Annotated in this window: 48 protein-coding genes; 18 read left to right on the plus strand and 30 right to left on the minus strand. The window is 72.3% G+C overall.

Going from position 1 to position 42,178, the window contains the following annotated elements; translation table 11 throughout:
* Positions 1-477 precede the first annotated feature (477 nt).
* Positions 478-714, plus strand: coding sequence for a hypothetical protein (locus tag ABD213_RS14355; RefSeq protein WP_344330046.1), 237 nt, complete (start codon positions 478-480; stop codon positions 712-714).
* Positions 715-922: 208 nt separating this feature from the next.
* Here ABD213_RS14355 and ABD213_RS14360 read toward each other — a convergent pair whose 3' ends face one another.
* The 4 genes from ABD213_RS14360 to ABD213_RS14375 form a co-directional block, all read right to left on the minus strand.
* On the minus strand, positions 923-1,237 hold the full coding sequence (locus ABD213_RS14360) for a DUF805 domain-containing protein (protein ID WP_344330130.1): 315 nt from the start codon (positions 1,235-1,237) through the stop codon (positions 923-925).
* A 103-nt stretch (positions 1,238-1,340) separates the two neighbouring features.
* Entirely contained in the window at positions 1,341-2,033 is a 693-nt protein-coding gene (locus ABD213_RS14365) for a SanA/YdcF family protein (RefSeq protein ID WP_344330048.1), read from the minus strand.
* Positions 2,034-2,152: 119 nt separating this feature from the next.
* Entirely contained in the window at positions 2,153-2,482 is a 330-nt protein-coding gene (locus ABD213_RS14370; protein WP_344330049.1) for a DUF2277 domain-containing protein, read from the minus strand.
* A 50-nt stretch (positions 2,483-2,532) separates the two neighbouring features.
* The gene (locus tag ABD213_RS14375; RefSeq protein ID WP_344330051.1) at positions 2,533-5,484 is read right to left on the minus strand and encodes a type II toxin-antitoxin system Rv0910 family toxin; all 2,952 of its coding nucleotides are present in this window, start codon (positions 5,482-5,484) and stop codon (positions 2,533-2,535) included.
* Positions 5,485-5,585: 101 nt separating this feature from the next.
* On the opposite strand from ABD213_RS14375, the gene ABD213_RS14380 reads away from it, so the two are divergent.
* Complete coding sequence (locus ABD213_RS14380; RefSeq protein ID WP_344330053.1) at positions 5,586-6,173, plus strand: TetR/AcrR family transcriptional regulator; 588 nt, start codon at positions 5,586-5,588, stop codon at positions 6,171-6,173.
* Between the two features lie 3 nt (positions 6,174-6,176).
* Here the strand turns inward: ABD213_RS14380 and ABD213_RS14385 are convergent, their stop codons facing one another.
* Entirely contained in the window at positions 6,177-8,795 is a 2,619-nt protein-coding gene (locus tag ABD213_RS14385) for a hypothetical protein (RefSeq protein ID WP_344330055.1), read from the minus strand.
* Positions 8,796-8,936: 141 nt separating this feature from the next.
* On the opposite strand from ABD213_RS14385, the gene fdhD reads away from it, so the two are divergent.
* From fdhD to ABD213_RS14405, 4 genes are all read left to right on the plus strand, one after another.
* The gene (gene fdhD / locus ABD213_RS14390; RefSeq protein ID WP_344330058.1) at positions 8,937-9,749 is read left to right on the plus strand and encodes a formate dehydrogenase accessory sulfurtransferase FdhD; all 813 of its coding nucleotides are present in this window, start codon (positions 8,937-8,939) and stop codon (positions 9,747-9,749) included.
* Complete coding sequence (locus ABD213_RS14395) at positions 9,746-10,735, plus strand: NTP transferase domain-containing protein (protein ID WP_344330060.1); 990 nt, start codon at positions 9,746-9,748, stop codon at positions 10,733-10,735. The genes fdhD and ABD213_RS14395 overlap by 4 nt, the downstream gene beginning before the upstream one ends.
* Before the next feature lie 95 nt (positions 10,736-10,830).
* On the plus strand, positions 10,831-11,919 hold the full coding sequence (locus tag ABD213_RS14400; protein ID WP_344330062.1) for an LLM class flavin-dependent oxidoreductase: 1,089 nt from the start codon (positions 10,831-10,833) through the stop codon (positions 11,917-11,919).
* On the plus strand, positions 11,916-12,587 hold the full coding sequence (locus ABD213_RS14405; protein WP_344330064.1) for an NADPH-dependent F420 reductase: 672 nt from the start codon (positions 11,916-11,918) through the stop codon (positions 12,585-12,587). Before ABD213_RS14400 ends, ABD213_RS14405 begins: the two co-directional genes overlap by 4 nt.
* A gap of 4 nt (positions 12,588-12,591) precedes the next feature.
* Here the strand turns inward: ABD213_RS14405 and ABD213_RS14410 are convergent, their stop codons facing one another.
* On the minus strand, positions 12,592-12,825 hold the full coding sequence (locus ABD213_RS14410) for a DUF6343 family protein (protein WP_344330066.1): 234 nt from the start codon (positions 12,823-12,825) through the stop codon (positions 12,592-12,594).
* A 294-nt stretch (positions 12,826-13,119) separates the two neighbouring features.
* On the opposite strand from ABD213_RS14410, the gene ABD213_RS14415 reads away from it, so the two are divergent.
* Both ABD213_RS14415 and ABD213_RS14420 read left to right on the plus strand, forming a co-directional pair.
* Positions 13,120-14,184, plus strand: a complete 1,065-nt coding sequence (locus ABD213_RS14415; protein ID WP_344330068.1) for a baeRF2 domain-containing protein — start codon at positions 13,120-13,122, stop codon at positions 14,182-14,184.
* 32 nt (positions 14,185-14,216) lie between these two features.
* Entirely contained in the window at positions 14,217-14,915 is a 699-nt protein-coding gene (locus tag ABD213_RS14420) for a GAF and ANTAR domain-containing protein (RefSeq protein WP_344330069.1), read from the plus strand.
* Positions 14,916-14,922: 7 nt separating this feature from the next.
* Here ABD213_RS14420 and ABD213_RS14425 read toward each other — a convergent pair whose 3' ends face one another.
* Genes ABD213_RS14425 through ABD213_RS14440 form a run of 4 tightly spaced genes read right to left on the minus strand, consistent with a single transcriptional unit; the run spans position 14,923 to position 18,954 of the window.
* Positions 14,923-15,774 carry a glycosyltransferase family 2 protein gene (locus ABD213_RS14425; protein ID WP_344330071.1) on the minus strand — a complete coding sequence of 284 codons (852 nt, stop codon included), beginning with the start codon at positions 15,772-15,774 and terminating at the stop codon, positions 14,923-14,925.
* Entirely contained in the window at positions 15,771-16,775 is a 1,005-nt protein-coding gene (locus tag ABD213_RS14430; protein WP_344330072.1) for a glycosyltransferase, read from the minus strand. Before ABD213_RS14430 ends, ABD213_RS14425 begins: the two co-directional genes overlap by 4 nt.
* Complete coding sequence (locus ABD213_RS14435; protein ID WP_344330132.1) at positions 16,772-17,839, minus strand: glycosyltransferase; 1,068 nt, start codon at positions 17,837-17,839, stop codon at positions 16,772-16,774. Before ABD213_RS14435 ends, ABD213_RS14430 begins: the two co-directional genes overlap by 4 nt.
* Entirely contained in the window at positions 17,839-18,954 is a 1,116-nt protein-coding gene (locus ABD213_RS14440; protein ID WP_344330073.1) for a glycosyltransferase family protein, read from the minus strand. The genes ABD213_RS14435 and ABD213_RS14440 overlap by 1 nt, the downstream gene beginning before the upstream one ends.
* 137 nt (positions 18,955-19,091) lie before the next feature.
* Here ABD213_RS14440 and ABD213_RS14445 point away from each other — a divergent pair, with 137 nt between their 5' ends.
* Complete coding sequence (locus ABD213_RS14445) at positions 19,092-19,313, plus strand: hypothetical protein (RefSeq protein ID WP_344330075.1); 222 nt, start codon at positions 19,092-19,094, stop codon at positions 19,311-19,313.
* Positions 19,310-20,170 carry a glucose 1-dehydrogenase gene (locus ABD213_RS14450; RefSeq protein WP_344330077.1) on the plus strand — a complete coding sequence of 287 codons (861 nt, stop codon included), beginning with the start codon at positions 19,310-19,312 and terminating at the stop codon, positions 20,168-20,170. The genes ABD213_RS14445 and ABD213_RS14450 overlap by 4 nt, the downstream gene beginning before the upstream one ends.
* A 94-nt stretch (positions 20,171-20,264) precedes the next feature.
* Here the strand turns inward: ABD213_RS14450 and ABD213_RS14455 are convergent, their stop codons facing one another.
* The 3 genes from ABD213_RS14455 to ABD213_RS14465 form a co-directional block, all read right to left on the minus strand.
* Positions 20,265-21,461 (minus strand): alcohol dehydrogenase catalytic domain-containing protein, encoded by a 1,197-nt coding sequence (locus tag ABD213_RS14455; protein ID WP_344330078.1) that lies wholly within the window; start codon positions 21,459-21,461, stop codon positions 20,265-20,267.
* Position 21,462: 1 nt separating this feature from the next.
* Positions 21,463-21,642, minus strand: a complete 180-nt coding sequence (locus tag ABD213_RS14460; protein WP_344330079.1) for a hypothetical protein — start codon at positions 21,640-21,642, stop codon at positions 21,463-21,465.
* A 79-nt stretch (positions 21,643-21,721) separates the two neighbouring features.
* Positions 21,722-22,489: a sigma-70 family RNA polymerase sigma factor gene (locus ABD213_RS14465; RefSeq protein ID WP_344330081.1), complete on the minus strand. Its 768-nt coding sequence runs from the start codon at positions 22,487-22,489 to the stop codon at positions 21,722-21,724.
* Positions 22,490-22,677: 188 nt separating this feature from the next.
* Between ABD213_RS14465 and ABD213_RS14470 the strand changes: the two genes are divergently transcribed.
* Positions 22,678-23,016, plus strand: coding sequence for a TraR/DksA family transcriptional regulator (locus tag ABD213_RS14470; RefSeq protein WP_344330083.1), 339 nt, complete (start codon positions 22,678-22,680; stop codon positions 23,014-23,016).
* Complete coding sequence (locus ABD213_RS14475) at positions 22,986-23,657, plus strand: methyltransferase (RefSeq protein WP_344330085.1); 672 nt, start codon at positions 22,986-22,988, stop codon at positions 23,655-23,657. Before ABD213_RS14470 ends, ABD213_RS14475 begins: the two co-directional genes overlap by 31 nt.
* Positions 23,658-23,682: 25 nt before the next feature.
* Here ABD213_RS14475 and ABD213_RS14480 read toward each other — a convergent pair whose 3' ends face one another.
* Positions 23,683-23,841, minus strand: coding sequence for a CDGSH iron-sulfur domain-containing protein (locus ABD213_RS14480; RefSeq protein ID WP_344330087.1), 159 nt, complete (start codon positions 23,839-23,841; stop codon positions 23,683-23,685).
* On the minus strand, positions 23,838-24,770 hold the full coding sequence (locus tag ABD213_RS14485) for an iron-containing redox enzyme family protein (RefSeq protein WP_344330088.1): 933 nt from the start codon (positions 24,768-24,770) through the stop codon (positions 23,838-23,840). Before ABD213_RS14485 ends, ABD213_RS14480 begins: the two co-directional genes overlap by 4 nt.
* A gap of 161 nt (positions 24,771-24,931) precedes the next feature.
* Here ABD213_RS14485 and ABD213_RS14490 point away from each other — a divergent pair, with 161 nt between their 5' ends.
* The 3 genes from ABD213_RS14490 (at position 24,932) to ABD213_RS14500 (ending at position 25,601) form a co-directional block, all read left to right on the plus strand.
* A complete protein-coding gene (locus tag ABD213_RS14490) occupies positions 24,932-25,189 on the plus strand; it encodes a hypothetical protein (protein ID WP_344330089.1) in 258 nt (85 codons plus the stop codon).
* On the plus strand, positions 25,186-25,317 hold the full coding sequence (locus ABD213_RS14495; RefSeq protein WP_344330090.1) for a hypothetical protein: 132 nt from the start codon (positions 25,186-25,188) through the stop codon (positions 25,315-25,317). The genes ABD213_RS14490 and ABD213_RS14495 overlap by 4 nt, the downstream gene beginning before the upstream one ends.
* A gap of 77 nt (positions 25,318-25,394) precedes the next feature.
* The gene (locus ABD213_RS14500) at positions 25,395-25,601 is read left to right on the plus strand and encodes a hypothetical protein (protein ID WP_344330094.1); all 207 of its coding nucleotides are present in this window, start codon (positions 25,395-25,397) and stop codon (positions 25,599-25,601) included.
* Between the two features lie 7 nt (positions 25,602-25,608).
* Here the strand turns inward: ABD213_RS14500 and ABD213_RS14505 are convergent, their stop codons facing one another.
* Both ABD213_RS14505 and ABD213_RS14510 read right to left on the minus strand, forming a co-directional pair.
* Entirely contained in the window at positions 25,609-25,920 is a 312-nt protein-coding gene (locus ABD213_RS14505) for a hypothetical protein (RefSeq protein WP_344330096.1), read from the minus strand.
* Positions 25,917-26,213 (minus strand): WhiB family transcriptional regulator, encoded by a 297-nt coding sequence (locus tag ABD213_RS14510; protein WP_344330098.1) that lies wholly within the window; start codon positions 26,211-26,213, stop codon positions 25,917-25,919. The genes ABD213_RS14505 and ABD213_RS14510 overlap by 4 nt, the downstream gene beginning before the upstream one ends.
* A gap of 230 nt (positions 26,214-26,443) precedes the next feature.
* Here ABD213_RS14510 and ABD213_RS14515 point away from each other — a divergent pair, with 230 nt between their 5' ends.
* Positions 26,444-27,439 carry an NAD(P)H-dependent flavin oxidoreductase gene (locus tag ABD213_RS14515; protein ID WP_344330099.1) on the plus strand — a complete coding sequence of 332 codons (996 nt, stop codon included), beginning with the start codon at positions 26,444-26,446 and terminating at the stop codon, positions 27,437-27,439.
* A 166-nt stretch (positions 27,440-27,605) separates the two neighbouring features.
* On the opposite strand, the gene ABD213_RS14520 is transcribed toward ABD213_RS14515, so the two are convergent.
* Genes ABD213_RS14520 through ABD213_RS14530 form a run of 3 tightly spaced genes read right to left on the minus strand, consistent with a single transcriptional unit; the run spans position 27,606 to position 29,788 of the window.
* Positions 27,606-28,439 carry an NAD-dependent epimerase/dehydratase family protein gene (locus ABD213_RS14520; RefSeq protein ID WP_344330100.1) on the minus strand — a complete coding sequence of 278 codons (834 nt, stop codon included), beginning with the start codon at positions 28,437-28,439 and terminating at the stop codon, positions 27,606-27,608.
* 33 nt (positions 28,440-28,472) lie between these two features.
* Positions 28,473-29,240: an SCO1664 family protein gene (locus ABD213_RS14525; protein WP_344330101.1), complete on the minus strand. Its 768-nt coding sequence runs from the start codon at positions 29,238-29,240 to the stop codon at positions 28,473-28,475.
* Positions 29,237-29,788, minus strand: a complete 552-nt coding sequence (locus ABD213_RS14530; RefSeq protein WP_344330102.1) for a DUF3090 domain-containing protein — start codon at positions 29,786-29,788, stop codon at positions 29,237-29,239. The genes ABD213_RS14525 and ABD213_RS14530 overlap by 4 nt, the downstream gene beginning before the upstream one ends.
* 115 nt (positions 29,789-29,903) lie before the next feature.
* Here ABD213_RS14530 and ABD213_RS14535 point away from each other — a divergent pair, with 115 nt between their 5' ends.
* Entirely contained in the window at positions 29,904-30,812 is a 909-nt protein-coding gene (locus ABD213_RS14535; protein WP_344330103.1) for a DUF368 domain-containing protein, read from the plus strand.
* A gap of 6 nt (positions 30,813-30,818) precedes the next feature.
* Here the strand turns inward: ABD213_RS14535 and ABD213_RS14540 are convergent, their stop codons facing one another.
* From ABD213_RS14540 to ABD213_RS14565, 6 genes are all read right to left on the minus strand, one after another.
* The gene (locus tag ABD213_RS14540; protein ID WP_344330106.1) at positions 30,819-31,517 is read right to left on the minus strand and encodes an MSMEG_4193 family putative phosphomutase; all 699 of its coding nucleotides are present in this window, start codon (positions 31,515-31,517) and stop codon (positions 30,819-30,821) included.
* Positions 31,518-31,526: 9 nt separating this feature from the next.
* A complete protein-coding gene (gene egtD / locus ABD213_RS14545) occupies positions 31,527-32,501 on the minus strand; it encodes an L-histidine N(alpha)-methyltransferase (protein WP_344330108.1) in 975 nt (324 codons plus the stop codon).
* A gap of 3 nt (positions 32,502-32,504) precedes the next feature.
* The gene (gene egtB, locus ABD213_RS14550; protein WP_344330111.1) at positions 32,505-33,758 is read right to left on the minus strand and encodes an ergothioneine biosynthesis protein EgtB; all 1,254 of its coding nucleotides are present in this window, start codon (positions 33,756-33,758) and stop codon (positions 32,505-32,507) included.
* Positions 33,759-33,809: 51 nt separating this feature from the next.
* On the minus strand, positions 33,810-35,327 hold the full coding sequence (locus tag ABD213_RS14555) for an ABC1 kinase family protein (protein ID WP_344330113.1): 1,518 nt from the start codon (positions 35,325-35,327) through the stop codon (positions 33,810-33,812).
* A 90-nt stretch (positions 35,328-35,417) separates the two neighbouring features.
* Positions 35,418-36,191: an LLM class flavin-dependent oxidoreductase gene (locus ABD213_RS14560; RefSeq protein WP_344330114.1), complete on the minus strand. Its 774-nt coding sequence runs from the start codon at positions 36,189-36,191 to the stop codon at positions 35,418-35,420.
* 37 nt (positions 36,192-36,228) lie between these two features.
* Positions 36,229-36,618 carry a heavy metal-responsive transcriptional regulator gene (locus tag ABD213_RS14565; RefSeq protein WP_005464729.1) on the minus strand — a complete coding sequence of 130 codons (390 nt, stop codon included), beginning with the start codon at positions 36,616-36,618 and terminating at the stop codon, positions 36,229-36,231.
* A gap of 107 nt (positions 36,619-36,725) precedes the next feature.
* On the opposite strand from ABD213_RS14565, the gene merA reads away from it, so the two are divergent.
* Positions 36,726-38,150, plus strand: coding sequence for a mercury(II) reductase (merA, locus tag ABD213_RS14570; RefSeq protein ID WP_344330119.1), 1,425 nt, complete (start codon positions 36,726-36,728; stop codon positions 38,148-38,150).
* A 369-nt stretch (positions 38,151-38,519) separates the two neighbouring features.
* On the opposite strand, the gene ABD213_RS14575 is transcribed toward merA, so the two are convergent.
* From ABD213_RS14575 to ABD213_RS14590, 4 genes are all read right to left on the minus strand, one after another.
* On the minus strand, positions 38,520-39,032 hold the full coding sequence (locus ABD213_RS14575; protein WP_230198271.1) for a hypothetical protein: 513 nt from the start codon (positions 39,030-39,032) through the stop codon (positions 38,520-38,522).
* Positions 39,010-40,197, minus strand: a complete 1,188-nt coding sequence (locus ABD213_RS14580) for a relaxase/mobilization nuclease domain-containing protein (protein WP_344330122.1) — start codon at positions 40,195-40,197, stop codon at positions 39,010-39,012. The genes ABD213_RS14575 and ABD213_RS14580 overlap by 23 nt, the downstream gene beginning before the upstream one ends.
* Before the next feature lie 95 nt (positions 40,198-40,292).
* On the minus strand, positions 40,293-40,883 hold the full coding sequence (locus ABD213_RS14585; protein ID WP_155224955.1) for a hypothetical protein: 591 nt from the start codon (positions 40,881-40,883) through the stop codon (positions 40,293-40,295).
* Positions 40,880-42,178, minus strand: a 1,299-nt coding sequence (locus ABD213_RS14590; protein ID WP_344330128.1) for a Rep family protein, incomplete at its 5' end; no start/stop codon positions are given. The genes ABD213_RS14590 and ABD213_RS14585, both read right to left, overlap by 4 nt.

Raw genomic sequence — 42,178 nt, forward strand, 5'->3', positions numbered from 1 at the left:
ACGGCAGGCTCGAGCACCTACGCGGCTCCGCACTCGGGTTCCGCAACCTCACGAACTACATCGCGAGATGCTTGCTCGAGTCCGGCGGGTTCAGGCCTCGACTACACCCTGGATTGTGAAGAGCCCCTTTCGCCGCACGTGACCAAACCGGTCGTCGGCGCCTGGTCGCGGCGCTGGTGCGGCCGACCCTCGACGCATCCCCGACGTCGACCCTGCGCAGGCGAGGAGCCGGGCGCTTCGTGATCCTCGTCAGGGCGCCCGCCGCTGCTGCGCGCCCGGTTCCGCGCCGGGCCTCGCCGACTGTGACGTGTGAGTGGACTCCCGGCGGGTACGACGTGCCTCGAACGCGGTACATCCTGCCCGCGTCGAAGACAAAGGACATCCCATGACGAACCCCATCACCCCGGGCACCAGCCCGAGTCATCCCAGCACCAGACCACGCACCACGATGCCGGGCCGGCCGAGCACTTCGGTGACGTGAAGGTCGCCACCGGGTCGCAGGCGGCCTACGTGACGCTCGAGCTCATCCTCTGGGCACTCGTGTCGACCGGTATCTTCATCACTGCAGCCGTCGTCGACGAGAGCGGCGGCTCCGAAGGCTTCGGCGCGTCCGAGGCGTGGTTCTACGTCACGTTGCTGACCGTCGGTCTGCTCATCAGCCGGGGGCTGGCGAAGATGGGCAACCGCGGCCACGACGGCACCCGCACGCTCTGACGACTCGAGCCGTCCGGCATCTCGCCCCGCCCCCACGCTCGACGCCGGGGCGGGGCGTCGCCGTGTGCGGTGTCGTCCAGCGTGCGGCTCGGCAGGACCAGCTGCAGCACGAGCAGGCCCAACGCCAGGAAGTACAGGAGGCCCGTCGCCAACGCGGGCAGGATGAGGGCGGGGTTCGGGGGCTCGTCCGGAGCGACGAACATCGGGGTCATGAGGCCGATGCTCGAGAGCGGCAGCGCCAACGGTACAGCGCCCACCGTCCGCGGTGCCCGCGGTCGTGCAGGCGCCGGGTCACCGCGGCCGCCAGCAAGATCGCGTAGGTGACCGCCCCGACGACGGTGCGGGCAAGGAACACGATCGACGCCGCTCGTCCGGCCGGGTCGGCGCTGGTCACGAACGACGAGGCGAGGATGCCGAGCTGGACCACGAAGCCGACGCCGAAGACGCCGGCGGCCACGACGCCCGCGTAGGGCCAGAAGTGCGAGCGTGAGTCGTTGCCCTCGAAGCGGCGGATCAGGCGCAGACCGCGCCGACGGCGTCAGGAAGCACACCGGAAGTCTTGGAGGAGCGACGCTCGTCCGCAACCGCAACCGCAACCGCAGCCGCGGGCGCGACGAGCGAGGCGGTCAACCAGGCTGCTCCGACCACGACGCCCGTCCGTCGCCGGTGATCGGGATCGGGTCGCCGGGAGTGACGGCGGGGCGCCGGACGGCCTCGTAGAGGCCCGTGACGCGGGCCAGCCACTCGCGGGCGCGGCGACCGCCGTCGCTGACGACGTACCCCTGGGTGGCGATCCCCGCGCCCTGCCCGAGGCGCACGGTCCGCGCGGCGTAGACCCCCTGGGTCACGACGACGGCGGACTCGACGCCGAAGACGTCGGCTGCTCGCCGCATCGTGTGCCAGGTGTCGAAGCCCGCGTAGTCGGTGAAGACGTCCTCGGGCGGGACGCCGGCGTCCAGCACGGCACGACGCATCGCATCGGGCTCGTTGTACGTGTCCGTGCCGTTGTCACCGGACAGGAGGATCTTCTCGACCAACCCGGCGTCGTAGAGCTCGACCGCGGCGTCGACGCGCTCCCGCACGGGCACGCCGAGCGAGCCGTCGGCGTAGACGCCGGCGCCGGGCACGATCACCGCCTGTGCCGGCTCGAGGTCCTCGACCTCCCGCGTCAGGTCGTCCTCCGCAGCGGTCACGACGACGAGGTTCGCGGCGACGAGAAGGCCGACGCCCGTGAGGGCGACGCTGCCGAGGACCACGGCAAGGACGCGACCGCGTCCACGTCGGCGGCGGTCCCCCGTCGGGCGGTCGGTGCTGGGCACGATGATCCTCCTCGAGCGACGACGTCGGACCGGCGGTCTCGACGGGCTCAAGCATGGCCCACCAGCCCTCGCGGGGCGCGGATCTCGGCCGACGGACGGTCCGCGTCGTGGTCGGACGGTCAGTCGACCGGCAGCACCTGCTCGCCTCGACCGGCGCGCTTGGCCTGCTGGTAGACGCGGATCGCCTCGTAGCGCTCCGCGGACCGGGCCTTGCGCTTGGCGGCCTCCACCTCCCGGTCCTTCGGCGGCGCCGGACTGACGAGGGAGTCGAGCAGGACGCGGGACGAACCGGAGATCTCGGCGACCGCGCGCTCGAACGCGTCGGTGTTCGCCCGCGACGGCTTGGCGGTGCCGGCGATCTTGCGGACGAACTGCAGCGCCGCGTCGTGGCACTCGGTGTCCGTGGCGGGCGGCTCCGGGTTGTTGAGTGGCACGATGTTGCGGCACATGACCTCAGGCTAGGCCCGCCGTCGGCGGTGAGGAAGGGGCGAGCGGCAGGTCAGCGTCCCGTCCACCGCGGCTCGCGCTTCTCCGCGAACGCCGCGACGCCCTCCTTCGCGTCGTCGGACAGCAGGACGGGCGAGGCGAGCTCGCTCTGCCGGCCGAACGCCTCCTCGGGCGCCCACGATGGTGCGGCGTCGACGACGTGCTTGCCCACGCGCACCGAGAGAGGAGCGTTGGCGGCGATGCGGTGGGCGACGTCGAGCGCCTCGGCGAGCGTCGACCCCGACGGGACGACGCGATTGACGAGACCGAGCTCGGCCAGCCGCGGCGCGGGCAGCGGCTCGCCGACCAGGGCCAGCTCGAGGGCGACGGCCCGAGGCAGTCGCACCGCCGTGCGCCACAGACCCCCGGCGGCGGCCAGGAGCCCGCGCTTGACCTCCGGAAGGCCGAAGATCGCGTCCTCGCCGGCGATGACGAGGTCGGCGCACAGCGCGAGCTCGAACCCGCCGGCCAGCGCCGAGCCCTCGACGGCGGCGACGGTCGGCTTCGACGGGGGTTCGGCGGTGAGCCCGAGAGGTCCGCGGCGCTCGGTCACGGGGAACTCGCCCCGGTTCGCGCCGGCGAGGTCCATCCCGGCACAGAACGAGCCGTCCGCACCGGTGAGCACGATCGCGTGTACGGAGTCGTCGGCCTCGGCGTCGTCGACCGCCCGCTCCAGGAGCCGGGCGGTGAGGGCGTCGATCGCGTTGCGGACGTGCGGCCGGTCGAGCGTGACCACCCAGACGGCGTCCCCGTCCCGCTCGGTGCGCAGCGGAGGAGCCGGCGGGTCCGCGAGGTCCCTCCGCGCGTCGCCGAGGACGAGGCGGTCGCCGTCGACGCGGACGGTGCGGCGCACGGGGTCGGTACCGGTGAGGAGCTCGAGGTCCGCGGTGCTCTCGCGCCGCAGCAGGACCCGGGCGCCGTCCGCGGTGACGACCGAGACGATGGCGGCCTCGGCCGACCCGTCGCGAGCGCGCGGGACGGTCACCGCCTCCACGACGCCCTCGCCCACGAGCTCGGTGAGCGCGGGACGCGGGGCCGGTCGGTCGAACGCCGGCCTGAGATGGGCGAACGGGCGCCGCGGGGGACGGGCGGAGTAGATGCCGAGGGCGTGCTTGGTGGCGTACCAGCCGAGCGACGTCGACAGGCCGTACTGCTCGGGCTCGCGCCGCAGCATCGGCACCAGGGTCGCGACGGCGTGCAGGCCGTAGTTGTTCCCTGGACCGCCTGCGGACGTGAGGCCTCCGGTGACGCTGAGGGGACGCTCCGGGTCGTCCCAGGGCAGGCCGAGGGCCTGCGCGCCGAGCTGGACCGCTGCGGGGAAGCACGAGTACAGGTCGATCGGGCCGAGGTCGTCGGCGTCGATGCCCGCGTGCGAGAAGGCAGCGTCTCCGGCCGCGGCGATGGCGGGGGAGGAGGTGAGCTCGGCGCGCTCGGAGACGAACCACTCGTCGGTCGCCGACGCCCCGGCGTGCAGGAACACCCACCGGTCCTGCGGCACCCCGAGGGCGCGCGCGGCCGCCGCGCTCATGACGATCGCGCCGGCGGCGAGGTCGACCTGCAGGTTGGCGCACATCAGCTTGGTGTACGGGTCGGAGACCGCGCGGTTCTCCGCCGACGGCGTGCCGATCTCCTCGCTGCTGCGCTCCGTGCGGTCCCAGGCGTAGGGGTTGGTCGTGGCGATGGCGCTGTGCCGCGACCACAGCTCGGCGATGCGTCGCTGGTGGTCCGCCGGCGAAGCACCGGCCTCGCCGCGCAGTGCCGACTCCATCAGCGCATAGGCGAAGATCGGTGCCCCCAGTCCGACGCTCGTCTCGGCCGCGTTGTTGGCCGGCCGGTCCACGCCGATGACGCGGTCGGGGGCGGCGTCCCCCTCCTGGCGGGTCCAGCGTGGCTCTCGACCCTGGGCCTGGAGTCCGGCGACCGTCGCCCCGGCCTCGGCGCCGCTGACGAGCACGACGTGCGCGGCGGCGTCGGCCACCTGCTGGGCGGCGTCGTTCAGGGCGAGCTGCCCTCCGTCACCCCCGTACGGCGACGTCTGCACCGTCCCGGCTCTCTCGGCGCCGACGAGCGCGGCCGTCAGCCCCGCCTGGTCGAGGTAGGTCCACGAGGCCGTCGGGACGGCGTAGACGAGGTCGGCGCGGACCAGCACGTCGGCACCGAGGCCGGCGTCGGCGGCGGCCGACCGCAGGGCGTCCGCTGCGAGCGCGACCGGTTCGGTGGGGTCGGCGAGGTCCGGCGTCCGCCGGACGACCTGCCCGACCCCGACGATCACCGGCGTGCTCGGTGCGAGCGACGTGCCGCCCCGCTCGTGCAGGACCGGTTCGTCGGGGAAGCGAGACGGTGCTCCCGCTCCGCCCTCGAGCAGCGCGGCGAGGGCCGCCAGCGACTCCACGAGGGCCGTCTCGACGCTGCGGACGGCGGTCAGGCCGACGGGTCCGCGCACCGGGGACCCGTCGAGTGCGCCGTCCAGGCGCACCGCGGCCCCTGGCCCGCTCGACTCGACGGTGCACCACAGCCCCACCGTGATGCCCATCGGTCCCGTGCCGCGCAGCTCGAAGCCGCGGTCGTCGGCACGCGCCACCTGCCAGCGGGCCTGCGCCGGGATGTCCATGAGGCTGATCTGCTGCACGAACTCCGCCCCGGCGACGATCCGCTCGGGGCGCTCGCCGCGCCACGACAGGTGCAGCGTCAGCCACTCGTGGGCGCGGTCGAGGTCCAGCGCCAGGTCGAGCACCGCCTCCGCCGGGACCGAGACGCGCCGTTGCGCGTGGACGTGCCGGGCGTAGTCGTCCACGCCGGCGGGTGCGGGCAGAGCGGCGGAGCCGAGCGAGGGTGCTGCGCCTGGACGGAGCCGGGCGACGGCCTCGGCCGCGACGACCTTCGCGGTGCGTGTCGCGACCGGTCCGAGCGTCCGGACGGTGCGCAGGAGGTGCTCGCCGCGGGTAGCGGCTGACGGCGGTGCCATGGCTCGACACCTTATCAGTCCGATCGGACGGTTTCTCTCGGTCGGCGGGTCCCGGGAGTCGAGCACGCCACGGGACCTTCCGTCGTCGGTAGAGTCCGGCCATGTCCGCGCCGCGTCGACCCCAGCAGGAGCGTTCGACGCTGACGCGCTCGCGCATCCTCGAGGCCGCCTACGCGACCCTGGTCGAGGACGGCCACGGCGCCACCACGGTGGGTCGGGTGCAGGAGCGCGCGGGCGTCGCGAGGGGGACGTTGCTGCACCACTTTCCGACGCGGAGCGCGCTCATGGCCGGCGTGGTCGAGGACGTCATCGAGCGACGCCTCGACCTGCTCGCCGCGGCAGGGACGAACGACGCGACCGCCGGGTGGGACGAGGTCGTCGACCTCGTCTGGGCCGAGCTGCAGTCGCCGCCGTTCGCCGCCGCCCTCGAGCTGTGGGTCGCGGCGCGCACCGACGCCGACCTCCGTGAGGCGCTGCGGCCGCTGCAGGACCGCATCTTCGTCACGGTGCACCGCGGCGTGACCGGACTGGTCGGAGCCGACGGCGACCGTGTCCCGATGCTCGTGCAGTTCACGATCGACCTGCTCACCGGGACCCACCTCGCCGGGATCCTCCACCCCAGGCCGGGCGCCGACGCGGTCGTCGAGGCGTGGAAGGCGGCCGTCGTCGAGCTGGCTGGGGACGCCTGAGCGTCAGGAGGCGTGCCGCCGGCGCACGAGCGTCAGGTAGCCGCCCACGACGAAGGCGATGAGTCCCGCGAGCAGCGGGGTGAGGTTCGCGCCCCCGGCCGACGGCAGGTCCGCCCCGAGGTCGAGCAGGACCTCCTCGCCGTCCGCGTCCTCCGGCGCCGTGCCACCGACGGGTGTGACCTCGACCCCGTCGACCGGGGTGTCGACGGCCGGGCCGTCGGGACCGCCACCGTCCGGGCCTCCACCGTCCGGGTCCTCACCGGAGCTGTCGGCGCGGGTCGCGTCGACGGTGCTGACGGCGTCACCGGCGAACGTCACGGTCACGGCGGCATCCTGCTGACCGTCGAGTGCGCAGTAGCGGTAGGTGAGGTCGCGTCGCAGGTGCGGCTGCCCGTAGCCGGCGAGGACGGCGTCCGACGTCGTGCCGGGGGCGATCTGCTCGAACTCCTCGACCTGGCGGCGCAGCTCGGGCTGGCGGCAGGCGTCGTTCTCGATGCCGTTGGCACGCTCCCACATGAGCAGGTACGACTCCGGCCCGCGGACGAGGTCGTCGTCGATGGCGTCGCCCGCGAGCTTGCGCAGGTCCTCGATCCAGTCCGGGTACAGGCCGTAGTGGGCCACGCCGTCGACGTTGATGTCGTAGAGCCGCTCCCCGGAGCGCTGCTGGTCGACCTCGACCCCGAAGCGACCGTCGAACGGGTACGTGACGGGGTCCTCGGCGTCGGGCCCGCGGGGTGCTCCCTGGGCGCCGAGACCGTTCGTGTCGGCTCCGTACCCCATCCCGAAGTAGAAGCGGCCGTCCATGTCGTGGGTGTGGCCGTGCCACTCCTCGACGAAGCCGGTGCTGTCGCCGGCGTAGGAGTTGACCATCCTGCCGAGGGCGAAGATGCGGGGGATGGCCGCCGGGTCGGACCAGGAGTGGCTGGAGATGACGCCGGAGTACCCGATCGACTCGAAGACGTCGAGGGCGTCGGCGCGACCGCGGGCGCTCATGTGGTCGACGTCGTAGATGATGTTGCGCGCCACCATCTCATCGAGCATGAAGCGTCCCATGTCGGTCATGCCGCGGGTGTTGCAGTGCGGTGCTGGGCCGTACACGGGCAGGGCGGTCGGCAGGGGGTTCGTGCCGGAGACCGGGCCGAAGATCTCACCGAGCGCCCGTGCGAGCGTCGGTTCCGGCAGGTCGCCGGGGTTGAGCTGCGGGTTGTCCGGCCCGAGCCCGTCCGGGCACGGCTGCATGTCGATGAACGACCCGCTCTGCAGCGCGTTGCCGAGGTTCGTGACGACACCGTTGAACCCCTCGTCGCCCTTGACGCCGGAGAACGCGTTGTCGAACTTGTGCGTCGGCACCATCTGCCGCACCCCCAGCGCGTGCAGCTCGTCGAGGCCCGCGGTGACGGCGGCCTCGTCGCAGGCGGGGGAGTCGAGCACGATGCGGCACCCGAACAGCTCGCTGCTCTCGGTGCCGAGGACGACGGCGAGCTTGCCGTCGTTGATGACCGCCCGCGCCTGCGCGGGGGTCTCCACGACGCGGTACCAGCCCTTGCCGGGGCCGCCGTTCTGCGCGTCGACGTAGTTCTCGAAGTCGCGGGTCTGCTGGGCCTGCGTCCGGATCGAGTCCATGTCGGTGCAGGTGGTGTTCGGGCCGGGGTAGGCCGAGCAGAGGACGGTGTTCTCGACGAGCAGGTTGACCCACAGCCGCTGACCGCCGCGCCACGCCCGCTCGACCCACTTGTAGTAGGTGCCCTCGTGGGTCAGGGAGTTCCAGGCCGGCCAGTCCACGAACGTCGGCCAGCCGACCGGGTCGTGGGTCGGGTTGCCGCTCAGCACGATCTCGGGGATCGCGAGCTGGCCCTCGGTGGTGAGGTGGTCGTCGCAGTCCACGAGTGCGTACCTCACGCCGTAGGGGTGCCAGGGTCGGCCGCAGTGGATGTTGCCGCCGAGGAAGTCCTGCGTCATGTGGTGGATGTGGTCGTCGAGGTAGCCGCGCACCTCCTGCAGGGGCGACGTGCCGGCGAGCACCGGGCCCTCGACGTTGACCTCCACCTCGTCCCACGTCGCGCAGCCGTCGACGAGCTCCAGCGTGAGCGGCTCGGCGGGACCCGTCGTGACGGCGTCGCCGTCGACGGCGAGCGCGTCCTCGCCCTGCCCGACGGTGAAGGAGCCGTCGACGACGTCGACGACCCACTCCGCGGCGGGGCTCGGCTCGTCGGCCGCCACGACGCCGCCGTCCCTGGCGACGAAGTCCTCCTGAGGGTCGAACAGCAGGAAGACTCCGAGCTCCGTGGCCTGGAAGTGGAACGGCGTCGCGGCGTCGCGCTCACCGACCGCGGTGTAGCGGTCGTCGGCGCGCGCGACCCAACGGCCGTCGGAGGTGCCGAGGGCGTAGCAACCGCCGGCCGGGGCGTAGCGGTCGGTCGGGCGGGCACTGCGAGGCGTCTCGGCGGGCCGGGGGACGAGCGTCGGCGAGGACTCCTGGCGTTGCTGCTCGGCGGACCGTTCGCCGACCGGCGCAAGCGGGTCGACGTCCACCGCGACGGCCCCCGGCGTCAGGCCCGCGGTGAGGAGTCCGAGCACGATGCCCGCACTGACGATGAGAGGTGGGTCACGTCCGGGCCGCATCGGGGCGCCGTAACTGCTGTTTGCAGCCCGCGTCGAGAGCCGGGGTGACCCACGTGGGCTCCCGAGGCGCACCGCGGGCGTGCGAGGTCACCGGTGCGCTGGGAGTCTGGGAGCATACGTCCCATGTACCGAGGAGGCGACATGCCGTCGGGCACCGAGGTCCCCACGCGTCGCCGCATCACGCGGTTCGGTCCGGACGGACGCCAGGAGGTCGACGACGAGCTCGCGGCGGAGTCGCCGCTCGAGATCCGGGTCGGTGGGCGTGGGTACGCCGTCACGATGCGCACACCCGGTCACGACGTCGAGCTCGCCGCCGGGTTCCTCGTCTCCGAGGGTCTCGTCTCGGCGTCGGAGGACCTGCCGGAGGTCGGCGTGCGCGAGGACCTCGAGGGCGACGTCGTCGAGGCCGAGGTGCGGGGCCCGGGTGCACTGGTCGCGATGGACCGCAACCGCCACGTCTACACCACCAGCTCCTGCGGGGTCTGCGGCTTGGCCTCGATCGACGCCGTCGCCACGACGTCGCGCTTCGACGTCTCGACCGACCCCGTGGTGCTCTCGGTCGAGGCCATCGGTGCCCTCCCGGACCGGCTGCGCGCCGAGCAGGCGGTCTTCGACTCCACCGGTGGGGTGCACGCGGCCGGGATCTTCGACGCCTCGGGCGCCTCCCTCGTGGTGCGCGAGGACGTCGGTCGGCACAACGCCGTCGACAAGGCGGTCGGGTGGGCACTGCTCGACGGGCGGCTGCCCTTGACCGGGCACGTCCTCCAGGTCTCCGGGCGGGCGTCGTTCGAGCTCGTGCAGAAGGCCGCCATGGCCGGCATCCCCGTCCTCGCAGCAGTGAGTGCACCGTCGTCGCTGGCCGTCGACCTGGCCGAACGCCTCGGCATCACCCTCGTGGGCTTCTCGCGTCGCGGGGCCTTCAACGTCTACGCGGGTGCGGAGCGGTTCGGGTGAGCGCGACCGGCTCGACGCGTCGGCTCGACGCGATCGTCCTCGCCGGAGGGCGTTCGAGTCGTCTCGGTCGTGCCAAGGAGGACGTCGTGGTGGCCGGTCGCACGCTGCTCGAGCACGCCCTCGCCGCGTGCGGTGGCGCCGGTACCCGGGTCGTCGTCGGTCCGTCCCGCGAGGACCTGCAGGACGACGACCTCGTCCAGGTGCGCGAGGACCCGCCGTTCGGGGGCCCCGTGGCTGCCCTCGCCGCGGCGATGGACCGGGTCCGTGCTCCGGTCGTGCTGGTCCTGGCGTGCGACATGCCGGACGTCGCGTCCGCAGTGCAGTCGCTGCTCGCGGAACCGATGGGCGAGGCGGAGGCGGTGCTGGCCGAGGACGACGGACGGGTCCAGTACCTGGTCGGGCTGTACCGGCGCGACGCCTTGGAGCGAGCGCTCGCCGCGACCTCGGCCTCGGGAGCCTCGATGCGATCGCTGCTGTCCGGTCTCGCCCTGCGCACCGTCCCGGTGCCGACCGGATCGACTGGCGACGTCGACCACCCGGAGGACCTGCGAGCGTTCCGTGGGAGGGCGAGGGGATCGACGGTCGCCGAGGCGATGCTTCCGACACCCACCGTCCTGGGACCCGCTGCGACCGTCGCCGACGTCCGCACGTTCTTCCAGCGCGAGCGCGTGCACCTGGCGATCGTGGCCGACGGACTCGGGACCGTCCTGACGACGCTCGTGCGTGATGACGTCGCAGGCGTCGACGACGCCGTGCCCGCCGTCGACGTCGGTCGATGGCGAGACCGGTGGGTGGGTCCGGACGAGAGCGTCGAGCCGGTCCGTGAGCGCATGGTCCGCGACGGTGTGAGGCGGCTGGTCGTCGTCGACGAGGACCGTCGGCTGCTGGGGTTGCTGTGCCTCAAGCGTCGCCTCACCGGCTTCTGCTCGAGCGACGACGTCGCGGCGCGACGGTCCGATGAGGTCTCGGCGCGCTCGACGGCCTGAGAGCCCTCGCGCCGGGGAATAACGCGAGCGGACCGCTGTTCCATCTAGATGAAACGTCAACGACATTCGGCGACCGCGTCGCCGGGAGGCGCACCATGAACGAGACCACCGTGAACGACATCCAGTTCGGGCTCGACACCTTCGGGGACATCCCCGAGGGCAAGGACGGGCGCCCGCTGTCCTACGGCGACGCCATCCGACAGGTCACCGAGGAGGCCATCCTGGCCGACCAGGTGGGCGTCGACGTGATCGCGCTCGGTGAGCACCACCGCGACGACTTCGCCATCTCCAGTCCCGAGACCGTCCTCGCCGGGATCGCGACGCGCACCGAGCGCATCAAGCTCTCCTCCGGCGTCACCGTCCTGTCCTCCGACGACCCCGTCCGCGTCTTCCAGCGCTTCGCGACGCTCGACGCGCTCAGCAACGGTCGTGCCCAGGTGATCCTCGGTCGCGGTTCCTTCACCGAGTCCTTCCCGCTCTTCGGCTACGACCTCGCCGACTACGAGACGCTCTTCGAGGAGAAGATCGAGCTCTTCACGAAGCTGCTCGACGAGCAGCCCGTCACCTGGAGCGGGACCACGCGGGCGCCGCTGAAGGACGCCGACGTCTTCCCGAAGACCGACTCCGGCCGGATCGAGACGTGGGTCGGCGTCGGAGGCAGCCCACAGTCCGTCGTGCGGACCGCGAAGTACGGGCTGCCGCTCATGATCGCCATCATCGGTGGCGCCGCCGAGCGGTTCGCTCCGTACACCCAGCTCTACGAGCGGGCCACGCAGCAGTTCGGCACTCCCACGCTCCCCATCGGCATGCACTCGCCGGGCTTCGTGGCCGACACCGACGAGGACGCCGCCCGCATCGCCTGGCCGCACTACAAGGCCAGTCGCGACCGCATCGGCCGTGACCGCGGCTGGCCGCCGGTCACCCGTCAGCAGTTCGAGTCCGAGGTCGTCCACGGCTCGCTCTACCTCGGCTCGCCGGAGACCGTCGCGCAGAAGATGGCTCGTTCCATCGCCGCGCTCGGCGTCGGCCGCTTCGACATGATCTACACCAGTGGCGCGGTCCCGGCCGACGACCGGCTCCGCTCGGTCGAGCTCTACGGCCGCGAGGTCGTCCCGCGGGTACGCGAGCTCCTCGCCGCGGGCTCGACCGACCGGTCCGCGACGACCGCCTCGGCGGCCCGATGAGCACGATCGGGATCCTCGGCGCTGGCAAGGTCGGCACCGTCCTGGCCAGGCTCGCGGTCCAGGCAGGCCACGACGTCCTCGTCTCCGGGTCCGGCGACCCGGCCGACATCGCCCTGACCGTCGAGGTACTGGCACCGGGTGCGACCGCCACGACGTCGGCCGATGCGGCCGACCGTGCCGAGATCGCCGTGCTCGCCCTGCCCCTCGGCAAGCACCGGTCCGTGCCGGTGGAACCACTGGCCGACACCGTCGTCGTCGACGCCATGAACTACTGGTGGGAGGTCGACGGCGTGCGCGACGACCTCACCGACCCCCGCACCTCCACGAGCGAGGTCGTGCAGGCGTTCCTGCCGCGTTCGCGCGTGGTCAAGGCGTTCAACCACATGGGCTACCACGACCTCGAGGACGGGGCCCGACCTCCCGGCGCCGACGACCGTCGCGCGATCGCCGTCGCGGGCGACGACGACCTCGCGGTGCAGCGGGTCCGTCGGCTCGTCGACGACCTCGGGTTCGACCCGGTGGTGGTCGGGCCGCTCGCCGAGGGCGTGCGCCTGGAACCGGGCACGGAGGTCTTCGGTGCGAACGTCGGCGTCGGCGAGCTGCGCGCGATGGTCGACCGGTTCGACGAGTCCGAGCGCGGGCGGCAGGTGCTCGCCGCGCGCGGCTGAGCAGCTAGCGGTCCTGGCGTCGCAGGCGTCGGGTGATGACGGTTGCGTCGACGACCCCGGCGATACTGGCAGCGACCAGGACGCCGGCCAGCCAGGTCGCCTGCGGTGCAGGTCCCAGCAGCGCGACGGTCACGGCCGCCCCGACGCACAGGAGCGCACCCACCATGGCCGTCCGTCGCCTCATCCGCAACGGGCTCCTGGCTCGCACGGGCTCACGGCCCGACCGGTCACCCCACATCGTGCACCTCCGACTCTCGACGTCCAGGGGAAGAGTGACGGCCCCGAGCTGTGTGCTCAACCCGGGGCCGTCCCCTCCACGCTGCGACGACCGTGGAGGCCGTGCAGGGCGGAGGGGTTCAGGGACGCCCGCGCGCCCGTGGCCCGCCGGGGGGTGGCGGGAGGCGCGACAGTCGGCGTCATGGGGTGAGCGTGCCCATCGCGACGCGTCCGATGCGTCGTGAGGGCCCCCGGATGCCCGCTTCCGGACGTGCGTCCGAGGTTTGCCCGACACCGACCAGGGAACGCCGAGGACATGGCACCCACCTGGAAGATGCTCTATGCGAGCGACGGACCGTTCGCCACGGTCGTCGCCGACATCAGCCTGGCCAGTGCGTCGGGCATCGAGTCCCTGCACGCACTGTCGCAGACGATCGGACAGGACCTCGACGAGCTCGGGGCGCCGCCGTCGGTCGTCGACGAGGTCCGCGCGCGCTTCGCCGTCGCCGAACCGTCGACGGCGCCCCAGAGCCGATTCGTGGTGGCCTCGCCGGCAGGGGTGCTCGTCGACGAGGTCGTCCCGGACGCCTGCTCGACCCCCTTGGTCGAGTGGGAGCCGCTACCCGACCCCGGACCGCTGCTCGACCACGAGACCGAGCGCACGCCCGTGATCCTGGTGACGGCCGACCCCGACGGCGGCGGCGAGGTCCGCGTCGTCGGCGTGCGCGACATCGCGGGGAGCACTCGCGTGGCCACCGGCGGCTCCGGTCCGCAGCGACGGAGCCCGCCGTCCGGCGGACTGTCGCACGAGACCTGGCAGCCGCGGTCGGCGCCGGTGCACCACGACGAGCACCGGGCGCTCGCGGAGTCCGTCACGGCCCTGCTGGGCGACGGCCCCCGCCTCGTCGTGGTGACCGGCGACCCTGCGGCGAGGCGCGAGGTGGTCACGTCGCTGGGCGAGGTCGAGGTGCCCGTCGCCGAGATGGACCGGGCCGGGCACGAGGACGCCGGCGCCCCTGCCGCCACGCCGATCGTGCTGGACGAGCTCGTGAGCGGTCATGTCCGCGAGCGTGTCGCGAGGCTCGAGGCCGCCCTCGGCGACCGGCTGCGTGATCCCGGGACCGTGGCGGTGGGCGCCTCGGCAGCGCTGGACGCGATCACCGCCGGCCGGGCCTCGGCGGTCATCCTCGACCGCGACGCGACCGGGCGCCGGCTCCTCGACGTGGACGGTCCGGACGACGTCGAGCTGGGCTCGCTCGTCGCCGGACCGGTGAGGGCCGACCTCGCCCTCCTCGCCGCGGCCAGCATCACCAACACGGCGGTCGCGCTGCTCGACGCAGGGTCCATGGCGGGGCACGGCGCCGTCGCCCTCCTGCGCTGAGCGCACCCTCCGCCAAGCGCTAGACTTCGCGCATGGTCGACCCTCACGACGTGCAGCGCGACGTCGCCGACTTCGCACGTGACGTGATGTCCCAGCGCAGCGAGCGGCAGGGCGTCGAGGCCGTCACCTCCGAGGTGACGGAGCACTTCGCTAGCGTTGACGGCGCCGGGATCTCCCTCTACGACGGGAAGAACCCGATCAAGACCCTGGGTAGCACCGCGCCGTTCGTCGAGGCCGCCGACCGCTTCCAGCACGAGCTGGGCGAGGGTCCGTGCGTCGAGGCGCTCCGCGAGGAGGAACGCGTCCACGTCGCCGACCTCGAGAACGACGACCGCTGGCCCCGGTGGGCCAAGCCGGTCGTCGCCGAGCTCGGTGTCCGCTCGGTGCTCGCGCTGCAGCTCTTCGTCCGCGACCGCGAGCTGGGCGCCCTGAACCTCTACAGCAAGACTCCGGGTGCGTTCTCCAGCGACGACATCGAGACGGCGTCCTACTTCGCCGCCCACGCCGCGGTGGCCCTGTCCGGGCTGCGTTCGGTCGACCAGCTCAAGGACGCCATGAGTCGCCGGACACTCATCGGTCAGGCCGAGGGCATCCTCATGGAGCGCTTCGGGATGGACGGGGAGCGGGCCTTCGCGCTGCTGCGGCGGCTCTCGCAGCACCGCAACGTCAAGCTCTACGACCTCGCCGAGCACCTCGTCAGGACGCGGGAGCTGCCGGCCGAGCCGTCCTGACGGCTGGTCACGGGGATCCTCGCTCCGCGGTCGACTCCCACCCGCCGCGGCCGTCGCGTCGGACGAGACCTCGCGCCTCGAAGGCCTCGAGCCAGCCCTTCATCGGCCACCACCCCCAGGTCTCGGCGAAGAGTCGCCCGTTGCGCAGGATGTCGTCCAGGTGCTGCACCGGCGGGTCCTGGGCCGGGTGGTACTGGTGCAGTGCCGTCGCACCGCCGACCCATGCCAGCGGCAGGCCTGCACGCGCCGCACGCTGGCCGAAGTCGGTGTCCTCGGCCCCGTAGCCGACGTAGCGTTCGTCGAAGCCTCCGGTCGCTTCCCAGGCGGCGACGCCGACGGAGAAGGACAGGGACCAGAAGAGGTGATGGCCCTCATGGTCGATCACCACGTCGCCAGGGTCGGGGGCGGGTCGTGCCGGGTGCGGGCGAGCCGTCCTGGCCTCGGTCTCGAGGTCGTACCCGCCGGGAGGTGCAGGGGGCAGGTAGGCGACCGGTCCGCACAGGACGGCTGACGATCCCTCGGCCGTCGCGGCCGCCCACGCGTAGGCCTCGAGTGCGCCCGCGGTGGGCACGCAGTCGACGTCGAGGAAGATGAGCTGCCGTGCGCCCCGGTCGATCGCGATGCGCGCGCCGAGGTTGCGGGCCGCCGCCAACGGCAGGCCCGCGGCCGGGGCGGCGAGGGCGACGAGGTGGTCGGCCACGACCGTGGACGGACGCCACCGCTCGACGAGCTCGGGGTCGTCCATCGCGACGACGACGTGGTCAGCGGGTGGGGTCGTGGAGCACTCCAGGCCACGACGCTGGCGGTCGAGGTGCTCGTGCCGCCCCCGGACGACCGTCACGACGCTCGGGGCGCTCACGTCCAGGCCTCCTCGCGCGCCAGCTCGGCGACGCGGCCCGCGCCGAGGCTGTCGTTGAACGTGTGCCAGGCACGTCCGTCGCATGCGGCCTGTCGCTCGAGCAGGTCCGCCCAGCCCTCGGGCCCGGGTGGCTGCTCGAGGGCGAGGACCGGCCACCGGTCGTCGGCCTGCAGGGCGTGCACGAGGTGGTGCTGCTCGTCGTGGGGACGGTCCCTCGCGACGACGACCGCGGGTCGTCGTGCCGCGGCCACCTCGGCCACCGCGTTCTGCCCGCCGTGCGTCACCACGACGTTCGCCGAGCAGACGATGGGCCACGGGTCGTCCTGCCAGCGGCCACCCGGACCTCCGAGCACCGTCCACCGCCAGGCAGGCGTGGCCCGGCGGGCGAGCGCGAGGTCGTCGGCGTCGAGGAGCGGGTCCCCTCCGGCGCCGTTGAGCACCACGACGTGCCGCGCCGTCCGGTCGTGCGGCACCACGGCCGGGTCACGGCCGTCGTGCCGGGAGATCGCCCCGACGTGGCGCAGCCGGGGGTCGTCGGCATCGACCGACGACCGCCACGGGTGCAGCCCGGGCGGCCACGGCGCGACGAGCCGGTCCGCGACCTGGTAGGCGAGGTCGTGGGCAGGGTCCGTGCGGTCGCCCGGTTGCAGGACGATCGCGACGGGGACCCCGTGCAACCGGCACGACAGGGCGACCTCGACCGAGACGTCGACGACGACGGCTCGGGGCCGGGCGGCGTCGAGCCACTGCGCCAGCGTCGCCATCCGGGACCTGAGTCCCGCGTGCCGCAGCGGCACCCAGTGCAACGCGCCGCGGGCCGTCGGGTCGTCCCCGACTGCTCCCACGGGTGCGTCGTCCGCGAGCTGCAGCCAGTCGCCCGGCCACTGCGGGGGGCGGGCGGCGGTCGAGATGCCGGTGACCTCGCCGCCGAGGTGGTCAGCGATCGCGCGTGCCCGGGACAGGTGGCCGGCGCCGTGGTGGTGGACGTAGTAGCCGATCATGCGGCCCGCCGGCCTGTGGTGACGTCGCGGTAGATCCGCTCGTAGCGGCGGATCATCCGGTCCGCGGAGCAGTGGCGGACGGCGTGCGCGCGCACCTGTCGCCGTGGCAGCACGGCCGCCTCCCTCACCGACCGCACGAGCGCCTCGGGGTCGCCGGGAGGGGCCAGGCGTCCTCCCTGCGTGCCGACGACGTCGACCAGCCCGCCGCGGGCGAGCGCCGCCACCGGCGTGCCGCAGGCCATCGCCTCGGCGGCGACGAGGCCGTAAGGCTCGTCCCACTCCGGCGTCACCAGCGCGACGCGGGCGGCTCCGACGGCGGCCACCAGTCGGTCGGTGTCGAGGTGGCCGGCGTACACGACGTCGTCCCCGAGACGTGGTCGCACGTGGGTCTCCATGTACGCGACGTCGTGGACGGGACCGGCCAGCACGAGCGGGAGGCCGGCGGAGCGGGCGGCGTCGATGGCGAGGTGTGGTGCCTTCTCCGGCACCAGGCGTCCGGTCCAGATCGCTCCGGGACCGCCGGGACCAGGCGTCCACCGGCAGGTGTCGACCCCGTTCGGCACGACCGTCGGACTGGCGACGTGCGCCCAGGAGTCCGCCGTGCGGCGGCTGACCGCCGTGAACGTCGCCCCGTCCGGCGCGAGCGCGATGGCCGACTCCAGCCACGCGATCGGGGGCGTGTGCAGGCTCGTCACCAGCGGGAGGTCCAGTGCAGCCGCCATCGCCACCGGGAGGTGGTGGAGGCTGTTGTTGTGGACGACCTCGAAGTGTCGTGAACCCTCACGGGCCAGCCGGACCATGAGGTCCAGGTAGGCGTGGTGCTCTCGCATCCAGACCTCCGGCGGTGCGCCGACGTCGGCGCGGGCGGCCGCGCTGGGCTCGAAGGCGGGCAGGTCCAGGTGGGCGACCCCGAGGGAGGGGGCGGAGCCCGCGGCGGCGAACAGCGTGACGGCGTGGCCGCGCCGTCGCAGACCGGCGGCCAGGACGGCTGTGTGGGCCTCGAGCCCGCCGGCGAAGGGCTCGGCGATCGGGAACCGGCTCGAGGCGACGAGGCAGACGCGCATCACGCTTCCAGCAGGTGCGCGTAGAGGATCCGGTGGGCGTCGGCGACGTGCTCGCGCTGCGCCTCCCGAGCAGCCCGCGTCGGTCCCGGTGGAGGCGTGCCCACCCAGGACGAGCCGACCGCGGCCTCCAGCGACGCCTCGTCGAGACGCCCGACGTCGAAGCCGAAGGAGTGCACCGGCGCCTGGTCGGCGTAGTAGCCACAGGTCGGGGCGGCCACCGCAGTCCCGACGTCGCGGCAGGCTTCCAGCCATCCGGAGTGGGTCCCCCAGCGGTAGGGGAGGACCGAGAGGTCCAGGTCCGCGAGGTAGGCGAAGAGCTCGTCGTCGGTGAAGTAGTCGTGGACCCGGACGTCGACGTGGTCGCCGCAGCGCGCCAGGGCGTCGGCGAGCGATGGGTCGTACCGCCGGCCGGCCGGGTCCAGGACGTCCGAGTGCCCGTCGATGCGCAGGACCCCGCCCGGGATGGCACGTGTCGCGCGGTCGAGGACGGGCAGCAACGCGACGGGGTCCATGCACGCACGCAGGCTCTTGACGTGCATGCCGACCACGAAGGACCCCCCGCGCCGGGACGGGGCCGGCCGGAGCGTCGGCTCGGTCGGCAGGTCCTCCAGGGGCACGACGTGCGGGTGGGGGAGCACGGCCGCCCACCGGGACCACCGCCGCCGGATCTCCGCCTGTGCCCCGGCGGTGAGGGTCACCAGCGCATCGGCCCCCGGGACCAGCACGTCGAGCTGGGCATCGTGGGTCGACCGGTCGCGGTGGTGCGGGTTGCGCAGGTCGTGGACGGTCAGCACGAGGGGCTTGCGGTGGCGGCGCAGGGTGTGCACGAGGTCGCGCAACGCGTCGGGGGACACGGCGTCGAAGCCGAAGTGGACGTGCATGACGTCGAACTCGTCGTGGTGGTCCTCGACCCATCCCGGTTCCAGCGCACGAGGCGGCCACCACCCTCCGTCGCCGCGCGCCGGGCGCGGGTCGGGGAGCCGCTGGACGAGCGTGGCGCCGGGCGCGGTCGAGGAGGTGTGCCGGACGTAGACGTGGTCGGCGGGCACCGACGCCACGCGGATCGGCGGACGCAGCGAGTCCGACGTCCGAACCATCTCGTCCAGTGCGCTCACGACCGATCCCCTCCTCCGATGACGACCCCTCGTCGCCACGAGGGCGTGTACCCGTCCTCGCCCCGGTCAATCTCCGCGCATGGAGGCACGGGGCGAGGGAACGACCCAGGAGAACGCCCACCGTGGAGAGGAGCACCATGACCGACGACGCGAACGACCCAGGGCCGGCCACCTCCGAGACGAAGCGTGCCGAGCAGGTCGAGAACGAGGACGCCCACGACGTCGTCGACGACGACTCACCGGTCCTCCCCGACGCCGACCGACCGTTCGGCGACGACCCTCAGGAGCTGCAGGGCGACGACCCTGCCTCCCGCGGGTCCTGGGACCCGACCGACCACCACCCGAAGGAGCAGACATGACCGAGAACCAGTTCCCGCCGCAGCAGCAGACCCCGCCCGGCTCGACCGCCCAGATGTCGCCCACCCCCGACCACGGGGAGCACTCGTACGTCGGCCACCGTCGCCTCGAGGGCATGGTCGCCCTGATCACCGGTGGTGACTCCGGCATCGGCCGCGCGGTCGCGATCGCCTACGCCCGCGAGGGCGCGGACGTCGCCATCACCCACCTGCCCGAGGAGCTCGAGGACGCTGCCGCCACGTGCGCGATGGTCGAGGCCGCGGGTGCACGCGTGCTCGCCATCTCCGCTGACCTGCGAGACCGGGCGGAGTGCGACGAGGTCGTCCACGCGACCATCGACCAGCTCGGCCGTCTCGACGTCCTGGTCAACAACGCCGGGTACCAGATGGCGCGGGACCCGGGCATCGAGAACATCACCGACGAGCGCCTCGACCGGGTGCTGAAGACGAACCTGTACTCGGTCGTCTGGTTGACGAGGGCCGCCGTGCCGCACCTTCGAGGCTCGCGCGGGTCGATCATCAACAACACGTCGATCCAGGCCTACCAGCCGTCGCAGGCGCTGCTGGACTACGCAGCGACGAAGGCGGCTCTCAACAACCTCACCGTCAACCTCGCCGCGGAGCTCGGACCGGACGGGGTGCGCGTGAACGCCGTGGCGCCCGGCCCGATCTGGACGCCGCTGCAGCCGGCCACGCAGCCGGCCGAGAAGCTCGAGCAGTTCGGATCGGACACGCCGCTGGGTCGAGCAGGGCAGCCGGCGGAGGTGGCGCCGGCCTTCGTGTTCCTCGCCTCACCCGCAGAGGCGAGCTACGTCTCGGGGACGGTGCTCGGCGTCACGGGCGGCAAGCCGGTGTTCTGAGCAGCCGCATCACGTACGAGGAAGGGCCGGGACGATCGTCCCGGCCCTTCCTCGTGTCGCGACCTGCTCGATCAGGGCGTCGGCCGCTGCGCCCTCACGGCGCTGTCGCCCGGGGGTCGAACAGGACCTTGACCGTGCCGTCGACCTTGCGCTGGAAGGCGTCGTAGGCGTCCGCCGCAGCCTCCAGCGGCACGCGGTGGGTCGCGAAGGTCTCCAGCCCGAGCGGGTCCGCGGAGTCCTCCACGAGGGGCAGCAGGTCGTCCACCCAGCGCCGGACGTTGGCCTGCCCCATCCTGAGCGTGATCTGCCGGTCGAAGAGGTCCTGCAGTGACATCGGGTTCATCGTGCCGGCGTACACGCCGGAGATGGAGACCGTGCCGCCTCGACGGACGATGCGAAGCGCCAGGTCGAGCGCCGCCATCCGGTCGACGCTCACCGAGCGCATCACCCCGCGTGCGGCAGGACCAGGCAACCAGCCGGCCATCATCTGCACGAGCTCGGCCTTCGTGGACCCGTGGGCCTCCATGCCGACCGCGTCGACGACGCCGTCGGCCCCGCGGCCGCCCGTGAGATCTCGCACGATGGTCACGACGTCGGCCTCGTCGGTGTCGACGATGTCGGCGCCGTTGGCCTGCGCGCGCGCCAGCCGCTCGCGGACGGAGTCGATGCCGATGACGCGGACCCCGTGCTGCGTCGCGAGCCGGACGACCATGTCGCCGATCGGCCCGAGGCCGACGACGGCGAGCGTGTCGCCCTCGCCGACCTCGGCGTAGCGGAAGGCCTGCCAGGCGGTGGGCAGCACGTCGGAGAGGTAGACGTACCGCTCGTCGGGGAGGTCGTCCTGGCGCGCAGGGATGGCGCCGTAGGTGGCGTGCGGCACCCGCAGGTACTGCGCCTGCCCACCGGGCACGCTGCCGTACAGGGAGCTGTAGCCGAACAGCGCCGCCCCCTTGCCCTCCTCGGTGACCTGGGTCGTCTCGCACTGGGTCTGCAGGCCGCGACGGCACATGAAGCACGTGCCGCACGCGATCTGGAACGGGATGACGACGCGGTCACCGATCGCGAGGTCGTGGACGTCGCCGCTCTTGTCGACGACGCGTCCCATCGTCTCGTGGCCGAGGACGTCGCCGGGGCTCATGAAGGGGCCGAGGACCTCGTACAGGTGGAGGTCCGAGCCGCACAGGCCGGTCGTGGTCACCTCGACGATGATCTCGTCGGAGCCCTGGATGACGGGGTCCGGCACGTCGATCACCTGGACGTCTCGCTTGCCCTGCCAGGTCGCTGCGCGCATGTCAGTCCTCCTCGTGGGGCGATGTGCCCGTGTCGTCGATGTCGTCGTCGTCGACCTCGCTGGCATCCGGGGAGGCCTGTGTGGGCGGCTCGTCGGTGTCCGGCTCGGTCGACGGCGAGGTCTTCGGGTTCACCGGTGCCGTCTCGTCCGCACCGGGTCCGTCGTGGGGTGTCGTGGTCATGGGTCAGCCCTTCGTGGTGGCGTGGGCGCCGCAGCGCCTCGTCCTCACGACGTGCCCCGTACGGTGGGGATCATGCACCTCAGGCGGCGTCGACCCCGGCGCGCTGGCGCAGGCGGCGCAGCAGCGCGGAGAGGCGCCGCGAGACCTGCATCTGGCTGATGCCGAGCTCGGCACCCATCTCACGCTGCGTCATCTCGTCGACGTAGCGCCACCGCAGGAGCTGCCGGTCGTCGTGCCCGAGCTCTCGGTTGAGGTCGCAGAAGGTGACCCACTCCTCGACGGCCTCGAAGCGGTCGTCGGTCTGGCCGCCGAGCTCGTGCCCGGCGTCCTGCGCGGCCTCGGTGGAGTCGGTCGTGAAGCAGCCGCTCGCGGCGAGCGCCTCGCGGACGTCCTCGACCTCCTCGTCGAGGCGGAGGGCCACCGCCTCCGGCTCCTGGTCCTGGGGGTGCTCGGCGGCGTCGGCCGTGATCCGCGCCTGCAGCTCCTGGAGGCGCCGTGGGATGCGGACGTCCCAGGCGAGGTCGCGGAAGTAGCGCTTGAGCTCCCCGCGGATCGTGGCGGCGGCGAACGGTGCGAAGGCCCCCCGCGCGGGGTCGTAGCCGTCGGCGGCCTTGACGAGGCCGAGACGCGCCACCTGGTCGAGGTCCTCGGTGTCGACGCCCTTGTTGCGGAAGGTCCGCGTGAGCCGACGCGCCATCACGAGGTGGTCCTCGATCAGCGCGTCACGTGGGTCGGCGGGGCGGTCGCCGACGGGACGGTCCGCGACGGGCGACGGCTCGCCCGGCGTGGTGGTCTGCTCCTGATCGGAAAGCTTCGTGGACGACGGCAGAACGGCGGAATCGACCATGAGACGGCCCCCAGACGACTACTGGCACATGTCGGCTGCTGCTCAACCTGTGCTCCACATTGTCACAGTTCTGCGCAGATTCAACCCCGGGGCGGGATCGGTCGTGCGCAGCCCCCGTCGAGACCGTCCGGCGCGAGGTTCGGACACCTCGCGCGCATCGAATCGGGCCGGTGGGGAACATCGCGGACATGGATCCCGTCGACGAGACCTTGAGCCCGGAGCAGCGCGAACGCATCCGTGGCCTGCTGATGCGTGCCGCCGAGCAGGCGCGGGAGCGGGAGGGCGAGCTCGGGGTGCACGAGCCGTCGTGGTGCGGCGACGTAGTCGACCAGACCGAGGCGGCAACCGAGCTGCAGCTGCAGGCGATGCTCACCGAGAGCGAGCGCCGCAGCATCGAGCGCATCGAGCACGCGATGAGACGCCTCGACGACGGCAGCTACGGACGGTGCGAGCACTGTCAGCAGCCGATCGACCCCCGGCGGCTCGACGTGGCGCCGTGGGCCACGACCTGCGTGGGGTGCCCATGACGACGGCGGCGGCGTCGTCGCTGGACTTCGACGGCCTGACGATCGAGTACGACGACCGCGTCCTCGTCCCGCGACCGTGGACCGTGAGGCAGTCCCACTGGGCCCGTGAGCTGCTGGCCGACGTTCCGGAAGGGCCGGTCCTCGAGCTGTGCAGCGGAGTCGGCCACATCGGCCTGGCGACCGTCGCGGGCACCGGTCGGATGCTGGTGATGGTCGATCGTGACGAGCACGCCGCCGAGTTGTCCCGCCGCAACGCGGTGCAGGTCGCCGAGACCTGCGAGGTCCGGTGTGCTGCTCTGGAGACGGCGCTGGGGCCACAGGAACGCTTCCCGATGGTGCTGGCCGACCCGCCGTGGGTGCCGACGGCGGAGGTCGTGCGCTTCCCCGAGGACCCCGTCCCGGCGATCGACGGAGGCCACGACGGACTCGGCCCGGCGAGGGCGTGCGTCCGCGCCGGCGCCGCCCACCTCGCTCCCGGCGGGCAGATGATCCTCCAGCTCGGAGACGCCGCTCAGGCCCGCCGACTCGAGCCGGCGGTCGAGGAGTTCGGACTGGTCGTCGTCGACGTCCGGGAGGAGCCCGGCGGCGCCCTCGTCCGGCTGCGACGCGTCGAGGACGGTCTCGTGCCAGGACGGACGTGACGAGCCCGAGGACCGCCGCGTCCGGCTAGTCGCCGAGGAGCTTGTGGGTCGCGTCGCACCATGGCGGCCGGCCGGTGGCGCCGCACGTGCAGAGCGCCACCACCGGCCGGGTCGCCTCGCTCGTCTCCCCGTCGGGTGAGACGACGAAGTCGACGTCGCGCACGAGGCGAGGTCCGCGCGTCACGTCCACCGCTCCAGGAGGTCGGCCGCGTTGCGAGCCTCGACCTCCATGCAGGCGAAGGCCCCGAACAGCACCTCGCGCTCGCGGTCCGCGTCACCGTCGATCATGGGCACGCACAGCTCCTCCCACGCGAGGGCCTCGTGCACGGCGTCGGCCTCGACGTGCTCGTCGTAGTAGGTGACGACCCGCTCGTCGAAGCCGAGTCGGCGCAGGCCGCGCACGATCGCGGCGCACGGCAGTGAGCTCGTCGCCTCGAATGCTGCGAGGTGCCCTGCCGCGGCGAAGCGGAGCCGTCTCCTCAAGCAGAACATCGTCAGGACGTTGCTCACGGTGAGCGTGCTGGTGGCGACGCGGGCGACGTAGGCGCCGTAGGTCGGGTCGAGCCCGGCGGCGTCGAGCGTGTCGGCGAAGAGCTTCGCGTGCAGCCGGTCCGGGCGACCGGCGCCGAGCTCGTCGAACTGGATGGTCGCCAGGGCAGCCTTGGGAGCCACGTCGAGACGCGGCTGCACGAAGGCGTGCGGGTCGGCCTCCTTGAGGTGGAAGACGCTCTTCTCGGCGAGGATCTCGCGCACCTGCGCCGCGGTCGCGCTCGTGCGGATGAAGGTCGACAGGCCGGGCCGGTCCTCGAACGCGGCGATCATGCCGGGCAGGTCCATCGGTCCGTCCCAGGCCTCGAACGCCCGGCGCAGGTCCGACTCCAGGTCGGACTCGAGCTCGTTGCGAAGGCCGACCACCGTCGGGTCCCACTCCATGTCGGCGTCGACGTCGTCGAAGCCGCGGAAGTACAGCTCGTGCAGGGTCCACAAGGTGAGTGCACGGTCGCCGGCCCCCGCCTCCTGCAGACGGACGCCCGCCTCGGCCAGGGAACGGTGACCGCGCAGGTGGTCGAGGACGGCGGCACCGAGCGGGCCGCGTGCATCAGGGAGCTTCATGGCCGGGACGTACCCGTCCGCGCCGCGATCACGCATGCTCGTCGGCCGCGCCACGTTTGGGCACCGGGACGACGGGTACCACGTCTGCACCGGCAGCGGTCCTCCTCACGCAGCGAGGGCGCTGCCGGTCGACCACCCAGTCGCCTCGGGAGGAGGACGCCGTGCAGACCCACCGACGACGCCCGGCCGGCAGCTCGGCCACGGTGCTGAGCGTGCTCGACGACCACGAGATCGCCGCCTTGAGGGTCGATGCCGAGTCCGAGGGCCCGGTCGTGTGCCTGTGGCCCGACGAGGCCGAGGTGCCTGCGGGCGTCGGCGACGGTCTCGAGCAGGTCGCCGCCCGGCGTGTCGTGGCTGTGCTCCGGCACGGGCCCTTGACCACGCACCTCGTCGACTGCCGGGGGCGGGTGCCCACGTGACGGGGACGGTCGACGTCGCCGCTGCCGTGCGCAGCGTGGTCCGCGACCTCGCCGACACGCCTGCCGGCCTGCACGAGGTGCGTCTCGACGTGGAGGGGACCGTCCTCGACACGGCGAGCCGGCGCTGACGGGTGCTGCACTCCATGCGTCGGGTGCTCGACGACAGCAACCCTCGAACGACACGTCTCACGAAAGGGATTCTCGAATGTCTGGATCGTTCTCCCGGTGGCTCCCGCCGGCCACCGTCGCTGCCGTGCTCGCGATCGGGGGCCTCGTCGCCATGGCCCTGGCCCGGGCCGGTGTCCTGCCGGGTCGGCCGTGGGCCTACCTCTACCTGGCCTGCACGGCCCTCGGTGCCGTCGCGGGCCTCCTGACGGCGGTGGCGAGAGCCCACCGAGTCGCTGAGGAGTGAGCCGAGCTCAGGCGGCCTCGGACAGTGACTCGGGCGCCAGACACGTCTGCTGCAGTCTCGCTCGCGGTGCCGCGGTGAGGACGCACTGGCGGACGGCCTCCATGAGGTCAGGCTCCGACCTCGTCTCGATGATGACGAAGCTCGACGACCCGTCGCCGGAGTGCTGGACGACCACTGTCTCGCCAGCGAGGGCGAGGGCGAGCAGGGCGTCGACGGCAGCGAAGGCGGCCAGGTCGGCGCTGGAGAAGATCTGCACCGCCCAGGAGACGTCCGACGAAGGGATCAGGGGGCCCACGACGACGTCGTGCGCGGTGCTCACGCGACGACGCTGGGGCGCTGCTCGCGCTTGATGATCTCGAAGCGCTCGCGTTCGCTCAGCCCGCCCCACACGCCGTAGGGCTCCTGGGCGCGCAGGGCGTGGGAACGGCACTGCTCGATGACCGGGCACGTGGCGCAGATGGCCTTCGCCTTGCCCTCGCGGTCGGCGCGGGCGTTGCCGCGCTCGGCGTCGGGGGAGAAGAACCGCGAGGACTCCAGGCCCACGCACGCTCCCTCGTACTGCCACTCGTACTCGGACTGAAGGACCTTCGGGAGTCGGGAGAGGTTCGCCATGATGAGTCCTCGGGGTGCGCGGCGGATCTGATCGGGATGGTGAATGCTGTACGACAATGTACCGCAAACTTGTTCAATCACGCAATCCGGTGAACAACTTTTCTCGGAAAACTTGTTCGCGGTCCCCGAACCTGTTCATGACGCCGCGCCACTGCCGTGGCGCTGGCCCCCGACGGCGGGGGCGCGGGACGGCTGGTAGAAACGAGCCAGTCCAGCCCTGAGGAGTGGTCGTGTCGTTGCCCGAGGTCCTGCGTCGTCCCCTGTCCGTGCCGGTGGTCGCCTCGCCCATGTTCATCGCCTCCGGCCCCGAGCTGGTCGTCGCGCAGTGCCGGGCCGGCGTCATCGGCTCGTTCCCTGCGCTCAACGCCCGTCCGGCCTCGCTCGTGCGGGAGTGGCTCGCCCGCATCGAGGAGGAGCTGGCCGCCCACTCGGCCGAGCACCCCGAGCAGCCCGCCGCGCCGTTCGCGGTGAACCAGATCGTCCACCGGTCGAACAACCGGCTCGACGAGGACCTGCAGGCCGTCGTCGACCACCGCGTGCCCATCGTCATCACGTCCCTCGGTGCACGCGAGGACGTCAACGAGGCCGTCCACTCCTACGGCGGCATCGTGCTGCACGACGTCATCAACGACCGCTTCGCCCGCAAGGCGATCGAGAAGGGGGCGGACGGGCTCGTCGCCGTCGCCGCCGGTGCCGGCGGCCACGCCGGCACCCTCTCGCCGTTCGCGCTCGTGCGCGAGATCCGACGCTGGTTCGACGGCCCGCTGCTGCTCTCGGGCGCCATCGCGCACGGTGCGTCGGTGCTGGCGGCGCAGGCCGCCGGTGCCGACCTCGCCTACGTCGGCTCTGCCTTCCTCGCCACCCACGAGGCGAACGTGGTGGACGGGTACAAGCAGATGGTCGTCGACTCCGCAGCGTCCGACATCATCTACAGCAACCTGTTCACCGGCGTGCACGGCAACTACCTGCGAGGCAGCATCGAGGCCGCCGGCCTCGACCCAGGCGCCCTGCCGGACTCCGACCCCTCGGCGATGGACTTCGGCACGGGCGACTCCCCGACGGGAGAGGCGAAGGCGTGGCGAGACATCTGGGGCTCGGGCCAGGGCATCGGCGACGTCGCGCGGCAGCAGTCGGTCGCCGAGCTCGTCGCGACGCTGCGCGACCAGTACGACGCCGCGAGGGAGCGGACGCTCCTCGCGCCGGCGAGGTCCGTCCTGCCCGCCTGAGCGTGGGCCGACGCCCCTCGTCGCGGTCTCGAGGCGATGAGGGTCGCGAGGCCCAGCAGCTCGAGGCTGACGCCGCGCGCGGTGGCGAAGACCGGGCCCATCGCCGGCTGGACGGCGCGGCCGCCCACGGCGGCGACGCTGGCCGCGACGGGACTGCTGCGCGGGCTCAGCCCGGATCCGTGACGTCCTCCGGCCCGAGGTGGGCATACCCCTCCCGGTACGTGAGGTAGCGCGGGACCCAGCCGGTCTCGCGCAGTCGCGCGTTGCTCAGACGCTTGCCGTGCCCGCGACCGGTCGGGACGGGAGGCCTCGGCAGGCCCGTGCGAGCGGCGATGAAGGCCGCCACGTCGCCGAGGAGCGCCGGTTCGTCGTCGGTGCCGACGTACAGGGTGCGCGGGGCACCGGGCCGGGTGAGCAGGTGCACGACGGCGGCGGCCGCGTCGTCGCGGTGCAGTCGGTTGGTCCAGCGGTCGGGGTCGCGTACGCGGCCGTCGCGCACCTGGTCGACGAGCCGTCTCGTCCGTGGGCCGTACAGACCGGACATCCGGACGACGGTGCCGTGCGGCAGTCGCTCGACGAACCGGTGCTCCGCGGCGAGGAGTGCGCGAGCCGGACCGTCCACCGGACGCGGGGGCGTGGTCTCGTCGGCTTCCTCGCCGTCGGGAAGGTCGCCGTAGACCCCCGTCGAGGAGACCAGCACCGCCCGGCGTGGGACGGATGACAGGGCGTCGAGTGCCCGGGTCATCCCGTCGACGTACGTGGCGCGGTAGGACTCCTCGGTCCGCGGCCTGGCCGTGAGGGCCACGACGAGGAGGTCGGCGTCCACCCCGGTCAGGTCGGGGGCGGCGACCGTGAGGTCGGCCCCGACGCCTCGCATCGGGGCGGGGACCAGCTCCGGACGTCGGCGCACCGCCGTGACGGCGTGCCCGAGGTCGACCAACCGCCGACCGACGTCCGACCCGAGCTCGCCGAAGCCGACGAGCAGGGCCGAGGAGGTCATGTCCGGAGGATACGGCGATCGGGGAGGAGGAGTTCAGAAGGGCGGCCAGGGAACGGCAGGCATGTCGCCAGAAGGCGCCGGGAACTCGCCCCTCGCGAGCAGGACGTCGCACCGTCCGGCCAGGGCCGAGACCTCGTCGTCGTCGACCAGTGACGCCAGGGCGGTGCCGAGCGGACCGTCGACCAGCTCGCGCACGCGACGAACGGCGGTGAGCTCCTGGGCGAGCAGGGGCTCGCCGACCCATCCCCACAGCACCGTGCGCAGCTTGGGCTCGACGTGGAAGGTCAGGCTGTGGTCACAGCCGTGACGGTGCCCACCGGGCATCTCGAGGACGTGGCCACCCTTGCGGTCGGCGTTGTTGACGAGGACGTCGAGCACCGCGACGCGACGCAGGGCCACGGAGTCCTCGTGGACGAGGGCCACGGGCTCCCCGTCCGCCCCGAGGCCGTCGACGACGTGCAGCAGACCGTCGGGGACCGCTCGTGCCGGGACGACCGTCACGGCCTCCTGCCCGGGATCCGGCTCGCGCCACAGCTGCACCATCCCGGGGCCGTGGGGGCCCTCTCGCACCCAGGTGGGCGGCACGACGTCCCAACCCAGCGCCTCCGACACGAGGTAGGTGGCCACCTCCCGAGTCGCGAGCGTGGCGCCGGGGAAGTCCCACAGCGGCTGCTCGCCGGCCACCGGCTTGTAGACCACCCGCACGCCGTCGATGGTCCCGACGAACGTCGCGTTGGAGGCGGTGGTGATGCGCCCGAGGAGCGTCAGCTCACCATCGGGCAGGACCAGACGCGTGCTCACGTGAAGTCGTCGGGGACGACGCACTCGTGCCCCGGATCCATCGGCACGTCGCACAGCGAGCAGATCGGTCGTCCCGCACCCACGACCTGGCGGGTGCGCTGGGCGAACGCGCGCGCGGCCCCGACCGGGATGCGCACGACGAGCACCTCCTCGGGCTCGACGTCGTCCAGCACCATGCCGGTGTCCTCGTCGACCATCGGGATGGGGAACGCCTCGATCACGACCTGGGCCGTCGTGGGGTCCCAGCCGAGGCTCATGGTGCCGGCGCGGAACTGCTCGACGACGGGCTGGTCGAGGGGCTCGTCGTCCGTCAGGCCCTCCGGGGTCAGGGCGGGGACGCTGAACGGGTTGCCGTCCTCGGCCATGAGCGTGTCGAGCACCTCCTCGAGGCGCTCGGCGAGGGCGGCGGACTGCTCCTTCTCCAGCGAGACGCTCACGACCTGAGGCCCCTCGCGGGCCTGCAGGTAGAAGGTCCGCTCGCCGGGGCGACCCACGGCCCCGACGACGAAGCGGTCGGGCCAGTCGAATCCGTGGATGATCGTGGCCATGGCTCCATGCTAGGCCGGGCGCCGTGAGCCCACCGTCCGGCCGAGCGGGTGCGCTGGCGTCCGGTCCGGCCCGTACAGTCGTGCCGTCCGCGCCGTTCGTGCCCGATGGAGTCCCATGCGTACCCGACAGAGCCTCATCGACGTCGTCCGCGGCGCCCTGATCGGCATCGTGGAGATCGTCCCAGGCGTCAGCGGTGGGACGGTCGCCCTCATCGTCGGGCTCTACGAGACGCTGATCGAGTCCGCCGGGCACGTCGTCCGGGGCGTCGTGAAGCTGCTCGCCGACCTCCCGCGGGGTCGCGGGGCCGCGGGAGGCCTGCAGGAGCTGCGGTCCGCGCGGTGGTCGGTGCTGGTCCCCGTCGGGATCGGCATGGTCACCGCGGTGGTGCTCGGAGCCCGGGCGATCGCGCCGCTGCTCGAGGAGCACCCGGTCCCGACCCGGGCCTTCTTCGCCGGCCTCATCATCGTCTCGCTCGTCGTCCCGATCCGGATGGTGGGAGGTCGCTGGTCCGTGGTCGAGGTCGGCACGGCCGGCGTGGCCGCCGTCGTCGCGTTCCTGCTGACGAGCCTGCCCCCGTCGCGCGTGGACGACCCGTCGCTGTGGATCGTGGTGGGCGCGGCGGCCGTCGCCATCTGCGCACTGGTCCTGCCCGGTCTGTCGGGATCCTTCCTGCTGCTGGCGATGGGTCTGTACGCACCCACCCTCGACGCCGTCAACGACCGCGACCTCGCCTACCTCGGCGCGTTCATGGTCGGCGCGATCCTCGGTCTCGGGTCCTTCGTGGAGGTGCTGCGCTACCTCCTGCGCACCCACTGGCGCCTCACGCTCGCGGCGATGACCGGTGTCATGGTCGGGGCGCTGCGGGCGCTGTGGCCCTGGCAGGACGACGACGGAGCGCTGCTCGGTGCGTCCGGCTCGCTGGCGCCGGTCGTGGTGGCGTTCCTCGTCGGGGCGGCGCTGGTGGGCGCCCTCCTGCTGCTCGAGCGCGTGCTGACGACGTCCGAGGTCGAGCCCGCGGGCTGAGCGCGGTCAGGCCGACGGTCCCGCTCCACCACCGACGGCGGCGTCCCCCGACGGGGCCGTCCCGGGCGTCGCGACCAACCACGACAGGTCGCCGGCGTGGGTGTTCATGGCGAGCACCGTCGGACGTGCCGTCGCGTAGCGGACGATCGAGATCGACGCGGGGTCGACGGCGATGCGTTGGAACAGGTCCAGGTGCTGGCCCAGTGCGTCGGCGAGGATCGCCTTGATGATGTCGCCGTGGGCCACGGCGGCCCAGACCGCGCCGGCGCCGTGCTCGGCCTCGAAGGCCGCGTCGTTGCCGCGGACCGCGGCCACGGACCGTGCCTGCATGGTCGGCATCGACTCCCCGCCGGGGAAGGTGACGGCGGACGGGTGGCTCTGGACGACCTTCCAGAGGTCCTCCTTCGCGAGGTCCTTGAGCGTCCGGCCCTGCCAGTCGCCGTAGTCGCACTCGGTGATGCCGTCCTCCAGCGAGAGGTCCGGACGCGGGTCCTGGCGCTCGAGGATCGCCTGCGAGGTCTCGCGACAGCGCTCCAGCGGGCTGGAGACCACACCGACGAGCGGCACGACGGCAAGGCGTTCGCCCGTGCGATCGGCCTGGTCCCGGCCGGTCTCGTCGAGACGGACACCGGGGGTGCGACCGGCGAGGACGCCGTCGGCATTGGCTGTGGTCCGCCCGTGGCGGACGAGCACGACGGTGGCCATGACGGGAGCCTACTGGCGCACGGCGAGGACGAGCGCGTAGTCACCGTCGGTCCACCAACCGGCCGGGTCCAGTCCCTGGGCGGTCAGCTCGGCCTCGATGCCCTCGCGCCGGAACTTCGAGGAGATCTCGGTGCGGATCTCCTCGCCCTCCTCGAGCTCGACCTCCAGCCCGAGCGCGGCGAGGCGCCCGGTGAGCGAGCGGCGGGCACGCAACCGCATCTCGATCCGCTCGTCGTCGGGGTCCCACAGCGCGACGTGCTCGAAGTCGGCGGGATCGAGGTCGGCGTCGAGCTCGCGGGCGAGCACCCGCAGGACGTTGAGGTTGAACTCGGCCGTCACCCCTGCGGCGTCGTCGTACGCGGCGACGAGGCGCTCGGGGTCCTTGACCAGGTCGACGCCCAGCAGCACGGTCTCGCCCGGCGCGAGGCTGGCCTGCAAGGTGGCGAGGAAGCCGGCACGTTGCGCCCGGTCGAGGTTGCCGATCGTGCCGCCGAGGAAGGCCACCAGTCGTCGCCCCGGCCGGGGCAGGTCCGGCAGGTGGCGCTCGAAGTCGGCGACCACGCCGAGCACCGACAGCCCGGGACGCTCCACGGCGAGCTCGTCGACGGCGCCCTGCAGTGCGGTCGGGCTCACGTCGACCGGGACGTAGGCGCGCAGCCCGTCGCCGAACGCGTCGAGGAGCAGGGACGTCTTCTCGCTCGAGCCGGACCCGAGCTCGAGGAGGACGTCGGCCTGCGAGGTCGCGACGACTGCGGCGGCGTGCTCGACGAGCAGGTTCCGCTCGGCCCGGGTCGGGTAGTACTCGGGCAGGCGGGTGATGTCCTCGAAGAGGGCGCTTCCCCGCTCGTCGTAGAAGTACTTCGGCGGCAGGGTGTAGGGCCGTGAGCCGAGGCCCTCGGTGGCGTCGTGGGCGAGGGCGTCGCGCAGCGCGTCGGGCTCCAGGAGGACCTCGAGCGGTGTCGCGGCCGTGGGGGAGGGTGTCATGGATCAGTCTCCTGAGGCGAGTCGGACGCCGGTCATGGGCCAGCGGGCCCCGGGCGGGAAGAAGTTGCGGTAGCCGGCGCGGGTGTGGCCGGCCGGGGTCAGCGCGCTGCCGCCGCGCAGGACCATCTGGCTCGACATGAACTTGCCGTTGTACTCGCCGACGGCGCCGGGCGCGGGATGGAAGCCCGGGTACGGCAGGTAGGCCGACGACGTCCACTCCCAGCAGTCGCCGAGCAGCTGGCGCAGGCGGCCGGTGGCCGGACCGGCGGCACGCGGGTGGAAGGCGTCCAGGTCCGCGACGTTCTCCTCCGTCGCGGACTGCGTGACGGCGGCGTGCTCCCACTCCGCCTCGGTGGGCAGGCGATGGCCCGCCCACGTCGCGTAGGCGTCGGCCTCGTAGTGGCTCACGTGCGTGACCGGAAGGGCCGGGTCGACGGGGTGGGTCCCGTGCAGCGTGTGCTCGAACCAGACGCCGTCCTCCTCGTGCCAGTAGAAGGGCGAGTCCCATCGCTCGGCCTGCACGCGGCCCCAGCCGTCGGACAGCCACAGGTCGTGGCGTCGGTAGCCGCCGTCGGTCATGAAGTCCAGCCACTCCCCGTTGGTGACGAGGCGGTCGGCGAGGCGGTACGGCTGCAGCCACTGCTGGTGGCGCGGCAGCTCGTTGTCGAAGTGGAACCCCTCGCCGGTCGCGCCGATCTCGACGAGGCCCCCGTCGAACCCGACCCAGCCCAGCCGGTCGGGGGTCCCGGGCAGTCGAGGAGCGCCCGCGTACACGGGCTGGAGGGGATTGAGCGAGAGGACGTGCTTGATGTCCATGAGCAGCAGCTCCTGGTGCTGCTGCTCGTGGTGGAAGCCGAGCTCGATCGTCGGGCGCAGCTTCTCCAGCGTGCCGCCGTCGACCCGGTCGACGAGGTCGGTGACGCGGGCGTCGACGTCGGCCCGGTAGTCAGCGACGTCGTGGGCACCTGGCCGGCTGATGGCACCGCGCATCGAGCGGGTGTACCGGGGCCCGACGCCCTCGTAGTAGCTGTTGAACAGGAACCAGTAGCGGTCCTGGAAGGGGGCGAAGCCGGGTTCGTGCTCGGCCAGCAGGAACGTCTCGAAGAACCACGTGACGTGGGCGCGGTGCCACTTCGTGGGCGAGACGTCCGGCATCGACTGGACCGTCTGGTCCTCGGGGCTGAGCGGGGCGGCGAGGCGTTCGGTGTGGGCGCGGACCTCGGCGAAGCGGGCCAGGATCTCCTCGGTGGTCTCCATGTGCCCAACTCTTGCACCGATTCGTCACGATCGTCGGGCGAGCGCGTCGGGTCAGGCGGAGGCCTCCAGCATCTCGGCGAGACCTGCTTGCGGGTCGGCGAGCACGTCCAGCAAGATGGTCTGCACGACGGCGAGGACGTCGGCGTCGGGGGCGACGCTGGCGGCGAAGCCGGACAGGTAGAGCAGGTTCTTGAAGAACAGCACGAGGTCCTTGGGCATGCGGAAGCCGTTGCGGGCCAGCACCTGCAGCAGGCGCCCGAGGGTGATGCCGAGCTGGTCGAAGGTCACCTGGCCGCGGGCACGGTCGGCCAGGAGGTCCAGCTCGGTCTGCAGCTCGGCGACGACGGTGCTCACGTCCGCGTCGGGGGCGATGGCGCCGAATGCGCGCATCGCCTCCACCTGACCGGCTGCGTCCTCCCCGGCCCAGGCGGCGAGGTAGCGGACGAGGCCGGCCCGCTGGGTCGCGTCCATGCGGCCGGCGATGCCGAAGTCGACGAGGGAGAAGGTGCCGGTCCCGGGATCGACGAGGACGTTGCCGGCGTGCAGGTCGCCGTGGAAGACGCCGTGGCGCACGGTGGCCTCGAGGACGCCCTGGATGCCGAGGTGGAGCAGGCGGTCGCCGTCGAGCCCGTCACCTGGCAGCAGGCGGTCGTAGGAGACGCCGGGAAGCAGCTCCATGACCAGGACCCGCTCGGTGACGAGGCCGGGGAGCGGTCGGGGGGTGCGAGTGTGCGTGGCACCGAGGGACTCGAGCACGGCGCAGGAGTCCACGAGGTTGGCGGCCTCGAGACGGAAGTCCAGCTCCTGGAGCGACAGCTCGGCGAACAGCTCGACGAACCCGGCGAGGTTGGCCGATCGGGCCCCCTCGGACCACCGGTGACCCGCCGCCGCCACGAGGGCGAGGGTCTCGATGTCGCTACGGAACCGGGCGCGCAGGCCCGGTCGACGCACCTTGACGACCACCTCGGTGCCGTCGAGCAGGCGGGAACGGTGGACCTGCCCGATCGACCCGGCCGCGAGGGGCACGTCGTCGAAGGCGGCGAAGCGGTCCTCGACGGGACCGAGCTCGGCCTCGACGACCCCGCGGGCGACCCCGTCGGGCAGTGGGGGTGCCTCGTCGCGGCACCACGCGAACGCCTCGACCCACTCCTGCGGGAGCAGGCCCTCGGCGGTCGCGATGAACTGTCCGAGCTTGACGTAGGCGGGTCCTCCGGCGCGGACGAGCCGTTGGGCACGTTCGAGGGTGCCGGCTCCGGCGTCGGCCGGCTCGACGCGCATGCCGGCGGCAGCCGCGGCGGTGCTCAGCAGCTGGAGCGGGGCGGCGGGCGCCGCCGTGCGGACGACGCGTGCCCCGGTGGTCAGCAGGCCGGCGATCGTGTCGGGCCACAGGCGCGGGCGGGCCAGCCGGGCGGCATCTCGTGCCACCGCGGCCCGGCGCGCCTGGGCCTCGTGGTTCCAGTGCAGGGCCTGCTGCGTCAGGCCCGGGATCTCGGCGAGCCGTTCGGAGGACCGGATCAGCGAGGCCGTGCTCGGGGGAGCGGGCGGGAGGTGCGGGGTGGAATCCGACATACCGAGAGTATGGTGGGTGGGCGGCCGCTTGCCTACCTCCCCGACGGGGAGACGCCTGTCACGGCGTCGGCCGTCCGCTCCGGCCCCGACTCAGCGCCAGCCGAGCCCCGGCGCGACGTGCGTCAGCAGGCTCTCGATGACGTGGGCGTTGTAGTCGACTCCGAGCTGGTTCGGGACCGTCAGGAGCAGCGTGTCGGCCGCAGCCACCGCGGCGTCGTCGGCCAGCTCCTTGACCAGGACGTCCGGCTCTGCGGCGTAGGTCCGTCCGAAGCGCGCCCGTCCGCCGTCGATGAAGCCGACCTGGTCCGAGCCGGCGGAGCCGAGGAAGTAGGCGCGGTCACGGTCGTCGACGATCGGGAAGATGCTCCGGCTCACCGAGACGCGCGGCTCCCAGTCGTGGCCGGCACTGGCCCACGCGTCCCTGAAGCGTTGGATCTGCTCGGCCTGCAGCTCGTCGAACGGGACGCCGGTGTCCTCGGTGAGCAGCGTGGAGCTCATCAGGTTCATGCCCTGCTGAGCCGTCCACTCGGCCGTCGCGCGGGTACCGGCACCCCACCAGATGCGCTGGCGCAGACCGGGGGAGTGCGGCTCGAGGCACAGCAGGCCCGGAGGGTTCGGGAACATCGGACGTGGGTTCGGCTCGGCGAAGCCCTCCCCGCGCAGGAGGTCGAGCAGGATCGCCGTGTGCTGACGCGCCATGTCGGCGTCGCTCTGGCCCTCCCGGGGCGCGAACCCGAAGTACCGGTAGCCGTCGACGACCTGCTCCGGTGATCCACGGCTGATCCCGAGCTGCAGGCGCCCACCGGAGATGAGGTCGGCGGCTCCCGCGTTCTCGAGCATCATCAAGGGGTTCTCGTAGCGCATGTCGGGGTTGTGGCGTTGGCGCGAACGGCTCTGCCGTTTACAGGTATCGGCAGACCTGGTCCGCGCTGCACGAGTCGGGGTCGGGCTGCGCGGCGTCGTGCCTGAGCTCGGCGATGGTGTCTCGGAGCGCTGTGAGCTGGGCGATCTGCTGCTCGATCTCGGCGAGGCGCGCGTCGAGGAGGTCGCGCACGTGCTCGCAGGGAGCAGCGCCGCCGTCGCGGATTTCGAGGATCTGGCGGATCTGGGCGAGGGTGAGGCCCGCGGCCTGGCCGCGGTGGACGAAGTCGATCCGGGCGGCCGTCTCGGGCGCGTAGTCGCGGTATCCGGACGGCGTGCGCTCGGCCGGGGGCAGCAGGCCCTGCTCCTCGTAGAACCGCAGCGTCTTCGCCGTCGTTCCCGCCCGCTCGGCGAGTTCCCCGATGCGCATCGCAGGCCCCCTGTTCTTTCGGCAGAAGTCCTCTTGACCTTCCCCTGCACTGGAAGGTCCAGTATGGCTGAGATAGACCGGAAGTCCAAGTATTGACAGGAGCTGCGATGCCCACGAAGTACGACCTCGCCATCATCGGATCGGGCGGCGGTGCGTTCGCCGCCGCGATCCGCGCGACCACGCTCGGCAAGTCGGTGGTGATGATCGAGCGCGGGACGCTCGGCGGCACCTGCGTGAACACCGGCTGCGTGCCGTCGAAGGCCCTGATCGCCGCGGCCGACGCATGGCACTCCGCGGCCGACGCCGCCGACCGGTTCCCGGGGATCGAGACGACGGCGGGGCCGGTGGACATGCCCGCCCTGATCGCCGGGAAGCGGGCGCTGGTCGAGTCGCTGCGGGGCGAGAAGTACGCCGACGTCGCCGACTCCTACGGGTGGGCCGTCCGCCGCGGGGACGCCGCGTTCGCCGGCACCCCCGACGCACCGGTCCTCCAGGTCGCCGAGGACGACGGCAGCACCGAGACGATCGAGGCCGCGCACTACCTGGTCGCGACTGGCTCTCGGCCGTGGGCCCCGCCGATCGACGGCCTGGACGAGACCGGGTACCTGACCTCGACCACGGCGATGGAGCTGACCGAACTCCCTGAGTCCCTGCTCGTGCTCGGCGGCGGCTACGTCGCCCTGGAGCAGGCGCAGCTGTTCGCCCGGCTCGGCTCCCAGGTCACCGTGCTGGCCCGGTCCCGGCTCGCGTCGAAGGAGGAGCCGGAGGTGTCCAGGACGCTGCAGGAGGTGTTCGCCGACGAGGGCATCCGGGTGGTCCGCCGCGCGCTGCCGACGCGGGTGTCCCGCGACGCCGCGACCGGGCAGGCCGTCGTCACCGCGGACGTCGCCGGCGGCCGGGAGGAGTTCCGCGCCGACCAGGTGCTCCTCGCCCTCGGACGACGACCGGCCACCGACGGGCTCGGCCTCGACGCGGTCGGGGTCAAGACCGGGGACCTCGGCGAGGTGGTCGTCTCCGACCGGATGCAGTCCTCCCACCCGCGGATCTGGGCCGCGGGCGACGTGACCGGCCACCCCGAATTCGTCTACGTCGCCGCCCAGCACGGCACCCTCGTCGCCGAGAACGCGTTCACCGACGCCGACCGGGCCGTGGACTACGCCCGGCTGCCGAGGGTCACGTTCACCGGCCCGGCGATCGGCGCGGTCGGGATGACCGAGAAGGACGTCGTCGCCGCCGGGATCCGCTGCGACTGCCGCGTCCTGCCCCTGCACCACGTGCCCCGCGCCCTGGTCAACCGCGACACCCGCGGCTTCGTCAAGATCGTCGTGGACGCCGACACGGGGAAGATCCTCGGCATCACCGCCGTCGCCAAGGACGCCGGCGAGCTCGCCGCCGCCGGGGTCCACGTGCTCGGCAAGACCGTCGCCGAGGTCGCCGACGCCTGGGCCCCCTACCTGACCATGGCCGAGGGCATCCGGATCGCCGCCAAGGCCTTCACCACCGATCCGTCGCTCCTGTCGTGCTGCGCGTGAACGCGCACGCAGACAATCGGGGGGAACGCTCAGCTGGGAGAGGAACAGACGATAAGCGGCGATAAGGGCCACGACTCGCATCGCGCGGGCGTGCTTGTCGGTGCTGGGACGGGCTTGCTCCTGTTGGCATGCTGCGCGCTTCCGCTGCTGATCTGCTGCGGCCTGCCTCTCCTCGCCGCGGGCGGAGCCCTTGCAGGTATCGGAGGTTTCCTCGGCAACCCTTGGCTCATCGGTGCCGGGATCGCAGTCGGGGTGGCCGTCACAGCGGCGATCGTCCTCCGGCGACTGCCGCGGCACCGACGTCGCTCGACCGGCGGCTGCGGCAATCGTTCGACTACTGACCGGGGTCAGTAGTTCGAGTGGCTCCAGTCATCGTCGCCAGCTCGGCCACGTCGGCATCCCGCGACCCTTCCAGGTCTCCACGAGACCAGCAACCCAGCGGACGGACGCGAAGACCCCGTAGCCGGCCGCCGCGAGGCCCACGGCGATCACGAGCCAGCGCCCGATCCCGAGCCACACGCTACCGTCCACGTCCAGCGCCCACTGAGCGCCGGTGATGAGCCCGGCGATGCCCATCCAGAGCCCGGCGATGACGACCACCACCGGCAGGAGCGCGAGGCACATCGCGGCGGCGGCCGACCACAGCTGCCGGGCCTCCAGCTTCGCGGTGGCGGCGATGATCCGCTCGGCCCGTTCGTTCGACGCGTCGAGGTTCGCGGTCATCGTGGTCGAAGCCTCTCCGGTGACCTGCTCGACGGCCTTCTGGACCCGCTCCTCGGTGTGCTTCTCGATCCGCTGCACCGCCCAGCCGACCTGTCTGACGAGCTTCTGGTTCGCCGCGGCCTGCGCCTTGAGCCCCTCAATCGCCGATGCCGTAGCCACGTGGTTCCTCTGCGCCTCCGCGACCAAGCTCTGCGACGCGGCGTTTAAGCTCTCGCCGTTGAGACTCTGCGCGAACTCGCCGAGCGTGCTCGCGATCTCGTTCTGCCTGCTCTCGATACTCGCGATCCTCGCGGACACGTCGCTGGAGGGCGAGGAGGTTGACGCCGGGGCCGTGATCCGCTCCAGCCGCCTCGTCGTCTCCTCGTCCATGACCTTCACGAACCCCGCGAGCTTCTTCTGCTGCTCGGCCAGCCGGTCGAGCCTCGCGTTCTGCGCCTCGACGGCGGCGAGGATCGAGGTCAACGCCTCCATCGTCTCCGGACTGTCGAGCTGCTGCTGCGATCCGCTCTGCGCGTTCTGCTGCTTCAGCCTGTCGAGCGCTGCGCTCATGTTCCTGCTCCTCCTGCTGCTGGTGGTAGTCGAAGAACGCCCGCGCGCCCTCCGGGGTGAAATCTGTCGAGAGCGCACTCGTGCGCTTGCGTCGCTCGGCACGCCCGGACTCGCCGCGGCGGTCCTCGATGTAGAGCGTCCACGTCTCCTTGCCGACGTTCTTCCCTCGCTTGCTGATGGCGGTGTGGAGGCGCATCCGCGGCACCCGCTCCCCGTCATCGCCGAGCTGCTGGTTCTGCTCCTCGATCACCGCTTCGAGACCGGCCTTGTCCACCGCACGGGGATCAGCCAGGGCGGCGCTCATCCGGTCGCCCATCTCGCGGTCGAGCCCGCCCTCGGCGAAGTCCTCGCGGCGCAGCTCCCAGTCCTTCGGTGCGTGCTCCAGACGCTTCACGACCGAGAGACCGTGCTCGCGCATGAGTTCGTCGTTCGCTGACTGAACGCCCCGCTGGTTCCCGGCCTTGCGGTCGTGGAACGTGCGGTAGTCGCTGAGCGCTCTTCCCGTCCGATTGCTGTGGTTGATGACCAAGATGTGGTTGTGCGGCTTCTTCCCGCGTCCGTCCACATGACTGACCACGAGGCAGTCGGAATCTGGGTGCATCTTCTTCGCGAGTTGATAGCCCAGATCGTTCACCCGCTGCACGTCCTCCGGATTCTTCGGGTCGAACTCCTCGTCGCTGAACGACTGCCTGTAGTGCAGCGCCTCGACGTCGCGCTTCGTGTTCTGGGTGAGCGCGCGGGCGCGCGCCGAGAACGCGCCGGGGCCTCCCGGCACGTCGCACGTGATCGCGACGCCGCGCTCGTCCTCCTTGCCCCGGATGTAGCGCTCGGTGTCGGCGGCGCTGGCGCTCGGACTGTAATGTGTCGTGCTCATGAGGCCGCCCGATCACCGAGCAGGGCGCGGATCTCGCGGAGCAGCTCGATCAGCTCGGGCACCTCCGCCGACAGCGACACCGGCTCACCCGCGCGAGCACGGCGGTCCAGGTCGTTGACGTTGATCGCGAGCGGGCGCACCTGGGCGGCCAGCTCCCGAGCATCAGCAGACGCCTGCACGCGCTCCTCGACCCCGAGCAGGTGCGCGGCCACGGCGGCGTCCAGCTCCTCGCTCCGAGATGCATGGAGCGCATCGCGCACGACGGTCCGCACCCACGTGCTCGGAGCCAGCCCGAGCCGCTTCGCACGAGTGCGAACCGCCCCGAGCGTGGCGTCATCGAAGCGCGTATCGAGCCGCCCGCCGCTGCCACGACGACGCTCCGCGCCGCCGTGACTCTGGCGCACAGCCTCCGCATCAGCCCGACCGGTGTTCACCCGGGAGTCGGCCTGCTGCTCCGCCTGTACGCCAGAATGGCAAGCAGTAGCCGTGTCGGACATTTCGCTGGCGCTCATGTCCTCCCCGGCTGCTTGCGAGGGGGCTCCGCCCCCTTCGATCCCCTGGAAGAGCGCATCGCGTTCGGTGCTCATGCGGCACCTCCGATCAGCGCCAGCGGCACGTCAGGGCTCCGCACCGCGAGCCCACCCAGCAGCTCAGCAACCGCGCCATCCGCATCATGTTCGGCCGAGGTCTCCGGACCGTAGGTCAGTTCCCGCGACCCGACGTTCTGGTGGTACGCGTTGCCGTACATGCCGGGCGTGTGCGCGGCGGCCGGAACGCTGCACTGGTGCCACTCGTAGGGCTCGATCTTCCCGATGTGCTGCACGAGGTAACGATTGATGTCGTCGGCACGATAGACCTTCACGACCGAGGCCAGCCGGCGGATGAACTGGTCCAGTGCCTCGTCCACGTTGCCCTTCTGGCGGGCGTAGTAGAAGAACTCGACGGGCTCGATCGTCGCCGTGATGACGATGAGGCGCGGGGCCACCTCGCCCTTGTTCTTGTAGCGGGCCTTCGCAGGCGAGGCGTTGTACGGATCGAGCAGCAGCAGCCAGTCGTTCGCATCCATCGCCGAGGCCCGCAGATCGTCCAGCAGCAGCACCTCCTCGCCCCGCCAGTCATCAAGCGGGTTCCCCGTCGCGGCCCGGTAGACCTGCCACCGCTCGCCGTGCGCGTTCGCCGCGTTGATCGCCTCGGTAATGAAGTCCGTGGCGAACCGGGTCTTGCCGATCCCGGCATCTCCATGGACGAACACGACGTGCGTCGAGAACTCACCGGCGCGCAGCCTCGCCGCCGCCCGGTATGCGCGACGCTGGCCGTAGGCCGACAGCGCGTCGTCGATCTCCCGCTGATGCCGTGAGTAGATGTCGAACAGCTCGTCCGTGAGCATGATCTGATCCCGCGTGATCTCACCCTGGAGAACGCGCTCCCGCATGTCCTCGAAGTTCTCGGCGACGATCTTCTTCTTCACGTGGGCGCGGCCCTTCTGCCACGTCTCCCGGCGCTGGGCGTCGATCCCGAGGTAGTCAGGCCCGCGCACGGTGGCGACCTCCGAAGGCGCGTACTGGTGCTTGTCCGCGTACTTCACGTGCGTCAGATACGACAGCATGTTGTCGAAGGCGTACCGCCCGCGGCCAGGCTTCTCGACGTACTGAGGCTCGACACCGATGCCGAACGCGAGCCGATCCAGCGGCGCACTCTTCGCACGGCTGGCGAACTTGATCACGGCGTGCAGGTGCTCGGGCTTCGGTTCGACCAAGTTGAGTCCCCGATAGTGGTGTAGCGCGGTCGTCGAGTTCGTCCCTGGTGTGGACGAGGACGCGGCCACCGCGTGATCCTTCGAGTGATCTCTCACAACCGACTCGAAGAAGGACACACGATGACC

It is taken from the genome of Aeromicrobium halocynthiae, from assembly GCF_039531385.1.
GTDB classification, from domain to species: domain Bacteria; phylum Actinomycetota; class Actinomycetes; order Propionibacteriales; family Nocardioidaceae; genus Aeromicrobium; species Aeromicrobium halocynthiae.

What these genes read in the sequence shown, in the direction of transcription:
- egtB (WP_344330111.1), bottom strand. Translation starts at nt 33,758, where the DNA reads ATGGAGACCACCGAGGAGATCCTGGCCCGCTTCGCCGAGGTCCGCGCC.
- ABD213_RS14535 (WP_344330103.1), top strand. Translation starts at nt 29,904, where the DNA reads ATGCGTACCCGACAGAGCCTCATCGACGTCGTCCGCGGCGCCCTGATC.
- ABD213_RS14465 (WP_344330081.1), bottom strand. Translation starts at nt 22,489, where the DNA reads ATGGTCGATTCCGCCGTTCTGCCGTCGTCCACGAAGCTTTCCGATCAG.
- fdhD (WP_344330058.1), top strand. Translation starts at nt 8,937, where the DNA reads ATGCCGTCGGGCACCGAGGTCCCCACGCGTCGCCGCATCACGCGGTTC.
- ABD213_RS14415 (WP_344330068.1), top strand. Translation starts at nt 13,120, where the DNA reads ATGGCACCCACCTGGAAGATGCTCTATGCGAGCGACGGACCGTTCGCC.
- ABD213_RS14455 (WP_344330078.1), bottom strand. Translation starts at nt 21,461, where the DNA reads ATGCGCGCAGCGACCTGGCAGGGCAAGCGAGACGTCCAGGTGATCGAC.
- ABD213_RS14565 (WP_005464729.1), bottom strand. Translation starts at nt 36,618, where the DNA reads ATGCGCATCGGGGAACTCGCCGAGCGGGCGGGAACGACGGCGAAGACG.
- ABD213_RS14560 (WP_344330114.1), bottom strand. Translation starts at nt 36,191, where the DNA reads ATGCGCTACGAGAACCCCTTGATGATGCTCGAGAACGCGGGAGCCGCC.
- ABD213_RS14520 (WP_344330100.1), bottom strand. Translation starts at nt 28,439, where the DNA reads ATGACCTCCTCGGCCCTGCTCGTCGGCTTCGGCGAGCTCGGGTCGGAC.
- ABD213_RS14370 (WP_344330049.1), bottom strand. Translation starts at nt 2,482, where the DNA reads ATGTGCCGCAACATCGTGCCACTCAACAACCCGGAGCCGCCCGCCACG.
- ABD213_RS14585 (WP_155224955.1), bottom strand. Translation starts at nt 40,883, where the DNA reads ATGAGCACCGAACGCGATGCGCTCTTCCAGGGGATCGAAGGGGGCGGA.
- ABD213_RS14445 (WP_344330075.1), top strand. Translation starts at nt 19,092, where the DNA reads ATGACCGACGACGCGAACGACCCAGGGCCGGCCACCTCCGAGACGAAG.
- ABD213_RS14540 (WP_344330106.1), bottom strand. Translation starts at nt 31,517, where the DNA reads ATGGCCACCGTCGTGCTCGTCCGCCACGGGCGGACCACAGCCAATGCC.
- ABD213_RS14470 (WP_344330083.1), top strand. Translation starts at nt 22,678, where the DNA reads ATGGATCCCGTCGACGAGACCTTGAGCCCGGAGCAGCGCGAACGCATC.
- ABD213_RS14420 (WP_344330069.1), top strand. Translation starts at nt 14,217, where the DNA reads ATGGTCGACCCTCACGACGTGCAGCGCGACGTCGCCGACTTCGCACGT.
- ABD213_RS14485 (WP_344330088.1), bottom strand. Translation starts at nt 24,770, where the DNA reads ATGAAGCTCCCTGATGCACGCGGCCCGCTCGGTGCCGCCGTCCTCGAC.
- ABD213_RS14410 (WP_344330066.1), bottom strand. Translation starts at nt 12,825, where the DNA reads ATGTGGGGTGACCGGTCGGGCCGTGAGCCCGTGCGAGCCAGGAGCCCG.
- ABD213_RS14555 (WP_344330113.1), bottom strand. Translation starts at nt 35,327, where the DNA reads ATGTCGGATTCCACCCCGCACCTCCCGCCCGCTCCCCCGAGCACGGCC.
- ABD213_RS14430 (WP_344330072.1), bottom strand. Translation starts at nt 16,775, where the DNA reads ATGATCGGCTACTACGTCCACCACCACGGCGCCGGCCACCTGTCCCGG.
- egtD (WP_344330108.1), bottom strand. Translation starts at nt 32,501, where the DNA reads ATGACACCCTCCCCCACGGCCGCGACACCGCTCGAGGTCCTCCTGGAG.
- ABD213_RS14435 (WP_344330132.1), bottom strand. Translation starts at nt 17,839, where the DNA reads ATGCGCGTCTGCCTCGTCGCCTCGAGCCGGTTCCCGATCGCCGAGCCC.
- ABD213_RS14380 (WP_344330053.1), top strand. Translation starts at nt 5,586, where the DNA reads ATGTCCGCGCCGCGTCGACCCCAGCAGGAGCGTTCGACGCTGACGCGC.
- ABD213_RS14450 (WP_344330077.1), top strand. Translation starts at nt 19,310, where the DNA reads ATGACCGAGAACCAGTTCCCGCCGCAGCAGCAGACCCCGCCCGGCTCG.
- ABD213_RS14510 (WP_344330098.1), bottom strand. Translation starts at nt 26,213, where the DNA reads ATGGCGAACCTCTCCCGACTCCCGAAGGTCCTTCAGTCCGAGTACGAG.
- ABD213_RS14460 (WP_344330079.1), bottom strand. Translation starts at nt 21,642, where the DNA reads ATGACCACGACACCCCACGACGGACCCGGTGCGGACGAGACGGCACCG.
- ABD213_RS14400 (WP_344330062.1), top strand. Translation starts at nt 10,831, where the DNA reads ATGAACGAGACCACCGTGAACGACATCCAGTTCGGGCTCGACACCTTC.
- ABD213_RS14530 (WP_344330102.1), bottom strand. Translation starts at nt 29,788, where the DNA reads ATGGCCACGATCATCCACGGATTCGACTGGCCCGACCGCTTCGTCGTC.
- ABD213_RS14375 (WP_344330051.1), bottom strand. Translation starts at nt 5,484, where the DNA reads ATGGCACCGCCGTCAGCCGCTACCCGCGGCGAGCACCTCCTGCGCACC.
- ABD213_RS14405 (WP_344330064.1), top strand. Translation starts at nt 11,916, where the DNA reads ATGAGCACGATCGGGATCCTCGGCGCTGGCAAGGTCGGCACCGTCCTG.
- ABD213_RS14385 (WP_344330055.1), bottom strand. Translation starts at nt 8,795, where the DNA reads ATGCGGCCCGGACGTGACCCACCTCTCATCGTCAGTGCGGGCATCGTG.
- merA (WP_344330119.1), top strand. Translation starts at nt 36,726, where the DNA reads ATGCCCACGAAGTACGACCTCGCCATCATCGGATCGGGCGGCGGTGCG.
- ABD213_RS14500 (WP_344330094.1), top strand. Translation starts at nt 25,395, where the DNA reads ATGTCTGGATCGTTCTCCCGGTGGCTCCCGCCGGCCACCGTCGCTGCC.